The sequence below is a fragment of the Nonomuraea sp. NPDC051941 genome (assembly GCF_044593615.1).
Genome location: NZ_JBIUCF010000008.1, coordinates 1 through 56,889, shown reverse-complemented (window position 1 = coordinate 56,889; position 56,889 = coordinate 1). Strand labels below are relative to the sequence as shown.

The 56,889-nt window shown below is 71.2% G+C and carries 50 protein-coding genes, 1 rRNA gene and 1 pseudogene (1 of these 52 only partly in view); 27 read left to right on the top strand and 25 right to left on the bottom strand.

Translation table 11 applies throughout. The features are described 5' to 3' along the window. Positions 1–551, bottom strand: the 5' portion of a protein-coding gene (locus ACIHFD_RS16015; RefSeq protein WP_350724444.1) for a helix-turn-helix transcriptional regulator. 250 nt of this gene lie to the left of the window's left edge; only the first 551 of its 801 coding nucleotides appear in the window; it begins with the start codon at positions 549–551; its stop codon lies beyond the left edge, outside the window. A gap of 97 nt (positions 552–648) precedes the next feature. On the opposite strand from ACIHFD_RS16015, the gene ACIHFD_RS16010 reads away from it, so the two are divergent. Next, positions 649–1,371: a dienelactone hydrolase family protein gene (locus ACIHFD_RS16010; RefSeq protein WP_397367514.1), complete on the top strand. Its 723-nt coding sequence runs from the start codon at positions 649–651 to the stop codon at positions 1,369–1,371. On the opposite strand, the gene ACIHFD_RS16005 is transcribed toward ACIHFD_RS16010, so the two are convergent. The 3 genes from ACIHFD_RS16005 to ACIHFD_RS15995 are packed head-to-tail and all read right to left on the bottom strand — an operon-like array spanning position 1,363 to position 5,842. Continuing rightward, positions 1,363–2,103 carry an ABC transporter ATP-binding protein gene (locus ACIHFD_RS16005; RefSeq protein ID WP_364240448.1) on the bottom strand — a complete coding sequence of 247 codons (741 nt, stop codon included), beginning with the start codon at positions 2,101–2,103 and terminating at the stop codon, positions 1,363–1,365. The genes ACIHFD_RS16010 and ACIHFD_RS16005 overlap by 9 nt on opposite strands. Positions 2,104–2,105: 2 nt before the next feature. Further along, the gene (locus ACIHFD_RS16000) at positions 2,106–4,706 is read right to left on the bottom strand and encodes an ATP-binding cassette domain-containing protein (protein WP_397367513.1); all 2,601 of its coding nucleotides are present in this window, start codon (positions 4,704–4,706) and stop codon (positions 2,106–2,108) included. Continuing rightward, positions 4,703–5,842: an ABC transporter substrate-binding protein gene (locus ACIHFD_RS15995; RefSeq protein WP_397367512.1), complete on the bottom strand. Its 1,140-nt coding sequence runs from the start codon at positions 5,840–5,842 to the stop codon at positions 4,703–4,705. The genes ACIHFD_RS16000 and ACIHFD_RS15995 overlap by 4 nt, the downstream gene beginning before the upstream one ends. Before the next feature lie 233 nt (positions 5,843–6,075). Between ACIHFD_RS15995 and ACIHFD_RS15990 the strand changes: the two genes are divergently transcribed. Both ACIHFD_RS15990 and ACIHFD_RS15985 read left to right on the top strand, forming a co-directional pair. Further along, on the top strand, positions 6,076–7,164 hold the full coding sequence (locus ACIHFD_RS15990; RefSeq protein ID WP_397367511.1) for an alcohol dehydrogenase catalytic domain-containing protein: 1,089 nt from the start codon (positions 6,076–6,078) through the stop codon (positions 7,162–7,164). Between the two features lie 42 nt (positions 7,165–7,206). Beyond that, a complete protein-coding gene (locus ACIHFD_RS15985) occupies positions 7,207–7,539 on the top strand; it encodes a hypothetical protein (protein WP_397367510.1) in 333 nt (110 codons plus the stop codon). Here ACIHFD_RS15985 and ACIHFD_RS15980 read toward each other — a convergent pair. Further along, positions 7,536–9,782, bottom strand: coding sequence for an MMPL family transporter (locus ACIHFD_RS15980; protein ID WP_397367509.1), 2,247 nt, complete (start codon positions 9,780–9,782; stop codon positions 7,536–7,538). The two genes, ACIHFD_RS15985 and ACIHFD_RS15980, sit on opposite strands and share 4 nt — an antisense overlap. Before the next feature lie 94 nt (positions 9,783–9,876). Between ACIHFD_RS15980 and ACIHFD_RS15975 the strand changes: the two genes are divergently transcribed. Beyond that, complete coding sequence (locus ACIHFD_RS15975) at positions 9,877–10,401, top strand: TetR/AcrR family transcriptional regulator (RefSeq protein ID WP_397367508.1); 525 nt, start codon at positions 9,877–9,879, stop codon at positions 10,399–10,401. Here the strand turns inward: ACIHFD_RS15975 and ACIHFD_RS15970 are convergent. Further along, a complete protein-coding gene (locus ACIHFD_RS15970; protein ID WP_397367507.1) occupies positions 10,398–11,495 on the bottom strand; it encodes an ROK family transcriptional regulator in 1,098 nt (365 codons plus the stop codon). The genes ACIHFD_RS15975 and ACIHFD_RS15970 overlap by 4 nt on opposite strands. Before the next feature lie 187 nt (positions 11,496–11,682). On the opposite strand from ACIHFD_RS15970, the pseudogene ACIHFD_RS15965 reads away from it, so the two are divergent. After that, positions 11,683–11,940: pseudogene (locus tag ACIHFD_RS15965) on the top strand (Gfo/Idh/MocA family oxidoreductase); the annotation flags it as partial. Positions 11,941–11,958: 18 nt separating this feature from the next. After that, on the top strand, positions 11,959–12,828 hold the full coding sequence (locus ACIHFD_RS15960; protein ID WP_397367677.1) for a Gfo/Idh/MocA family oxidoreductase: 870 nt from the start codon (positions 11,959–11,961) through the stop codon (positions 12,826–12,828). Between the two features lie 10 nt (positions 12,829–12,838). Here the strand turns inward: ACIHFD_RS15960 and ACIHFD_RS15955 are convergent, their stop codons facing one another. The 3 genes from ACIHFD_RS15955 to ACIHFD_RS15945 form a co-directional block, all read right to left on the bottom strand. Then, positions 12,839–14,836 carry a PASTA domain-containing protein gene (locus tag ACIHFD_RS15955; protein WP_397367506.1) on the bottom strand — a complete coding sequence of 666 codons (1,998 nt, stop codon included), beginning with the start codon at positions 14,834–14,836 and terminating at the stop codon, positions 12,839–12,841. Between the two features lie 106 nt (positions 14,837–14,942). Further along, entirely contained in the window at positions 14,943–16,385 is a 1,443-nt protein-coding gene (locus ACIHFD_RS15950) for a serine/threonine-protein kinase (protein ID WP_397367505.1), read from the bottom strand. 9 nt (positions 16,386–16,394) lie between these two features. Then, entirely contained in the window at positions 16,395–17,216 is an 822-nt protein-coding gene (locus ACIHFD_RS15945; protein ID WP_397367504.1) for a TIGR03619 family F420-dependent LLM class oxidoreductase, read from the bottom strand. Positions 17,217–17,304: 88 nt separating this feature from the next. Here ACIHFD_RS15945 and ACIHFD_RS15940 point away from each other — a divergent pair, with 88 nt between their 5' ends. Beyond that, positions 17,305–18,552, top strand: a complete 1,248-nt coding sequence (locus ACIHFD_RS15940; protein ID WP_397367503.1) for an LLM class flavin-dependent oxidoreductase — start codon at positions 17,305–17,307, stop codon at positions 18,550–18,552. Next, positions 18,549–19,418, top strand: a complete 870-nt coding sequence (locus tag ACIHFD_RS15935) for a TIGR03619 family F420-dependent LLM class oxidoreductase (protein ID WP_350724416.1) — start codon at positions 18,549–18,551, stop codon at positions 19,416–19,418. The genes ACIHFD_RS15940 and ACIHFD_RS15935 overlap by 4 nt, the downstream gene beginning before the upstream one ends. Before the next feature lie 2 nt (positions 19,419–19,420). On the opposite strand, the gene ACIHFD_RS15930 is transcribed toward ACIHFD_RS15935, so the two are convergent. Next, positions 19,421–19,963 carry a TetR/AcrR family transcriptional regulator gene (locus ACIHFD_RS15930; protein WP_397367501.1) on the bottom strand — a complete coding sequence of 181 codons (543 nt, stop codon included), beginning with the start codon at positions 19,961–19,963 and terminating at the stop codon, positions 19,421–19,423. Positions 19,964–20,031: 68 nt separating this feature from the next. Between ACIHFD_RS15930 and ACIHFD_RS15925 the strand changes: the two genes are divergently transcribed. Next, positions 20,032–20,565, top strand: coding sequence for a hypothetical protein (locus ACIHFD_RS15925; RefSeq protein ID WP_397367500.1), 534 nt, complete (start codon positions 20,032–20,034; stop codon positions 20,563–20,565). Here ACIHFD_RS15925 and ACIHFD_RS15920 read toward each other — a convergent pair. Beyond that, positions 20,562–21,026 (bottom strand): MarR family transcriptional regulator, encoded by a 465-nt coding sequence (locus ACIHFD_RS15920; RefSeq protein ID WP_363984841.1) that lies wholly within the window; start codon positions 21,024–21,026, stop codon positions 20,562–20,564. The two genes, ACIHFD_RS15925 and ACIHFD_RS15920, sit on opposite strands and share 4 nt — an antisense overlap. Positions 21,027–21,080: 54 nt before the next feature. On the opposite strand from ACIHFD_RS15920, the gene ACIHFD_RS15915 reads away from it, so the two are divergent. From ACIHFD_RS15915 to ACIHFD_RS15905, 3 genes are read left to right on the top strand one after another with little or no spacing between them, the layout of a single operon-like run. Further along, complete coding sequence (locus ACIHFD_RS15915; protein WP_397367499.1) at positions 21,081–22,250, top strand: FAD-dependent oxidoreductase; 1,170 nt, start codon at positions 21,081–21,083, stop codon at positions 22,248–22,250. A 41-nt stretch (positions 22,251–22,291) separates the two neighbouring features. Next, a complete protein-coding gene (locus ACIHFD_RS15910) occupies positions 22,292–23,122 on the top strand; it encodes a HipA family kinase (protein WP_397367498.1) in 831 nt (276 codons plus the stop codon). Continuing rightward, positions 23,119–23,496, top strand: coding sequence for a DUF3037 domain-containing protein (locus ACIHFD_RS15905; RefSeq protein ID WP_397367497.1), 378 nt, complete (start codon positions 23,119–23,121; stop codon positions 23,494–23,496). The genes ACIHFD_RS15910 and ACIHFD_RS15905 overlap by 4 nt, the downstream gene beginning before the upstream one ends. Before the next feature lie 13 nt (positions 23,497–23,509). Here ACIHFD_RS15905 and ACIHFD_RS15900 read toward each other — a convergent pair whose 3' ends face one another. Continuing rightward, a complete protein-coding gene (locus ACIHFD_RS15900; protein WP_355210862.1) occupies positions 23,510–24,352 on the bottom strand; it encodes a GNAT family N-acetyltransferase in 843 nt (280 codons plus the stop codon). Between the two features lie 77 nt (positions 24,353–24,429). Further along, positions 24,430–25,836: an alpha/beta hydrolase gene (locus tag ACIHFD_RS15895; protein WP_397367496.1), complete on the bottom strand. Its 1,407-nt coding sequence runs from the start codon at positions 25,834–25,836 to the stop codon at positions 24,430–24,432. A gap of 345 nt (positions 25,837–26,181) precedes the next feature. Here ACIHFD_RS15895 and ACIHFD_RS15890 point away from each other — a divergent pair, with 345 nt between their 5' ends. Together ACIHFD_RS15890 and ACIHFD_RS15885 are read left to right on the top strand one after the other, a co-directional pair. Next, the gene (locus ACIHFD_RS15890; RefSeq protein WP_397367495.1) at positions 26,182–27,282 is read left to right on the top strand and encodes a hypothetical protein; all 1,101 of its coding nucleotides are present in this window, start codon (positions 26,182–26,184) and stop codon (positions 27,280–27,282) included. A 1,104-nt stretch (positions 27,283–28,386) separates the two neighbouring features. After that, on the top strand, positions 28,387–28,602 hold the full coding sequence (locus ACIHFD_RS15885) for a hypothetical protein (RefSeq protein ID WP_397367494.1): 216 nt from the start codon (positions 28,387–28,389) through the stop codon (positions 28,600–28,602). A gap of 18 nt (positions 28,603–28,620) precedes the next feature. Here ACIHFD_RS15885 and ACIHFD_RS15880 read toward each other — a convergent pair whose 3' ends face one another. Both ACIHFD_RS15880 and ACIHFD_RS15875 read right to left on the bottom strand, forming a co-directional pair. Further along, complete coding sequence (locus ACIHFD_RS15880) at positions 28,621–29,763, bottom strand: trypsin-like serine peptidase (RefSeq protein ID WP_397367493.1); 1,143 nt, start codon at positions 29,761–29,763, stop codon at positions 28,621–28,623. 55 nt (positions 29,764–29,818) lie between these two features. Continuing rightward, a complete protein-coding gene (locus ACIHFD_RS15875) occupies positions 29,819–30,820 on the bottom strand; it encodes a trypsin-like serine peptidase (protein WP_397367492.1) in 1,002 nt (333 codons plus the stop codon). Positions 30,821–31,018: 198 nt separating this feature from the next. On the opposite strand from ACIHFD_RS15875, the gene dxr reads away from it, so the two are divergent. Next, entirely contained in the window at positions 31,019–32,197 is a 1,179-nt protein-coding gene (gene dxr / locus ACIHFD_RS15870) for a 1-deoxy-D-xylulose-5-phosphate reductoisomerase (RefSeq protein WP_397367491.1), read from the top strand. 39 nt (positions 32,198–32,236) lie between these two features. Continuing rightward, entirely contained in the window at positions 32,237–33,400 is a 1,164-nt protein-coding gene (gene ispG, locus ACIHFD_RS15865; protein WP_363984857.1) for a flavodoxin-dependent (E)-4-hydroxy-3-methylbut-2-enyl-diphosphate synthase, read from the top strand. 243 nt (positions 33,401–33,643) lie between these two features. Here the strand turns inward: ispG and ACIHFD_RS15860 are convergent, their stop codons facing one another. Beyond that, positions 33,644–35,071, bottom strand: coding sequence for an aldehyde dehydrogenase family protein (locus tag ACIHFD_RS15860; protein ID WP_363984859.1), 1,428 nt, complete (start codon positions 35,069–35,071; stop codon positions 33,644–33,646). Positions 35,072–35,367: 296 nt separating this feature from the next. Here ACIHFD_RS15860 and ACIHFD_RS15855 point away from each other — a divergent pair, with 296 nt between their 5' ends. Then, positions 35,368–35,994: a TetR/AcrR family transcriptional regulator gene (locus ACIHFD_RS15855; protein WP_357734809.1), complete on the top strand. Its 627-nt coding sequence runs from the start codon at positions 35,368–35,370 to the stop codon at positions 35,992–35,994. Positions 35,995–35,998: 4 nt separating this feature from the next. Here the strand turns inward: ACIHFD_RS15855 and ACIHFD_RS15850 are convergent, their stop codons facing one another. Further along, on the bottom strand, positions 35,999–37,513 hold the full coding sequence (locus ACIHFD_RS15850) for a PucR family transcriptional regulator (RefSeq protein WP_397367490.1): 1,515 nt from the start codon (positions 37,511–37,513) through the stop codon (positions 35,999–36,001). A 91-nt stretch (positions 37,514–37,604) separates the two neighbouring features. Between ACIHFD_RS15850 and gabT the strand changes: the two genes are divergently transcribed. Together gabT and ACIHFD_RS15840 are read left to right on the top strand one after the other, a co-directional pair. After that, positions 37,605–38,933, top strand: coding sequence for a 4-aminobutyrate--2-oxoglutarate transaminase (gene gabT / locus ACIHFD_RS15845; RefSeq protein ID WP_397367489.1), 1,329 nt, complete (start codon positions 37,605–37,607; stop codon positions 38,931–38,933). A 209-nt stretch (positions 38,934–39,142) separates the two neighbouring features. Further along, positions 39,143–39,343: a hypothetical protein gene (locus ACIHFD_RS15840; RefSeq protein WP_350724384.1), complete on the top strand. Its 201-nt coding sequence runs from the start codon at positions 39,143–39,145 to the stop codon at positions 39,341–39,343. A 123-nt stretch (positions 39,344–39,466) separates the two neighbouring features. Here the strand turns inward: ACIHFD_RS15840 and ACIHFD_RS15835 are convergent, their stop codons facing one another. The 3 genes from ACIHFD_RS15835 to ACIHFD_RS15825 form a co-directional block, all read right to left on the bottom strand. Next, a complete protein-coding gene (locus ACIHFD_RS15835) occupies positions 39,467–40,585 on the bottom strand; it encodes an extracellular solute-binding protein (RefSeq protein WP_397367488.1) in 1,119 nt (372 codons plus the stop codon). 100 nt (positions 40,586–40,685) lie between these two features. Further along, positions 40,686–42,191 (bottom strand): CoA-acylating methylmalonate-semialdehyde dehydrogenase, encoded by a 1,506-nt coding sequence (locus ACIHFD_RS15830; protein ID WP_355210829.1) that lies wholly within the window; start codon positions 42,189–42,191, stop codon positions 40,686–40,688. Then, on the bottom strand, positions 42,188–43,468 hold the full coding sequence (locus ACIHFD_RS15825; RefSeq protein WP_397367487.1) for an aspartate aminotransferase family protein: 1,281 nt from the start codon (positions 43,466–43,468) through the stop codon (positions 42,188–42,190). Before ACIHFD_RS15825 ends, ACIHFD_RS15830 begins: the two co-directional genes overlap by 4 nt. A gap of 258 nt (positions 43,469–43,726) precedes the next feature. Here ACIHFD_RS15825 and ACIHFD_RS15820 point away from each other — a divergent pair, with 258 nt between their 5' ends. Beyond that, positions 43,727–44,425, top strand: a complete 699-nt coding sequence (locus ACIHFD_RS15820) for an alternative oxidase (protein ID WP_350724376.1) — start codon at positions 43,727–43,729, stop codon at positions 44,423–44,425. Here the strand turns inward: ACIHFD_RS15820 and ACIHFD_RS15815 are convergent. Beyond that, entirely contained in the window at positions 44,422–45,819 is a 1,398-nt protein-coding gene (locus tag ACIHFD_RS15815) for an MFS transporter (protein ID WP_397367486.1), read from the bottom strand. The two genes, ACIHFD_RS15820 and ACIHFD_RS15815, sit on opposite strands and share 4 nt — an antisense overlap. Positions 45,820–45,931: 112 nt before the next feature. Between ACIHFD_RS15815 and ACIHFD_RS15810 the strand changes: the two genes are divergently transcribed. From ACIHFD_RS15810 to ACIHFD_RS15795, 4 genes are all read left to right on the top strand, one after another. Then, positions 45,932–46,633: a TetR/AcrR family transcriptional regulator gene (locus ACIHFD_RS15810; protein WP_397367485.1), complete on the top strand. Its 702-nt coding sequence runs from the start codon at positions 45,932–45,934 to the stop codon at positions 46,631–46,633. A gap of 84 nt (positions 46,634–46,717) precedes the next feature. Next, a complete protein-coding gene (locus tag ACIHFD_RS15805) occupies positions 46,718–48,346 on the top strand; it encodes an AMP-binding protein (protein WP_397367484.1) in 1,629 nt (542 codons plus the stop codon). Positions 48,347–48,403: 57 nt separating this feature from the next. After that, positions 48,404–50,023 carry a PucR family transcriptional regulator ligand-binding domain-containing protein gene (locus tag ACIHFD_RS15800; protein ID WP_363984877.1) on the top strand — a complete coding sequence of 540 codons (1,620 nt, stop codon included), beginning with the start codon at positions 48,404–48,406 and terminating at the stop codon, positions 50,021–50,023. A 27-nt stretch (positions 50,024–50,050) separates the two neighbouring features. Continuing rightward, positions 50,051–51,088: a methyltransferase gene (locus ACIHFD_RS15795; protein ID WP_397367482.1), complete on the top strand. Its 1,038-nt coding sequence runs from the start codon at positions 50,051–50,053 to the stop codon at positions 51,086–51,088. 56 nt (positions 51,089–51,144) lie between these two features. On the opposite strand, the gene trpS is transcribed toward ACIHFD_RS15795, so the two are convergent. Beyond that, the gene (trpS, locus tag ACIHFD_RS15790; RefSeq protein WP_397367481.1) at positions 51,145–52,107 is read right to left on the bottom strand and encodes a tryptophan--tRNA ligase; all 963 of its coding nucleotides are present in this window, start codon (positions 52,105–52,107) and stop codon (positions 51,145–51,147) included. Positions 52,108–52,365: 258 nt separating this feature from the next. Between trpS and ACIHFD_RS15785 the strand changes: the two genes are divergently transcribed. Further along, the gene (locus ACIHFD_RS15785) at positions 52,366–53,835 is read left to right on the top strand and encodes a phosphodiester glycosidase family protein (RefSeq protein ID WP_397367480.1); all 1,470 of its coding nucleotides are present in this window, start codon (positions 52,366–52,368) and stop codon (positions 53,833–53,835) included. 200 nt (positions 53,836–54,035) lie between these two features. Here the strand turns inward: ACIHFD_RS15785 and ACIHFD_RS15780 are convergent, their stop codons facing one another. Beyond that, entirely contained in the window at positions 54,036–54,620 is a 585-nt protein-coding gene (locus ACIHFD_RS15780) for a dihydrofolate reductase family protein (protein ID WP_397367479.1), read from the bottom strand. A gap of 96 nt (positions 54,621–54,716) precedes the next feature. Between ACIHFD_RS15780 and ACIHFD_RS15775 the strand changes: the two genes are divergently transcribed. Further along, positions 54,717–55,202, top strand: coding sequence for a winged helix-turn-helix transcriptional regulator (locus ACIHFD_RS15775; RefSeq protein WP_397367478.1), 486 nt, complete (start codon positions 54,717–54,719; stop codon positions 55,200–55,202). A gap of 365 nt (positions 55,203–55,567) precedes the next feature. Here ACIHFD_RS15775 and ACIHFD_RS15770 read toward each other — a convergent pair whose 3' ends face one another. Beyond that, the gene (locus tag ACIHFD_RS15770) at positions 55,568–56,026 is read right to left on the bottom strand and encodes an Lrp/AsnC family transcriptional regulator (protein ID WP_397367477.1); all 459 of its coding nucleotides are present in this window, start codon (positions 56,024–56,026) and stop codon (positions 55,568–55,570) included. A gap of 96 nt (positions 56,027–56,122) precedes the next feature. Here ACIHFD_RS15770 and ACIHFD_RS15765 point away from each other — a divergent pair, with 96 nt between their 5' ends. Continuing rightward, positions 56,123–56,749 (top strand): LysE family translocator, encoded by a 627-nt coding sequence (locus ACIHFD_RS15765; RefSeq protein WP_397367476.1) that lies wholly within the window; start codon positions 56,123–56,125, stop codon positions 56,747–56,749. Positions 56,750–56,801: 52 nt separating this feature from the next. Here ACIHFD_RS15765 and rrf read toward each other — a convergent pair. Further along, positions 56,802–56,889, bottom strand: a 5S ribosomal RNA gene (gene rrf, locus ACIHFD_RS15760); the annotation flags it as partial.

Genomic DNA, 56,889 nt, shown 5'->3' with positions numbered 1-56,889 from the left:
GCCGGGTCGTCGGCGTGGCGGCCGGTGGCCAGGCGGAGCTGCCCGACTGTCGCCCGGAGCACCTCCTCGCGGTCGGCGTACAGGTCGGGCTCGGCGAGGAAGTTGTACCTGGCCAGGTTGGCGCCGGGACGGCAGAGGCCGGGGAAGAGCGCGTCGGCCAGCCGGTTCCAGGCGAGCAGGTCGAGGCGGTGGTCGAAGATCATGGCCGGGATGTCCGTCATCCGGTCGATGAGCTCCACCAGCTCCCGCCGCACCCCGCCGGACGGCCGCGGCCTGCGGGGACGCGGCGCGGCCAGGTCGAACAGGTGCGTCCGCTCGGCCTCGCTCAGGTCCAGCGCCCTGGCCAGCGAGTCCATCACGGACGCGGACGGCTGGGCGGTACGCCCCTGTTCGAGGCGTACGAGATATTCGACGCTGATGCCCGCCAGCTCGGCCAGCTCCTCGCGGCGCAGCCCGCGCACCCGCCTGCGCGGCCCGCTCGCCAGGCCCACGTCCTCGGGCGTGACCTCGTTCCTGCGGGCCTGGAGAAATGCCCCGAGTTCCCGGTTCATGGGTACAAGTCTGCCCGTGGATGGCCCTGCCGGGACACGCCGAACCTGCCACTCCGAGTACCTGGATAGCCGGAATCACGGCGGGCATGCTGACCTCATGTGCCATTCCACCGACAGCAGGCCACCCGCACCGCCGATCCAGGGCGAGGTGGCCTCTCACGAGCAGATAGAGCTGACGGCCGCCGACGGCAACCGGCTGCTCGCCTACCGGGCCGAGCCCGCCGAGCCGAACGGCCGCAGCGTGGTGATCCTGCCCGACGTGCGCGGGCTGCACCCGTACTACCGCGACCTCGCGGTGCGCTTCGCCGAGGCGGGCTTCCGCACGATCGCGATCGACTACTTCGGCCGCACGGCGGGTCTCGGCGAGCGGGACGACGACTTCGACTTCATGAAGCACGTCGGGCAGCTCAAGGCCGAGCACGTCAGGGCCGACGCCAGGGCTGCCACCGAGCAGCTCGACGGCCCGGTGTTCACGGTCGGCTTCTGCATGGGCGGCGCCCACTCGTGGCGGCAGGCGTACGAGGGGAACGGCCTGGCGGGCGGCATCGGCTTCTACGGCGCGCTGCGCGCCATCGAGGAGCCGGCGACCGGGCCCGGCGCGCCCCTCCTGATGCTGCTCGCGGGCGCGGACACGGCGACCACGCCCGAGCAGTTCGAGACGTTCGAGGCGGCACTCGACCGGGTGGGCACGGAGCACGAGAAGGTCGTCTACGAGGGCGCGCCGCACTCGTACTTCGACCGCACGTACGCCGAGTGGGGGGACGAGTGCCAGGACTCCTGGCGCCGCATCCTGTCGTTCACCGAGCGCCACTCAGCCTAGGTAGGCGGCCCTGACGACCGGATCCTCCCGGATCTCGCCCGGCGCGCCGGCGGCGATCACCTTGCCGAGGTCCAGCACGACGATCCGGTCGCAGGTGTCCATGACGAAGCCCATGTCGTGCTCGACCAGCAGCACGGTCGTGTCCAGGGCCTTGACGACCTCTCCCAGGCGTGCGGTCTGGGAGGCGTCCAGGCCCGAGGTTGGCTCGTCCAGCAGCAGGAGGCGGGGCCGGTCGGCCAGGGCCCTGGCCAGCTCGACGAGCCGGCGCTGCCCGACGGGGAGCGCGGCGGCGTACGCGTCGCGCAGCGGGGTGAGCCCGCACAGCTCCAGCACCTCGGCCACGCGCTCGCCGCGTTCCCGCTCCAGCCGCCGGCGGGCGGGCCAACCCACCAGGTCGGCGGCGAGCCCGCCACCGCCGCCGTGCCAGTCGAGCGCGGCCAGCACGTTGCCGGCCACGGTGAGCCGGCCGAAGACCTGGGTCCGCTGGAACGTGCGCCGCACCCCGGCCCTGGCCCGCCTGACCGGGGACACCCCGGTCAGGTCCCGGCCCGCCACGCTGACGCGGCCCTCGCTCGGCCGGCGCAGCCCCGACACCACGTCGAACAGCGTCGTCTTCCCGGCCCCGTTCGGCCCGATCACGCCGCACACCTGACCCGCCGCGACCTCGAACGACACCTGGTCCAGCGCCCTCACCCCGCCGAACGCCACCGACACGCCCTCCACGGCCAGCATGTTCACCGCACCCCCAGGTAGGCGGCGGTCAGCCGCTCGCTGTCCACTTCCGAACGCGGCCCCGCCCACGTGACGCGCCCCAGCCGCATAAACGCCACCCGGTCGGCGAGGGCCAGCGCCTCCGTGGCCTTCTCCTCGACCAGCAGCAGCGCCACGCCGCGAGAACGCAGCTCGGCGAACACGTCGAACACCTGCCGCACCATCATCGGCGCCAGCCCCAGCGACGGCTCGTCGGCGATGAGCACCCGTGGCGGCCGCACCAGCGCGGGCGCGAGCGTGAGCAGTTGCTGCTCGCCGCCGGACAGGGCGCCGGCGAGCACGGTACGGCGCTCGGCGAGCTGCGGCAGGCGCTCGTAGACGGGACCCGGATCGGGCAGCCAGGTCCGCAGGTTCTCCTCCACCGTGAGCCCGGGGAACACGCCCCGGCCCTCGGGCGCGAGCAGGATGCCCGCACGGGCCCTGCGGTGCGCGGGCCAGGCGGTGACGTCCTCGCCGTCCAGCAGGATCCGGCCGCTGGTGACGGCCAGGTCGCCGGCGGCCACCGCGCAGGCCGTGGACTTGCCCGCCCCGTTGGCCCCGAGCAGCGCGACCACCTCGCCGGGCCGGACGGCCAGGTCCACGCCGCGCAGCACCGTGCTGTCCGCGTAACCGGCGACCACGCCCTCCAGCCTGAACAGCGGCCCTTCCACCCGCACGGGCGGCGGCGCCGGGACAGGCTCCGCCGGGGTGCGGCGGCGGTGGCGGAGCTCGGCGAGCTGGGTGAGCACCCCGTCGGGGTGCTTGGCCAGGATCACGCCGCCGGCTCCGAACAGGATGGCCCCGACGTGCGCGGACACGCCCCAGGTGGCGAGCAGTTCGGGCACGGCCACCGCGATCAGGCCGCCGAGCACCGCGCCGCCGACGCGGCGCACGCCCTGGAGCACGACCACGGCCAGCCACACGAACCCGGAGAACGCCGGCAGGTCGGTGGCGGTGATCGAGCCCTTGGAGACGGCGAACAGCACCCCGCCCAGCCCGGCGATCGCCGACGCCAGCGCGAACAACATGATCTTGGTACGGGGCGCCGACAGCCCGGACGTCGTCGCGGCGGCGGGGGCCGACCTGACCGCGAGGATCGCCCGCCCGGACGCCGACCTTTCGAGGTTCCGTACGAGCAGGGCGACCGCCCCGATCAGCACGAGCAGCACCACCACCCGCACCCGGGGATCCGAGGTGTCCGCGAAGCCGAGCCCCAGCGCGGGCACCGGCCACCCGATGGTCCCGTTGCTGAACGCGTCCACCTGGAACAGCACCTGGTCGGCCAGCAGCGCCATGGCCAGCGTGGCCAGCGTCAGCACCCGCCCGCCCAGCCGCAGCGCGGGCAGCGCCACCAGCATCCCCACGGCGGCGGCCGCCAGTACGCCCAGCACGATCGCCACGAAGAACGGCAGCCCGGACGAGAACGCCCATCCGCAGGTCAGCGCCGCCATCGAGGCGAAGGCGGCCTGGGCCAGGTTGACCATGCCGCCGATCCCGGTCACCACCACGAACGAGCAGAAGATCAACGCCAGCACCAGCCCCTGCGCGGCCACGCCCACGTAGTACTCGGACGCGAGGAAGGTGAACCCGAGCAGCGCGGCCAGGGCGATCGCCCACGGCATCCTGCGGCGCCACGGCGGCAGCCCCGCCAGGTGGTCGGGCGGGGGCGCGTCCTCGGCCGCGCTGCCCGCGACCCGCTCGCGCGACCTGTTCAGCAGGACGAGCCCGGCGAACAGCAGGATCACCGGCACGGCCGTGCGCAGCCCGGTGACCTCTTCGAGGAAGTCGGTGTATCCGGCGACCAGGTTCTGGACCACGCCGAGCGCGAGCCCGGCCGCGAACGTCCACGGGATCGAGCGCAGCCGCCCGAACACCGCCGCCGTCGCCGAGGCGAACAGCAGCACCGTGTACGCCGTCGCGTCCAGCCCCAGCACGGACACGGCCAGCACCCCGGCGAGCCCGGCGAGTCCCGAGCCGAGCATCCAGGCCAGCGCCGAGGTGGCGTCCGCGTCGATGCCCCGGAGCGTGGCCAGGCGGCGCCGGTCCACGGCGGCCCGCATGCGCAGCCCGTACGGGGAGTGCCGCATGAACGCCCACAGCCCGGCCGCCGCCACCGCCGAGAAGCCGAACGTGATGAGCTGGTCGCTGTCCAGCCGGGCCCCGAGCACCTCGAAGGAGAGCGCCGGATGCGGGCCGACGCCGCGCGGCAGCGAGGTCGCGTCCGCGCTCGGCAGCCCGGCCAGGTCCACGACCAGCAGGCCCAGCGCGGGCAGCGCGATCGTCAGGCCGATCGTGGCGACGATCTGCGCGGTCTCGCCCGCCTGCGCGAGCCCGCCGAACATGGTCCTGTGCAGCACGTATCCGAGCGCGGGCGCGAACAGCGCCACCGACACCAGGGCCGACAGCCACGCGGGCAGCCCGGCCGCCTGGTTGAGCTCGTAGAACAGCAGGGCGGACAGGAATCCGACGGCGCCGTGGGCGAAGTTGAACACCCCGGTCGCCGCGTACGACAGCGTCAGGCCCGACCCCATGACGGCGAAGATCGCCCCGGTGACCAGGCCGCTGAGCACGTATCCCAGGATCATTTGAGCGGCACGTTGTCGAAGCACTTCATGCTCTTGGCCACCTGGAAGGCGCCTTTCTCCAGTTTGACGAGCGCGCCGCAGCCGTTCGGCTCGCTGTGGTCCTTGGGGTACTGGATCCTGCCGAACCCGGCGTTCTCGTAGAGGTAGTCGCCGTTGCCGACGGCCAGGAACTTCTCGCGGGTGAGGTCCTTGCCGGCCTTGCCGAGCATGTCGAGGAAGATGTCGGCGGCCCAGTAGCCGATCGCCATGTGCTGGGTGGGCACGGCGCCCGGCGCGACCTTCTCGACGTCCTGCTTGAACCGGGCGATCTCGGGGGCGGTGGACTCGAACGGCTCGAACATCGGCGCCGCGATCACGCCCTCCAGGGCCTGCGCGCTGGCCTGGTCCTTGAGGATGGCGGCGTCGTAGCTGGTCGCGTCGGTGAGCACGCCCGTGTAGCCGGCCCGCTTGAGCGCCGAGTACAGGCCGACGTTGAACTTGGTGCCCGCGATCACGGAGACCACGACGTCGGGGGCCTTGCCGCCGTTCGAGGTCATGATCTTGTTGACGTACGGGAGCCAGTCAGGGGGTGGCGCGGCGGCCGGGAGGCCGGAGTTCACGCCGACCAGCTTGAATCCGGCGGCGGTGAACGACTGGGAGATGGTGGTGCCGCCGTACTTGCTGCCGCTGGAGTCGGAGGTCTGGACGTACACGCTCTTGCCCTCGGCGCCGCCGAGCAGGTCGGCCAGTTGCCTGCCCCACCACGTCTGGGAGCCCGCCCCCTGCTTGGGCGCCAGGCAGCCGTTGTAGCCGAAGCCGGTCTTCGTGCCGCACCACTGCGGGCCCGTCGCCCAGCCGAACCAGGGCACGCCCTGCTGCTCCAGGAAGGCGGCGCCGCCGAAGTTCGGGGCGTGCACGGGGACGAGGGCGAAGACCTGGTCCTTCTGCACGAGCTTCTTGGCGGCCGCGTCGCCCTTGGCCGCGTCCTGGCCGTCGTCCTCCGCCCCGATGAACTCGATCTTCCGCCCGTTCACGCCGCCCTCGGCGTTGGCCCGCTCGAACCTGGCCTTCGCCCCGATCTCGGCGTCCTTGGTCGAGTAGCCGCTGGCGCTCGTCTTGGTCAGCACGCCGCCGACCTTGACCGTCGTGTCGGTCACGCCGGGCGCCGCCGAGCCGACCGGGCTCTTCTGCTGGGCCGCGCACCCGGAGACGAGCAGTGTTGTTACCGTGAGTGCCGCCGCGACCCGCCGTACCATCCTGGCCTCCCGCGATTTGGCCTAGCGCTCGCTTGGTTTTGCGCCGAGCGTAAATTCGCCCAGGAAGGGTGTCAACCGGGGGTGACCGAGCAACCGCTTGCTCGCAATCGCGAGACCGGGTTACCGTGTGGCGCATGCTGATGCGCGCGGCCGTCCTGACCGGCTTCCACGCCCCCATGGAGATCCGCGAGGTGGAGATCGCCGATCCGGGCCCGGGCGAGGTCCGCGTGCGGATCAAGGCGTCGGGCGTGTGCGGCTCCGACCTCAAGGCCATCGACGGCAAGAGCCCGGTGGTCGGCAAACTGCCGTTCATCCTCGGGCACGAGAGCGCCGGAGTGGTGGAGAGCGTCGGCGCGGGCGTCACCGGCGTCCGGCCCGGCGACCACGTCATCATCTCGATGAACGGCCCCTGCGGGCGGTGCCGCCACTGCGGGGCGGGCCGGTTCCACCTGTGCTCGGGCCCCGCCAGGCTGCAGACGATCATGGGTGGCGCGCCCAGGATCACCCTGGACGGGCAGGAGACGCGCCGGTTCATCGGCATCGGCTCGTTCGCCGAGTACGCGGTCGTCGCCGAGGCCATGTGCGTGAAAATCGCGAAAAACGCGCCCCTGGATGCCATGTGCCTGCTGGCCTGCGGGGTCGTCACCGGTGTCGGCGCGGTCATGAACGTCGCCGAGGTCCCGCCCGGCGCCGGCGTCCTCGTCGTCGGCTGCGGCGGCGTCGGCCTCAACGTCATCCAGGGCGCGGTGCTCGCGGGCGCCACCACGATCATCGCCGCCGACGTGGCCGAGCAGAAGCTCAAGCTGGCCGAGCGCTTCGGCGCCACCCACACCCTCGTGGCCGACGACCTGCCACGACAGGTGGACGAGCTGGTGAAGGGCGGCGTCGACTACGCCTTCGACGCGACGGGCGCACCCGGCGTCCTGTCCAAGGCCTTCGCCGCGACCCGGTCCGGCGGCACCACGGTCATGGTCGGCAGCCCGCCCCAGGGCCAGGCCGTGGAGGTGGACCCCGGGCTGCTGTTCGCCTCCCGCCGCCTCATGGGCACCCAGGGCGGCGACGCCGCGCCCCACCGCGACCTGCCCATGCTGGCCGAGCAGTACCTGCGGGGCCGCCTCGACCTCGACGGCCTCATCTCCGAACGCCTGCCGCTCGACCGGATCAACGACGCCGTGGCGCACGTACGGGAGGGCTCGGTGGCGCGTACCGTCATCACCTTCTGAAATACGAACACCCGGCGTCACCGCACTCTTACCCTGTGTGTCATGACGGAGAGAAGACTCAGGGTGCGCGTCCGGCGGGCCGCCATGGCCACGGTCCTGACGGCCCTGGCCATGACCGGCCCGGAGCCCGCCGGCGCCAAGGGCGTGTACGACTTCGGCACCGACGGCGTGGTCATCTGGAGCGACCCGCGAAGGGACGCCGTCCTCGTCGGCTTCGGCTACCCGGGCCAGGGCTTCGAGTCGGACCGGTCGGAGGAGCACGGCTTCTTCCAGTGCGACGACTACTTCGACAGCATCCTGTGGCACCACGGCCGCAACACGGCCACCGGCATCGTCGGCTGGGTCCCCGCCTGCAACCTCGCCGACGCCGACTAGACCCCCAGCTTGACCGGCTCGGGCCGCTCGGGCGCGGGCCGCTCCTTCTCCTCGTGACCCTCCACCGAGAGGTTCGGCAGCAGGCGGTCCAGCCAGCGCGGGCACCACCAGTTGAGCCGCCCGAGCAGGACCATCGTCGCCGGCACCAGGAACCCCCTGATGATCGTGGCGTCCACCGCGATGGCCACCGCCAGCCCCACCCCGAACGTCTTCACCATCGGGTCCGGGTACGCGATGAACGCCACGAACACGGCCACCATGATCAGCGCCGCCGACGTGATGACCCGGCCCGTCGAGCCGAGCCCCTCCGCCACCGCCCGCGCGTTCACCACCCGCGCGTTCACCGCCCGCGCGTTGTCCCCGTGCCGCAGGTACGCCTGCCGCACCGCCGTCAGCAGGAACACCTCGTAGTCCATCGACAGCCCGAACAGCACCGCGAACAGCATCAGCGGCACGAAGCTCTCGATCGGCACCGAGAAGAAGACCGTCTCCAGGTACGAGGAGCTGGCCGGGGCGTCCATGCCCACGAGGCGGCTGCCCAGGCCGATCGAGAACACCAGAGCGAGCGCGCCGAAGGCGGCGCCGAGCGAGATCAGGTTCATCACCGCGGCCTTCACCGCGACGACGGGCGCGCGGAAGGCGAACAGCAGGAGCAGGGCGCTCAACAGCACCACCACGCCGATGACCAGCGGGGTGCGCTCGGACATCCGGGTGCCCGCGTCGGTCATGGCCGCCACCTTGCCGCCGACGTGCACGCTCACCCCGGGCGGCGCGATGGCCCTGATGTCCTTGACCACGTCGGACGCCCGCGGGTCGCTGGGCTTGTACTCGGTGACGACCTGGAGCAGGACCGAGCGGCCCGAGGAGTTGACCTTGGGGGTGGCCACGTGCGCGACGCCATCGACGTCGCCGACCTCGCGGGCGAGCTGGTCGACGACCGGGTCCTTCTGGCCGGCCACCTTGGCGGGCAGTTCGGCGACCACGAGCAGCGGACCGTTGATCCCGTCGCCGAAGCCGGCGGCCATCAGCTCGTAGGCCCGCCTGGGCTCCGAGCCCTTGGCGCCGTACCCGTCGTCGAGCGGCCCGAGCTTCAAGGCCAGCGCCGGCGCGGCCAGCAGGCCCAGCGCCAGCACGCTGCCGAACAACGCCTGCCACGGCCGGCGCGCCACCCAGGACCCCAGGCCGGCCCATCCGGACCCGGACGAACCGCCGCCGCGCAGGAACGGCACCTTGAGCGCGTTGATCCGGTGGCCGAGCACCCCGAGCAGGGCGGGGACGAGGGTGACCGAGGTCAGCACGGCGGTGACGACCGAGATGCCGGTGACCCAGCCGAGCGTCGCCAGCAGCGGGAACCCGCCCAGCATGAGCGCGCTCAGCGCGATGATCACCGTGCCACCCGCGAACACCACGGCCCCGCCCGAACTCGCCACGGTCCGCCGTACGGACTCCACCACCGGCACCCCGTCGGCCAGCAGCCGCCGGTGCCTGGACAGCAGGAACAGCGCGTAGTCGATGCCCACGCCCAGCCCGATCATCGTGGCCATGATGCCCGCCTGCTTGGGCATGTCCAGCACGTGCCCGAGCAGCCCGATCACGCCGAGGCCCGTGGCGACGCTGACCAGGGCCGTGAAGATCGGCACCAGCGCGGCCGCCAGCGTCCCGAACGCGAACACCAGCACCAGCAGCGCGCACACCACGCCGATGATCTCGCTGGGCCCGGTCTTGATGTCCTTGTCGGCGGGGGTGGAGCTGTCGGCTGCCACCACCTCGATCCCGGCGGCCCGCGCCGGGTCGGCCGCCTTCGACAGCGCCCGCGTGTTCTCGGCGACCTTGGTGCCGTCGTGGCCCTGCAGGCGGATGGCGATGAGCCCGACCTGCAGGCTGGCGGAGATGCCACCGCGCCTGAACGGGGTGTCCACCCCGACGACGTGCGGCATCGTGCGCAGGCTCGCCAGGACGTCTTCGACGGCCTTCTTGCGCGACTTCTCGACGAGCGGCCCGCCCGCGGAGTAGAGGACGAGTTGCACCGTCCCGCCGGTGTCGTACCCCGGCCCGAAGCCGGTCTTCATCAGGTCGTGCGCCCGCTGCGCGTCGGTGCCGGGAATCGTCGCGTCGTTGCTGACCGGGCTGCCGAGCACGAGGCTCCCGCCCATCAGCGCGGCCGCCACGACCACCCATAACGCCAGCACCAACCGCCCGTGCCGCGCGCACCAGCCGCCCAGCCGCCCAAGAAACCGCGTCATCGCCCAAGTCCCTCTCGACGGCCGTCCTGTACGGTCGTACAGGACTACGATAAAGCAGGAAATATCCGGAGGGGATGCATCGCATGGAAATGAGATGATGACCACACCCGACGACACCCGGACCCGGATCCTGGCCGCGGCCAGAGAGCTGTTCGCCGAGCGCGGTTACGCGGGCACCTCGCTGGCCGACATCGCCGCGGCCGTGGGCCTGACCAAGACCGCCGTCGCCTACCACTTCCACCCGAAGGATCGCCTGGCCTCCGAGTTACTCGCCCCGGCGGGGGACGACATGCTGGCGCTGCTCGGGACCGACTTCCCGGACAGGGAGGCGTTCGTCGACGCGCTGGTGACCTTCGCGGTGCGCTACCGCTCGGTGATCCGCCTGTTCATGGAGGACCTGGCCGCCGAGGACCCCGGCGCGCCGGAGTCGGAGCGCGCGACGGTCAGGACGTTCAGGGACGAGATCTTCGGCAGGCTCGTGGGCGACGACCCCGACCCGGAGACCAGGCTGAAGAGCTGGGCCCTGCTCGGCGCGCTGCAGTGGGGCGCGGTCAGGACCATGGACCTGCCGGAGGAGCGGGTCCGCGAGGTGCTGCTGGAGGCCTGCCGGGCTTTCTAGAGACCCAGCACCTCCCGTTCGACGTGGTCGAGCGCAAGGCGTACGGCGCCCAGCGCCACACCCTCGTCCCCGAACGTGGAGGCCACCACCTCCGGCACGCTCACGCACAGCTCGGCCAGGTGCCGGCGGAGCGGTTCGAGCAGCACGTCGCCGGCCTGCGAGTGACCGCCGCCCAGCACCAGCAGGTCGGGGTCGATGGCCAGCGCGAGCGCCGAGGCGCCGATCGCGAGGTTCTCGGCGTAGCGGTCGACCCGCCGCGCCGCGCCGCGGTCGCCCGCCAGAGCTGCCTCGAACACCTCGGCCGCCGACGCGTCCTTGACCAGCTCGCGGGCCGCGTCCTCCCAGCCGACCTGGCGCAGCGTGCCAATCTCGCCGGCGGCGCCGCTGCGCCCCGGGTGCAGCCGCCCGCCGATGAGGATGCCCGCGCCCGCCCGGTGGCCGATGAGCACGTACACGACGTCGGAGGCGTGCTGCGCGCTGCCGCGCCAGTGCTCGGCGAGCGCGGCGAGGTTGGCGTCGTTGGCGGCCAGCGCCGTGCAGCCGAACCAGCGCCCGGCCAGCTCCGCCAGGTCCACGCCCGTCCAGCCGGGCAGCGTGATCGACAGGGTCACCCGGCCGGTGCGGTCCACGATGCCCGGGGTGCCCGCCGCGACCGCCCACACCCGCGTGCGCGCGACGCCCGCGCCGTCCACGCACGTCAGCGCCGTACGCCGGGCCGCCTCCAGCCGCTCGTGGGCCGCGGCGTCGCCGGAGACGTCGGCCCGCTCCCAGGCGATCACCTCGCCGTTGAGATCGGCCAGCGCGGCCACGATCCCGTCGCCCCCGACCTCCACGCCCACCACGTAGCCGGCGTCCGCGCGGAACCCGAACCGCCGCGCGGGCCGCCCCATCACGCCCTCGTCGGGCGGCACCTCCCTGACGTAACCGCGCTCGCCCAGCTCGTCGAGCACCGCCTCCACCGTCTGCCTGGACAGCCCGGTGATGCGGCCGAGCCGGGTCAGCGTGGCCACGCCCTCGCGGCGCAGGGCCCTGAGCGTGATCTGGGTGTTCACCTTGCGCAGCAGGGACGCGTCACCTGGGCGAAGCTCGGTCAACTTATGAGACCCTTCGTCATAATTCCCCTGTGACTCCCCATTGACGAGCACCAGCCAGGATTCTAGCATCGGCCGACATACGTGAACTGGTTACATATGTGGAGGCGAAATGGTCACACTCGCCATCGTCGGCGCGGGTTAGCGGGGTTCCTCCTATGCCCGCCACGCCGTCGGGAGCGGCCGGGCGCGGGTGGTCGCGGTGGCCGATCCGCTGGAGGCCCGCCGCGCCAGGTTCCCGGAGGCCGAGGCGTACGCGGACTGGCGCGAGCTGGCCGCGCTCCCCCGCCAGGCGGACGCGGTGATCATCGCGACCCAGGACAGGGACCATGTCGAGCCCGCGGTGCGCTTCGCCGAGCTGGGCTACGACATCCTGCTGGAGAAGCCGATGGCGGTCTCCGAGGACGACTGCCGGCGCATCGTCGCGGCCGCCGGACGGTCCGACGCCGTCTTCGCCGTCTGCCATGTGCTGCGGTACACGCCGTACACGCGGGCGCTGAAGGCGCTGCTGGACGAGGGCAGGATCGGCGAGATCGTCAGCATCCAGCACCTGGAGCCGGTCGGGTGGTGGCACCAGGCGCACTCGTACGTGCGGGGCAACTGGCGCCGCTCCGACGAGTCCACGTTCATGCTGCTGGCCAAGTCGAGCCACGACCTCGACTGGCTGGTGCACCTCACCGGCAGGCAGGTCACGCGCGTGTCGTCGTTCGGCGGGCTCAAGCACTTCCGCCCGGAAAACCGCCCGGAGGGCGCCGCCGACCGCTGCCTGGACTGCGCGGTCGAGGCGACGTGCCCGTACTCGGCCAAGCGCATCTACCTGCCGCTGGCCGGGCGCGCGGTGTGGCCGGTCTCGGTGCTCACCGACGACGTCTCCGAGGCCGGCGTGCTGGCGGCGCTGCGGACGGGCCCGTACGGCAGGTGCGTGTACGCCTGCGACAATGACGTGGTCGACCACCAGGTCGTGAACATGGAGTTCGAGGGCGGCACGACCGCGTCGTTCACCATGACCGCCTTCACCCCCTCCCTGCACCGGCAGACCCGGATCTTCGGCACCCGGGGCTGGATCGAGGGCGACGGCGACCGCCTGACCGTCTTCGACTTCGTCACCGGCCGCGAGGAGACCGTCGACACCCGCCCCACCGGGGACGCGACGGCTCGGGGCGGCCACGGGGGCGGTGACGAGGCGCTGGTCGACGCGTTCCTGACAGCGGTCGCCACCCGGGATCGCTCCTCGATCCTCTCCTCGCCGGGCGAGAGCCTGCACAGCCATCTCATCGCCTGGGCCGCCGAGAGGTCGCGGCTGCACGGCCAGACCGTCACCGTTCCTGAGGACTGAGCGTGAGTCGTCACTCGTCCGAGGTCGGGCCGGTGGTGGGGGTCTCCCCGGGCTCACCCGGGTCCGGGCCCGACTGGCCGGCCAGGCCGAAGGCGATCTCGATCGCGCTGCCCGGCCTGGCGCAGGTGCCGGGCTGGAGGCTCTGGTCGAGGACCGTGCCCACCCGCGACTCGTCGTCCACGACCTGGCCCTTCGTCCGCACCGTGAACCCGGCCGCGACCAGCGCCGCCCGCCCGTCCTCCAGCGCCTGGCCGACGACCGACGGGACCGCGGCGCCGTTGCGCGCGACCGTGAGCGCCACCGGGGTGCCGCCCGTGACGCGCCCGCCCGCCTTGGGCTGCGTGGAGAGCACCTGCCCGTCCGGCCGGTCGATGCAGGAGCGGGTGACGGCGCCCACCGCCAGGCCCGCGTCGGTGAGTGCGCTCTCCGCGGCCTTGCGCTGCAGGCCCGTGACCGCGGGCACGGGCACCCCGGCCGACACCTCCAGCGAGACCTTGCTGCCCCTGGTCACCAGCATGCCCGGGGCGGGCTGTGCGCTGAGGACCTGGCCGATCCGCTTCGGCGAGTCGAGCTGGGTGACGGTGCCGAGCACCAGCCCGGCCTGTTTGATCGCCTTCGTGGCCGCGCCCTTGTCCATACCCGCCAGGGCCGGGACAGGGACCGCGGCGGGGCGCACCGCCGACGGCGGCGGCGTCGTGGGCCCGCGCGCATCCAGCGTCCCCGTGGTCTTGAGCGGGACCTTCTGCGCGGTCGTCCTGTCCGCCGGAGGCCGGGACTTCACCGGATCCGACTGCGGGGGGACCGACGGGCCGGCCCCCTGCGGCGACTGGGGCCGCTCGGCCGTGTTCGCCGTGGGTATGTGGGCGGTGAGCAGCACGGCGGCCGTCACCAGCAGGGCCGCGCAGACCGCGATCGCGGCCCTGGGCCAGGCGACCCTGGACGACCCCGCCGGTGATGGATCGTTCCCCGGCCCGGAGCCCGCGGGTAACGACGCGGGCGCGGACACGCTCCCTTCCGTGGGCGTGAACGCGCCGGTCTCTTCCGTGGGCGCGGACGCGCCGGCGCGGGAGTCGGGCAGCAGGTAGCCGCCGGCCACCCCCGTGGCCTCCGGCTCGGCCATCGGCTCCCGCTCCGACGAGCGCTGCTCGGGCACCAGCGGCGGCACCCGCAGGATGTGGGCCGGCGGCGAGCTCAGCACCTCCGACGGCACCTCCGACTCCCCCAGCAGCTCGAACAGCAGGTCCCTGCTGGTGGGCCGGTTGCGCGCGTCCTTGTCCAGGCACGCCTCCACGAGGGCCCGCAGCCGCCCGTCCAGGCGTCCCAGCTCGGGCGGCGCGGTCAGGATGCGGTGCAGCACCGGCGCGACCGAGTCCTGCCCGAACGGCGCCGTGGCGTTGGCCGCGAAGCACATCGTCGCGCCCCACGAGAACACGTCCGCGGCCCCCGTGACGGCCGACGCCGTGATCTGCTCAGGCGCCATGTAGGCGGGCGTGCCCACCCCGCGCCCGCTCACCGTGGCCGCCGCGTCCAGCGCCTTGGCCAGGCCGAAGTCGATGACGCGCGGCCCGTCGGAGCCGAGCAGCACGTTCTGCGGTTTGAAGTCGCGGTGCACGATCCCGGCCCGGTGGATGGCCGTGAGCGCGGTCACCGTGCTGACCGCCAGCCGCTCCAGCGCCCCGCCCCGCCGCGGCCCGGTGAGCGCGACCTCCCTGTGCAGCGACGGCCCGTCGACATATTCGCTGACGATGTACGGACGCCCCTCGTCGAACCCGGCGTCGATCACCTGGGCGGTGCAGAACCTCGCCACGTGCTTGGCCAGCTCGACCTCCCGCAGGAACGCCGCCCGCTCGTCACCCACGGGTCCGTGCAGCAGCTTGACCGCGTAGGTCTCCCCGCTCCTCCAGCCCAGGAAGACCGCGCCTTGACCACCTTCACCCAGTCGCCCGGACAGCTCGTACTGTCCGAGTCGCTGCGGGTCCCCCGTTCTGAGCGGCTGCGCCGTCGGCACGGGCGTCTCCCCTCGCCGCCACCCTCGCCTGCTTTCTACTGAAAGCAACGGGCCGCCCCGAGTCAACTGTGGTCAGGGCATCGCCGCCTGACCGTGACACAGCTGGTCAGGATGCGCGGGTGACCGTGCCCGAATAGGTCACCTCGTCCTTACCTTCGCGCGTCACCTTGATGTCCATCTGGTTCGACGCCGACGTCGGGATCATCCGCAATGTCCCCGGATAGCATTCGTCGCCCGTGACCCGGTCGAGGGTGAAGACCATGCCGCTCCCGTGCCGCAGGAGCCGTCCCGAGCAGTGCAGGTCCGATCCCCACAGCATGGCCCCGCCGTCGTTGTCGGGGCCCAGACGCAGCTCGACGGGGAAGACCCGCTGGGCGGTGAAGTGCTCGGCCGAGCCCGTCCACGTCCCGACCAGCCCCGGCTCCTGGGCGCCGCGCAGCCAGAACACGAACCCGGCCACCGCCATGGCCACGCCCGCCGCGGCCACGCCCACCTGCCAGGCTTTCACCCGCCTGCGGGGCGGGGGCTCGGGAGCGGTGTCGCGGCTGACGGCGGGGAAGCTCGTGGTGGGGTCAGGGTCGTGGATGCGCCCCGGCTCGCCGCTGGGCGGCGCGGTCTCCATCACCAGCCGGAGCCCGGCGGTGCTCAGCTCGCGATCGGCGAACGTCCTGCCGGACCCGGTGACGGGCGAGACACCGGACGGGCCGACGGCGGCCTGCGCGCCCGAGGACAGCACGTCGCCGCCCCCTGCCTCCTGTCCCAGCAGCCGCCGCAGCACCTCCTCCGCGTCCGGCCGCTCCCCCGGCTCCGGCGCCAGGCAGGCCGCCACGATCTCCCGCAGCCGCCCGGTCAGCGGCCCGAGGTCCGCCTTCCCGTACAGGATCCTGGCCAGGACCTCCTGGTAGGTGTCCGCCGTGTACGCGTGCCGCCCCGTCGCCGTGTACGCGACCGTCAGCCCCCACGCCCACAGGTCGGCGGGCGGCCCGGCGGGCTCGCCCTTGATGCGCTCGGGCGACAGGTACGCCGGAGTGCCGACCGGCATCGCGTTGGTGGTGGCCGCCGTGTCCATGAGCCGGGACACCCCGAAGTCGATCACCCTCGGCCCGTCGAGCCCGAGCAGCACGTTGCCCGGCTTGAAGTCCCGGTGGACCACCCCGGCCCGGTGGATGGCCCCGAGCGCGGTGGCGGTGCCGATGGCCAGGCGTTCGAGCGACCCGCCCAGGCGCGGCCCCTTGGCGACCACATGCTCCAGGAGCGAGGGGCCCTCGACGTACTCGCTGACCAGGTAGGGCCGGTCGCCCTCGAGATCGGCGTCGATCAGCTGCGCCGTGCAGAACGCGGCCACCCTGCGGACCGCCTCGACCTCTCCCAGGAACCTGCGCCGCACGTCGGGGTCGCCCGACAGGCTCGCGTGCAGCAGCTTGATCGCGACCTGGGCGCCCTGCTCGGAGTGGCCGAGGTAGACGACGCCCTGCCCGCCCTGGCCGAGCCTGCGCGACAGGCGGTACGATCCCAGCTGTCGCGGATCATCGGCTCGGAGTTCGGACATATTTCCTGATTATGCCGGGCAATCGATCAGTTGCGCATAATCATCGAGGATCGGCAGCACCGTATCCGCAGGCGCGCTGGGCAAGGTGGCCACCGCCTCCTCGATGCCGAGCCCGGCGAAATAGTCGAGCTTCTCCTCCGTCGGCAGCGTCCCGAACGGGATCACCTTGGCCATCGGCCGCCCGGCCTTCTCGCACGCCTCGCGGAGCATCGGCAGCGCCGACCTGATCCCCTTGCCGCCGATCGGCATCCAGCCCTCGGCGTACTCGGCGACGTGGGCGAACAGCTTCGGCCCCGCCGCGCCGCCCACGTACACCGGCGGCTCCTGGACCGGCTTGGGCCAGGACCAGGACGGCTCGAACCCGTCGAACGAGGCCACCTCATCCCGCCACAGCGCCCGCATGGCGAGCATGTTCCGCCTGGCCACCTCGCGGCGGCGCGCGTACGGGACGCCGTGGTTCTCGATCTCCTCGACGTTCCAGCCGAAGCCGACCCCGACCACGACGCGCCCGCCCGAGAGGTGGTCGAGCGTGGCGATGGCCTTCGCGGTCACGATGGGGTCGCGCTGGGCGGCGAGCAGGATGCCGGTGCCGACGCGCAGCCGGCGCGTCGCGGCGGCGGCGAAGGACAGGGCGACGAGCGGGTCGAGCGTGCGCTTGTACTCCTCGGGCAGGACGTCCTGCCCCGCCGCGGGAGGGGTGCGGCGCGAGACCGGGATGTGGGTGTGCTCGGGCACGTAGAGGGAGTCGAAGCCGCGCTCCTCCGCTGCTCGGGCGAGGTCCTGGACCGGCATGGCCAGATCCGTGGTGAACATCGTGACCCCGAGTCTCATGGGACCTCCTCCTAGTTAACCAAGCGATTGCTCGGTTAAGATTTCCAGAGTACCTTGCAGAAGACCATTCCGCGGAAAGAGGTCCCCGGTGAAGTTTTCTATCTTCCTGAATCCGCAGATTCCCGGCTCCGGGTACGCGGCCGAGGAGAACGCCAAGGCCAAACGCCCGATCGGGCGCGACACGGAGTCGTACCAGAAGCTGCTGCACGAGGTGCGGGAGATAGCCGTGCACGCCGATCAGCTCGGGTTCGACGCGCTCATGATGACCGAGCACCATTTCCACTCCGAAGGCATGGAGTTCTCGGTCAACCCGCTGATGTTCCTCACCGACCTCGCCGCAAGGACCGAGCGGATCCTGCTCGCGCCGCTCGGCCTGGTGCTGCCCGCCTGGGACCCGATCAGAGCCGCCGAGGACGTGGCGCTGCTCGACCAGTTCTCCAAGGGACGGCTGCGGCTCGGCGTGGCGCGCGGCTACCAGAACCGGTGGATGAACGTGCTGGGCCAGCGCTGGCACGCCGCCGCCGCGCGCTCCGACGGGTCGGCCTCCGACACGCGGAACTTCGACGTCTTCGGCGAGGTGCTGAAGATCATGAAGATGGCGTGGACGCAGGAGACGCTGCGCTACAAGTCGGACGTGCTGGACTACCAGGTGCCGTATCCGTTCGAGGGCATCGAGGGATGGCCCGCGCTGGAGTGGACCCAGACGTTCGGCGCGCCGGGCGAGCTCTCCGAGGACGGCAAGGTGCAGGCCGTCTCGGTCTGCCCCAGGCCGTACCAGAACCCGCACCCCGAGCTGTGGCAGCCGTTCACGATCTCGGACCGGTCGGTCATCAGGGCCGCCCAGGAGGACATCCTGCCGTGGATGTTCACCCCCAATCCCGACGACCACGCCGCCAAGGCCAAGCTCTACCAGGAGGAGTCGGCCAAGCAGGGCCGCCAGTACAAGCTGGGCGAGCACACCGGCATCCTCAAGATCGTCGGCATCGCGGACACCACCGAGGAGGCCATCAACACCTTCGGCCGCAGCATCCCCAAGGACTTCGCCGCCTTCTTCGGCCCGTTCGGCTACCTGGAGGTGCTGCGCAAGAAGGAGGACGAGAAGCACAAGCCCATCTCCCCCGAGAAGGGCGACGCCAAGCGGATGAACGACGTGGAGATGGCGCTGTTCGGCACGCCGGACGACGTCAAGCGCGGGATCCAGCGGATGCTCGACCGCATGCCCGACCTGGAGTGGTTCGGGCTCTACATGCAGGGACAGCAGGGCGTGCTGCCGCTGGACACGGTCAAGCGGAACCTGGAGCTGTTCGCCACCAAGGTCATCCCGGAGTTCCAATGAAATTCTGGCTGGGGGCCTCGTTCGTCGACACCGACCAGTTCCTGGAGCTGGCGCGGGCGGCCGAGCGGTGCGGGTTCGACACGCTCACACTGTCGGACCACCTGTTCTACGCCGACTTCGCCTCGCCGTACCCGTACTCGCGCTCGGGCCGGCCGCGCTGGGACGCGCGTACGCACTGGCCGGACGTGTGGGTGACGATCGGCGCCATGGCGGCGGTGACCACGACCCTGCGTTTCTCCCCGAACGTCTACATCGCGCCCGCCCGCGACCTGTTCACCGTGGCCAAGCAGGTGTCCACGGCGGCGGTGCTGTCGAGGGACCGCGTGACGTTCGGGGTCGGGGTGGGCTGGTGCAAGGAGGAGTTCGTCGGCACCGGGCAGGACTTCCACACGCGGGGACGGCGGCTGGACGCGATGCTCCCGACGCTGCGCTCGCTCTGGGCCGGCGAGACGGTCGCCCTGGACGGCCTGCCCGAGCTGTCGATCTCGCCCACCCCCGACCGGCCGATCCCCGTCTACGTGGGCGGCGACAGCGACGCGGCCCTGCGCCGGGCCGCCCGGCTGGGTGACGGCTGGATCGGGAACCGGATCTACACGGAGGAGCAGTTCGACGTGGTGCTGGCCACGCTCCGCGGCCACCTCGACGAGAGCGGCCGGAGCGAGCCCCTCGACATCATCGCGCCGCTCGCGGTGATGCCGGACGCCGACACCTACCGCCGCTTCGCCGCCAAGGGCGTCACCGGGACCATGGCGGCGCCGTGGTGGCTGGCCACCCCGGAGGAGAAGGCCAGGTACGGCGAAGGAACGCTGGAACTCAAGATCGCCACCATGGAGCGCTTCGCCGAGGAGGTCATCGCCAAGCTCTGACGTCACCGAGGCCGCAGGCCCAGCTCCTCCAGGGCCTCGGCCAGGCCCTTCGGCGACTCCGTCACCGCGCCGATGCGGGCCAGGGCGGCCAGGCCGAGATAGCCGCCGTACGCGGTCAGCGCCCGCCGGGCCGCCTCGTCCGGCGGCTGGCCGACCTCCTCCAGGACGGCTCGCATGAACGCCAGCCGCCGCTCGCTCACCCGCCGCACCACCGCACCCACGGCCGGGTCGTCGGCCTCGCTGATCAGCCGGAACGAGACGGCGGCGTCACGCCCGTCGCCGAAGGCCCACTCCAGCAGCGTCCGCATGCGCTCGGCCGGATCGGGCACCGGCTCCAGCCGGGCGATGATCTCCTCGGTGCCGGCCTCCCACCGCCGCAGCGCCGCCTCGACCAGCGCCTGGCGGTTGGGGAAGTGCCAGTAGAAGCTGCCCTTCGAGACGCCGAGCCGCACCGCCACCGGCTCCACGGCCACGGCGGCCAGCCCACCCTCCGCCAGGGCCTCCAGCGCGGCCCGCGCCCAGTCGTCCGCGTTCAACCGACCCACTCTCCCATCCTTCCATACGCCACCGTATAGTCAGACCATACGCATCCGTATGGAAAGAGGTGGCCCCCATGCCCACGCTCACGGACCGGTTCATCCCGCGGCCCGACGCCTCCGAGCGGCACTCCATCGTGATCAACGCCTCCCGCGAGCGCGTCTGGGCCGCCGTCGCGGACCCGGGCTCGTTCGACCTGCGGGCCGTCGTGGCCGTCCGCAACCTGGCCGCGCGCCTCAGCGGCGGCCGGCCGCACCGGAGCGCGCCCCGCTTCACGCCGCTCGGCGAGGACCCGGGGCACGAGCTGGTCATGGGGCTCATCGGGCAGTGGTGGCGCCTCGGGCACGCCGAGAAGAGCGGCACGATCTCCGGCGCCGCCGACTTCCACGCGTTCGACCGTCCCGGCTACGCCAAGGGCACGCTGACCTTCCGGCTGGACGAGGCGGGCGAGGGGCGGATCAGGCTCGTCACGGAGACCCGCGTGGTGGCCACGAGCGAGGACGCGCGGCGCGCGTTCCTGCGGTACTGGATGGTGATCCGGCTGGGCAGCGGCCTGATCCGCCGCGTCATGCTCGCCACCTTCCGCGCCCGCGCCACCCGGCCTCTCTAGGCGCCCGGCCCCTCCTCGGCGAGGTTCTCCAGGATCCGCCGCAGCATGTCGGTGACCTGCGCGACCTCCTCCGGCGAGAACCCCGCGAACACCTGGTGGCTGATCCTCCCGAAGATCGGCGGCAGGCTGGGCACCAGCGCCCGCCCCTCGTCCGTCAGCTCGATGACGATCGAGCGCCGGTCCTCGGGATGCCGCTCCCGCCGCAGCAGCCCCTTGGCCTCCAGCCGGTCGAGCAGCCTGGTCATCCCGGCCGTGTCCGTGCCGAGCCGTCGTTTCAGCAGGCTGGGCGTGCCGCCGCCGCGCGAGGCGTGCAGCAGCAGCGCGGCCTGCTGCGCCGTGAGCCCGAGGGGCGCCAGGCGCCGCTCGGTCTCGGTGTTCAGCTCCCTGCCCACCTGCACGAGCAGCGACCCTCCCCCCAGCACCAGCTCGAACGTCGACTGCGGCGCACGGTTCTCGTTCATCTCCCGAGAATACCCCGCATGGACATTTACTGTCGCGACAGTTACAGTCGCGACATGACCGACACACACGTCTTGATCGTGGGAGGTGGTATCGCCGGATCGTGCCTTGCCCAGGGCCTGCGCCGGACGGGCCTCGCCGTCACCCTCTTCGAACGCGACCCCTCGGCCGCCCACCGCCCCCAGGGCTACCGCATCAGCCTCAAGGACACCGGCGCGCGGGCGCTGCGGGCCTGCCTGCCGGACCACCTGTTCGACCTGGCCGTGGCGACCTCCATCCGCCCGGCCACCCGCATGATCTTCATGGACGCCGGCCTGCGGCCCAAGTTCGCCAAGGACATCCCCGAGCAGCGGCCGGGCGTCGACGGGCTGGGCGTCAACCGGCTCACGCTCCGCGAGATCCTCCTGGCCGAGCCGGCGGGCGAGGTCCGGTTCGGCATGGACTACCAGCGGTACGAACGGCTCGACGGCGGCCGCGTGCGCGCCCACTTCGCGGGCGGCCACCAGGTGGACGGCGACCTGCTCGTGGGTGCGGAGGGCGTGGGCTCGCGGGTGCGGGCGCAGCTCCTGCCCGGCACCGTGGTGGACGACCTCGGCTGGACGCTGTACGGCCGCACGTGGATCACGCCCGAACTGGTGGCCGCCACGCCGCCCGAGCTGATCGACTCCTTCAACCGGATCACCGCCCCCGACGGCACGGCCATCGCCGTCGCCACCTGCCGCCCGCTCACCCCCGTGCCCGAGGCCGTGGCCCGCCACGCTCCCGGCACGCACCTGACGGACGTCCCCGGCTACTTCTCATGGACGATGACCGTGTCCGGCCCCCGGCCCGACGGCGTTTCCCCGGCCGGGCTGCACCGGCTGGCCATGGACACGACGCGGGACTGGCACGAGGGCGTGCGGCGCATCGTGCGCGAGGCCGACCCGGAGGCGACATTTGCGCTGCAGCTCCATTCGGCACGGCGGGTGGAGCCCTGGGCCGAGCCCGCGGTCACGCTGGTCGGCGACGCCGTGCACAGCATGGGCCCCGGCCGGGGCGAGGGCGCCAACGTGGGCCTGCGGGACGCCCACCTGCTGAGCGAGCTGCTCGCGGCGGCCGCGGCCGAGGGGCAGCCCCTCGCCGGCGCCAAGGCCGCGTACGAGCGCCGCATGCTCGACTACGCCTTCACCGCCGTCGACGCCTCCCGCGACCACCCCTTCGCCCCCTTCCGCCGCCCGGCCGGCTGACCGGTCCCGTCGCGCGCCGTCCCGGGAGAAGGAGGGCCCGGATGGGCGATAGCCTTCGTCCTGTGCTGGAAAGGATCTCAGCCACCCGTTACGTGACCCCGTTGCGTGAGGGTGGTTCGCTGCCCGGCGTCGTCGAGGCCGACGACCTGGGCACGTACGTGGTGAAGTTTCGCGAGGCGGGCCAGGGGCGGCGGGTGCTCGTCGCCGAGATCGTCGCGGCCGAGCTGGGCCGCAGGCTGGGGCTCAGGACCCCCGATCTCAAGCTCATCGACCTCGACCCGCAGATCGGCATCCGGGAGCCGGACGAAGAGGTGCAGGACCTGCTCAAGGCCAGCACCGGCCTCAACCTGGCGGTCGACTTCCTGCCGGGCGCGCTGGGGTTCGAGCCGCTGGCGTGGGCGGCGGACCCGGTGTTCGCGGCCAGGGTGGCGTGGTTCGACGGACTCATCCACAACATCGACCGCAGCTGGCGCAACCCCAACATGCTGGTCTGGCACCGCGAGACCTGGCTGATCGACCACGGCGCGGCGCTCTGGTTCCACCACAACTGGCGCACGGCCGACCCTCAGCGGAAGTTCGACGCGGGCGACCACGTGCTCGCGCCCTTCGCCGGTGACGTCGAGGCCGCGGGCGACCGGCTGGCCGCGCGGATCACGCGGGAGCTGCTGGTGAGCGTGACCGCGATGGTGCCCGACGAGTGGCTGGACGGCGAGCCGGGGTTCGACGGCCCGGAGGCGGTGCGCGAGGCGTACGTCGATCATCTGATGGAGCGGGCGCACGGGCCGCGCGAGTGGCTCGTGCGCGGCGAGGCGAAGGCGCCGCACGGCGGCCCGGGGTCGGTGGGCGAGTTCTGGCGGGGAGGAAGCCGGTGACCAGGGACGTCTACGAGTACGCGGTGATCCGCGTCATGCCCAAGGTCGAGCGCGGCGAGCTGATCAACGCGGGCGTGCTCCTCTACTGCCAGCCGCGCGGCTACCTGTGCGCGCGGGTCGAGCTCGACGCCGCCCGGCTGCGCGCCCTCGACCCGAACGCCGACCTCGACGAGGTACGCCGTGCGCTCAGCGCGTACGAGCTGGCCTGCGGCGAGCGGCCGGGACCGCTGGCCGAGGAGTCGCTCGGCGGCAGGTTCCGCTGGCTGACCGCGCCGCGCAGCACGATCATCCAGACCGGGCCCGTGCACGCGGGCCTCACCGCCGACCCCGACACCGAGCTGGCCAGGCTGTTCGACAAACTCGTCCGTATCTAGAACTCATCCGTATCTAGAAAAGGACGGACATGAAGGTGTCGACCTCCTGGAAGCCAACCTTGCGGTAGACGGCCCTGGCCGAGAGGTTGAAGTCGTTCACGTACAGCGTGACCACGGGGGCGAACAGGCTCCTCGCGGCCTCCACGACGGCGGCCATGCCGGCCACGGCATGGCCCTTCCCCCGCAGCTCGGGGGCGACCCAGACGCCCTGGATCTGGCAGGCCTGCGGCGTGACGGCCCCGACCTCAGCCTTGAACACCACCCGGCCGTCGTCGATGCGCGCGTAGGAGCGGCCGATCCTGATCAGCTCGGCGACCCTGGTCCGGTAGAGCGCGCCGCCGTCGCCGAGGTTGGGCGAGACGCCGACTTCCTCGGTGAACATGGCCACGCAGGCGGGCAGCAGTATGTCGAACTCCTCCGGCCGCACCCGGCGTACGAGCGGATCGGCGGGCACCGGCGGCGTGCGTGAGGTGGCCATGACCGGCTGAGCCCAGCGGATGGCGCGCGCCCGGCCCCAGTGCGGCTCGAGACGCTCCCACAGCAGAGAGACGGCGTCGACCGGGCCCACGATGGAGGAGCAGCGGCGCCCCTGCTTGCGGGCACGGTCGGCGAAGGCGTGCACGGCCTCGGGGCCGGCGTTGACGGGCACCATGTTGGCCCCGGCGTAACAGAGTGACACAAGGCCGCCTCGCGCGCCGAACCCCCACATCTGCCCACCCAGCCTCGCCGGATTGAGTCCGACGGCCCGCACTCTGGAGGAGACGAAGACGTTCGCGACCGGGTCGGTGTCCAGCAGGGCTAGGACCTCGTCCCGGTCGCTGTCGTCGAGCACGCGCGACGCCGATGTACGCAGCATCACAAAGGTCACACTACGCGAAGGGGCACCGATTGGCTCAGTGGGTGACGGCCACGGTAATCCTTTCTTGACGTCAGTCAGAGCCCAAGGGTGCCGAGGATCCCGAGCAGCCCGGCCGGAGGGCTCACGGCGTCCGCCGTCATGTGGGTCGACGGGCGCGGCTCGGGCTGCGCGGCGCACTCCACGTCTCGCGGCGGCACCGTGCCGTCCCGCAGGTACGCGGCCAGGTGCTCGTCCACGCACTCGCTGCCCGTCAGCGACACGCCGTGGTTGCCGCCGGCGTCGATCACCATGCCCGTGCGGACGAAGTGCCTGCGCATCTCCAGGGCCCCCTTGAACGGCGTCGCGGCGTCGTCACGGGACTGGATGAGGAGCACCGGCGGCAGGTTCTGCGAGCCCTGCACCTCGATCGGCGTCCCGCCCCGCACCGGCCAGAAGGCGCACGGGGCGTTGAACCAGGCGTTCGGCCAGGTCAGGAACGGCGCCCGGCGGTGCAGCCGGGTCATGTCCTCGCGCCACTTCTCCCACTTGCGCGGCCACTTGGCGTCCCTGCACTGGACGCCAAGGTAGGAGGCGTAGCCGTTCTCGTCCGCCTTGTCGTCCTCGCCGTGCTTCTTGTAGATGTCCACCATGCCCTTCACGTCGCCCTGCCGCACGTACGCGGACCAGGCCGCGGCGAACGCGGGCCAGACCCGGTCGCTGTACCCGGCGACCGTGAAGGTGTCGTCCAGCTCGCTCGGCCCCACGATGCCGCCGGCCGGGCGGGCCCGCAGCCGGTCGCGCATCGCGTAGTAGGCGAACGACGTCTGCTTGAGCGAGGTGCCCAGCCGGTAGACGTCGTTGTGCTTGGCCGTCCAGGCCAGGAACTGCCGGTGGCGGTGCTCGAAGGCGCTGTCCTGCCGGATGTTCGCGTCGTACCAGACGCCCGTGGGGTCGACCGTGCTGTCCATGACCAGCCGCCTGACCCTGGCCGGGAAGAGCGTGGCGTAGACGGCGCCCAGGTAGGTGCCGTACGAGTAGCCGAGGTAGCTGATCTTCTGCTCGCCGAGCGCGGCACGGATCGAGTCCATGTCCCTGGCGGAGTTCTCGGTGGTGAGGTGCGGCAGCAGCCAGGACCAGCGCGCGCCGCACCGGTCCGCGAACTCGCGCGCCCTGTCGAGCAGTTCCCGCTCCTCGGCCGGTCCCTTCGGCACCGCATCCGGCCGCGGGGCCTTGAAGAACACCGCCGGGTCCACGCAGTGCAGCGTCGGCTCGCTGCCCCCGACGCCGCGCGGGTCGAACCCGACGATGTCGTAGCGCTCGCTCACGTCCGACGGCAGGGACGAGGCCACGAACTCGGCCAGACTCCGCCCCGGCGCGCCCGGCCCGCCCGGGTTCACCAGGAGCGCGCCCAGGTAGTTGGCGCTCCTGGAGACCCTGGCCCGGACGCGGTTGACGGCCAGCTCGATCGTCTGGCCCCACGGCTCCCGGTAGTCGAGCGGCACGCGTAGGGTGCCGCACTCCAGGTTGGCCGGCGCCGGCCTCCCGCTACTCCCTATCGGACACGGTCCCCAGGCGATGGCCGCCGGCGCCTGTCTCGCACCGCTGGCCACCGCCGTCCCATCCCCGCTGGCTATCCCTCCGACGAGCACCGCGACACCGGCGACAACCCCAACGACCCGCTTCACCCGGCCCCCTCCTTGTTCATAGGCCTTGCGATGCTCCCGTGAGCGACCGGTTGATCACGTTGAGTATGGGGAAAAGCTTGCCAACTTGTAATCGCGCGATTGCACGACGTAACCGTCCTATATCGGGACGCGGATAGCCCAGCGGCGGCCTACCATCCCGGCATGGCGAGGGGACATCGGTACGTCGACGCGGTCCGGCTCCTGGGCGGGCAGGACCCGGCGGTCAAGGCCCTGGACACCCTGCTGGGGGTCGGCACCCTGGGGGTCTGGGACCTGATCGAGGCCAAGAACGAGCTCATCAAGGTCGGGAACGACCTGCTGGGGCGGTGGCGGGACTGGCGTTCCGACAAGGTGTGGCGCAGCCGTACCGAGAGGCTGGAGGCCGCGCACGCGATCCTCGTCGTCACCGCCTACCTGGAGGCGCTGGAGGGCTTCGAGCTGCCTTTCGACCTCAAGGACCTGCGGTTCGGCAAGGACGAGCAGCGCGCGGTCCTCAAGATGCCGGAGATTCCGTGTCCCGCCCCTCACCGGCCCTTCGAGCGGAACATCGACCAGATCGAGGCCACGTACGGGCGGATCGGCGCCGGCATCGCGGCGTTGTCCGACCTGCGCGGGCGGCTCCGCGAGCACGAGTGGGAGCAGGCCCGCGCGGTGTTCGGGGACGGCGCCCTGACCGAAGCGGCCCTGCGCCGTTACACCGACACCTACCGGCGGCTGGCCCTGGACGTCCCGGAGTTCGCGTTCTGGGCCGGGCAGGTCGATCACCAGGCGACCCGCGAGGGGTTGGCCGAGCTGCGGCGACTGCTTGGCATGCTCGCCTCTGGCGCCGCGCTGCCCGCCCAACTGGAGACCGTGTCCCGGCTGCACCGGGTCGCGCTGACCCGCCCGGTCGCCGAGACGGGGCACGTCCCGGCGGGCATGGAGCTGCCCACGCTGGACCAGGCCTACCTCGCCCCTCGTTACCAGGTCGCCGAGACGACCGCGTCCGACGACCCGAGCGCCGAGTCCTGGTGGGAGGAGGCCGAGGTCAGAGAGGATCTCGCCGGGTTCCTGGCCGGTTTCCTGACGGGCAGGGGCGCCACGGAGCGGCCGCTGGTCGTGCTCGGGCAGCCCGGGGCGGGCACGACGGGGTGCTGCCCGTCGTGTTCCTCGACGGGTTCGACGAGCTGCTGCAGGCCACCGGGGTGCGGCAGACCGACTATCTGGAGCAGGTCGCCAGGTTCCAGCAGCGGGAGTCGGACGCGGGGCGCGCCGTGGCCGTGATCGTCACCAGCCGCACGGCCGTCGCCAACCGGGCGAGCTTCCCCGAGGGCACCTGTGTGGTCAGCCTGGCACCGTTCGACCAACAACAGATCGCACACTGGCTGCGGATCTGGAACAGCGCCAACGCCGACTACTTCCAGCAGCATGGACTGCGCCGGCTCACCCCCGACGTGGTGAGCCGGCAGGCTTCCCTCGCCGGGCAGCCACTGCTCCTGCTGATGCTCGCGCTGTACGACGCCGACAGCAACGCCCTGCACTCCGCCGCCGAGCTGGGCGAGGCGGAGCTCTACGAGCGCCTGGTGAGGAGGTTCGTCGAGCGCGAGCTGGAGAAGGCCCATCCGCGTGCCGAGGTGGCCGGGCTGGTCGAGCGGGAGCTGGTGCATCTCGCCTGCGTGGCCTTCTCGATGTTCAACCGGGGGCGGCAGTGGGCGACCAGCACCGAGTTCGACCAGGATCTGAAGGCGCTGAAGCTGGACCGGCCCGAGCCCGGTGCCGGGTTCGCCGCCCCGCTCAGCTCGGGCGACCTGGCGCCGGGCAAGTTCTTCTTCGTGCACGAGGCCCGGGCCACCCGCGACAAGGAGGTGCTCCACACCTACGAATTCCTGCACGCGACCTTCGGCGAGTTCCTCATCGCGCGCTTGGTGGCCGCTCTCCTCAACGAGATCGTCGGAGACGCCAACTCGGTGTTGCGCGAGGTCGACGACGGGCTGCTCAGGACACTGCTGTCTTGGGCGACGCTCTCCAGCCGCCGTCCCGTCATCGACTTCCTGCAGGAGCTCTCGAAGCCGGAGTGGCAGCCGCTGACCGTCCGGCTGTTCCGGCGGCTGGAGTCTCGCGACGAGCCTCGTCATCATGATCGACGCTGTCCCAGAGCTCTCGGACATGGCCTTGCACCTGGTCCCGGAAGGCATCACGTTCGAGATCGCACCTCTGCCCGATCCGTTACGGGAAGCGCGCGGCCTCCTGCGGCTCGCGGCCGAAGCCCGCTTCTGCTACGACGCGGACCAGATGGCGGTCTTCCAGGCCATCTGGCCGTTCCTATCCACGATCGACCAAGGCGAGCCCGCCTGGGGGCGCGGAGCGCCGTTGCGAGGGCTGCTGGAGGTGCTGGAGCTGAATCCGGGCAGCGGCCAGGAGCGACGTGAAACCTACCTTCGCGCGATCAAGGAATGGAACTCGGACGACGTCAGGCCGCTGATCAAGGCCATACTTGGCGATCTGGCCCTGATCAGCGGCCCCGACCGGGACGAGCTCCTGGCCGACCTGCCGAAGAGCGACGTCATGCAACACGTCGCCATAGCGAGAGAATCCCTGCGCTGATCGCCATCGGCGACTGGACTACGCATGCTCCGCCGTGTCGAAGAGGGCCTTGGTGGCGTCGCCGAAGTACGGGCCGTACATGGTGCGCTGGTCGTCGCTGTACTTGAAGCTGCTCACCGACGTGATCGTCCCCTTGCCCGTGGCCAGGTCGAACGTGGTCATCCACGGCCCGCCGCTCGATCCCGCCGTCATCTCGCAGCCCACCCCCTGATCGCGGCTCTGCCCGTACGGGTCGGCCCGCAGCCGCCCCGCGCAGTAGACCAGGTGATGCCCGTCGTACGGCGGGTCCGCCGGGTAGCCGAAGCCGAACACCTGACCCCCGCGAGCGGCGTTGAAGGCGATCTCCTGCGTGCCCACCACGTCGGCCACGTGCCTGCCGCCGGACGTGGCCAGCGCCACCATGCCCACGTCGAAGTTGTCGTCACCACGGCTCGACCAGGGCCCGGCGACGAACATGCGGCGGGCCGCGTACTGCCCGAACCGCTGCGCCCCGCCCATCCCGTACGCCGGGACGAACGTCCAGTTGGCGGCCCACCCGCCCGCGCCGTCCTTGACGCAGTGCCCGGCGGTGACCACGACGTCCCTGTTGGCGCTGCGCACGGTGCTGGCCGAGCAGACGAAGTCCGCCCCGCGCACGGTCAGGAAGACGCGGCCGGTGGTCCTGGCCACGGCGCCGCCGGTGATCCAGCGCGAGCCGACCGTGTTGGTCTCCGGCCGCTTGGCCGCGCCCCCCTGGTCCCGCCGGGCGGCCGCCGCCTGGTGCCGGGGCGTGCGGCCCCACAGCCAGGCGGCCAGGCCGTCACCCGACACGCCCGTGGTCACGCCGTCGCCTCGCGGAGTCAGGCGCCGGCTCGACACGTCAGGAGCGGTGCGTATCTCCGTGTGCTCCGTCACGCCGCTCAGCAGGCCCGCGCCGTCCGACACGCTGTCCAGCAGGTCGATCGGCAGCGCCTTGGCCATGCGCTCCGGTGTCCAGTAGTCGAGCACGCGCCGCTGCTCGGCGCTGGTGCGGGCGGCCACGTGCTCGACTATCTGGTGACGCATCGCCCTGTGGTCGGGTGGGTCGGCCTGCTGCTGGCCGGGGGCCGCACCGAGGAGGGCGGGCCCGATCAGCCCCGCCAGAAGCGGGGCGGCCGCTAGCAGGGGGGTGCTCAAGGTCATGCCCCCCGAGTCTGCACTACGAGATGTGTTCTTGTGACTACTTTCGGTAAATACCTCAGAGTGCGTTGGTGCTCTGTGCCGCTTGGTAGACGCTCTGCGCCTCGTTCCCGAAATATGGGCCGAACATCCAGTTGGGGGCGAAGTTGTATTTGAAGCTGTTGACCGAATTCTGGGTGCCGAGGCCGGTCGACTCGTTGAAATTCAGCATCCAGGGGCCGCCGCTGGAACCGCCGGTCATGTTGCAGGTCAGGCCGTGGTCCTCGCTCGCGAGGAAGTCGTCGAAGGTCCGACCGCTGCAGTAGATGAGCTTCGAGCCGTCGTACGGCGCCGCCGCCGGGTAGCCGAACCCGTACATCTGCTGCCTTCTCCCCTGGTTGAACGCGACGCCCTGGCCGCCCACGACGTCCACCAGCGCCTTGCCCTCCAGCGGCGCGACGACGGCGGCGGCGACGTCGAAGTTGATGTCCTCGCTCGCGTTCCACTGCTGCGTGGTCAGCAGTTTCGTGGCCGCCCAGGTGCCCAACGGGCGGTTGCCGTTGTTGTAGCCGGGCACGAAGACCCAGTTCGTATGGAACGTTCCGTTCAGCTTGACGCAGTGGCCGGCGGTCAGGACCACGCTCTTGTTCGCGCTGGTCACCGCCGAACCCGAGCAGGACGCGTTGCGTCCCTGCGTGGTGAAGAATATCCGGCCGGTGGTCTTCACGACCGCGCCGGAGCCGGTCCATGGCTCGCCGGACGACCGGGCCGACTGCAACTCCGCCCCGGCACGCGTCGCCCCGGTGGGCGGCGCCGTCCACGGGGTGCCCTCGGCAGGCTCTCCCAGCGCCATCTTCGCCCCCTTCTTCGGGCCGGGCGCGTCCAGCGGCTGGGCCGCCTCCATCCGCTGTTCGGTCCAGTACGTCAGGACCTGCCGCTGCTCGGACGCGGTGTCCGCCGCCGCGTACTGGGCGGGTTTGGGCCTCATCTGTACGCCGGCCTGCGCCCCACCGGCGGGCAGCAGGACGGCGCCGCCGGCGGTGAGGGTGAGGGTGGAAAGCAGAACGACTGCGCGGTGCATTACGTACCTCCCGAAAACCGGACCTGGGGTACGGAAGGTAGCCGTAGCAATATCCGGATTTCTCAAGATTTGCGCATACCGATATAGCCGCATTCCGGCATTAATTCACTGCGTTATCTCGGGTCACATAAGTGCTGGGATTTTGACGCGGTCGGTGCCGCGTGCCCGAGCGCGCCCTGCAGCGGGGACAATGGACAGGTGCAAGAAGAGACCCTCCGATCCGTCGTGGTGCTCGGCTCCACCGGCTCCGTCGGCACCCAGGCCCTCGATGTCATCGCCGCCAACCCCGGCGGCTTCAAGGTCGCCGGGCTGGCGGCGGGCGGCGGGCGGGTCGACCTGCTGGCCAGGCAGGCGGCGACGTTCGGCGTCGAGGTGGTCGCGGTGGCCGACGCGGCGGCCGTGCCCGAGCTGAAGGACGCGCTGTCCGCGCACGGCGCGAAGCCCGCGGTGCTCGGCGGGCCCGAAGGGGTCGCGGAGGTGGCGGCCTGGCAGTGCGACACGGTGCTCAACGGCATCACCGGCGCGCTCGGGCTGACCTCCACGCTGGTCGCGCTGGAGGCGGGCAGGACCCTCGCGCTGGCCAACAAGGAGTCCCTGATCATCGGCGGCCCGCTGGTCAAGCGGCTCGCCAAGCCCGGCCAGATCCTCCCGGTCGACTCCGAGCACTCGGCGGTGCAGCAGTGCCTGTGGGCCTCGGGCCCCGACGGCTACGACCCCGACAGCGTCAAGCAGCTCGTGATCACCGCGAGCGGCGGGCCGTTCCGGGGGATGAAGCGCGAGGAGATGTCCGGCGTCACGCCCGAGATGGCGCTGGCCCACCCCACCTGGTCGATGGGCCCGGTCATCACGATCAACTCCGCCACCCTGGTCAACAAGGGGCTGGAGGTCATCGAGGCGCACCTGCTGTTCGACTTGGGTTTCGACCGCATTGAGGTCGTGGTCCACCCGCAGTCGATCATCCACTCCATGGTGGAATACGTCGACGGCTCGACCGTGGCCCAAGCCAGCCCGCCCGACATGCGGCTGCCGATCGCGCTCGCGCTCAGCCACCCCCACCGCATCCCGGGTGCGGCACGGGCCATCGACTGGACCAAGGCGCACACGTGGACGTTCGAACCCCTCGACGACGTCGCGTTCCCCTCCGTCGCGCTGGCCAGGCACGTCGGCGGCGAGGGCGGCACCGCGCCCGCCGTCTACAACGCGGCCAACGAGGCGTGCCTCGACGCGTTCATGCGGGGCGAGCTGCCGTTCCTGGCGATCGTCGACACCGTGGCCAAGGTGGTCGAGGAGCACCAGGTCACCCCGGCCGACTCGGTCGAGGAGGTGCTCGCGGCCGACGCCTGGGCCCGGGCCCGCGCGATCGAGCTGTCCCGCTGACTACCTAGACTGGAAACCGTCGTCACAGTAAGGGTTGAAATGTCTTCTGTAGCTCTCGGCATCCCGACGGTCCGTCCCAAGCCGCTCGCCGAACGCCGACACTCCCGCCAGATCATGGTCGGCAGCGTCCCCGTGGGCGGCGACGCACCCGTCTCGGTGCAGTCGATGACGACCACGGTGACCGCCGACATCAACGCCACGTTGCAGCAGATCGCGGAGCTCACGGCGTCCGGCTGCCAGATCGTACGCGTGGCCGTGCCGTCCCAGGACGACGCCGACGCGCTGCCGATCATCGCCAAGAAGTCGCAGATCCCGGTCATCGCCGACATCCACTTCCAGCCGAAGTACGTCTTCGCCGCCATCGAGGCGGGCTGCGCGGCGGTTCGGGTCAACCCCGGCAACATCAAGAAATTCGACGACAAGGTGGGCGAGATCGCCCGGGCGGCGGCCGACCACGGGGTGCCGATCCGCATCGGCGTCAACGCCGGGTCGCTCGACCCGCGCCTGCTCCAGAAGTACGGCAAGGCCACGCCCGAGGCCCTGGTGGAGTCGGCGCTCTGGGAGTGCTCGCTGTTCGAGGAGCACGGGTTCCGCGACATCAAGATCTCGGTCAAGCACAACGACCCGGTCGTGATGATCAACGCGTACCGGCTGCTCGCCGCCAAGTGCGACTACCCCCTCCACCTGGGCGTCACCGAGGCCGGCCCGGCCTTCCAGGGGACCATCAAGTCCTCCGTCGCCTTCGGCGCGCTGCTGGCGGAGGGCATCGGCGACACGATCCGCGTCTCCCTCTCCGCGCCTCCGGTGGAGGAGGTCAAGGTCGGCACCCAGATCCTGGAGTCGCTCGGGCTGCGCGAGCGCGGCCTGGAGATCGTCTCCTGCCCGTCCTGCGGCCGGGCCCAGGTGGACGTCTACACCCTCGCCGACCAGGTGCACGCCGGGCTGGAGGGCCTGAAGGTGCCGCTGCGGGTGGCCGTGATGGGCTGCGTCGTCAACGGCCCCGGGGAGGCCCGGGAGGCGGACCTGGGGGTGGCCTCGGGCAACGGCAAGGGGCAGATCTTCGTCAAGGGCGAGGTCATCAAGACGGTGCCGGAGTCGCAGATCGTGGAGACCCTGATCGAGGAGGCGCTCCGGCTGGCCGAGGAGATGGGCGTCGACGTCGACCTCGACGACGACTCCGGCCCCCAGGTCATCGTCAGCTGACCCACCGCCCCTCGCCCCCGCCCGGGTGGCCCGCCACACTCATGGCGCGCCACCACACGGCTTCACACCCCGGAGCCCCGACACCCCGGGCACACGGCCCCCTGAGTCGCACGCCGACACCTCAGGGGCGCCGAGCCCCGCCGTTCCGTGGCCGCCGCGGAGGCGTCCGGTGGTCGATGCAAGCGTGAGCCCCGCAGGCCCCCGGAGGGGTGCGGGGCTCGCGGGATGCGGAGGGGCAGGGCGCTAGAGCGTCAGGCCCGTGAGCACCATGACCTTCTCGTACGTGAGGTCCTCCATCGCCGAGTGGAGCCCCTCGCGTCCGATCCCCGAGTCCTTCACCCCGCCGTACGGCATCTGGTCGGCCCGGTACGAGGGGACGTCGCCGATGATCACGCCGCCCACCTCCAGCTCCCGGTTCGCCCGGAAGGCGGCGTCCAGGGAGCGGGTGAACACTCCGGCCTGCAGGCCGTACTTCGAGTCGTTGACCATCGCGTACGCCTCGTCGATCGAGGCGGCGCGCTGGAGGATCATGACGGGGCCGAAGACCTCCTCGCACGCCACCTTGGCGTCGTGCGGGACGTCGGCGAGGACGGTCGGGGCGATCGTGGCGCCCTCGCGGGTGCCGCCGGCCAGGACGCGGGCGCCCGCGGCGACGGCCTCCTCGACCCACTGCTCCACGCGCTTCGCGGCGGCCTCCGAGACCAGCGGGCCCACCTGGGTCTTCTCGTCCGCCGGGTCGCCGGTGACGAGGCCGGAGACGGCCGGGAGGAGGCGCTCGACGAAGGCGTCGTACACGGGCTGCTCGACGATGACCCGCTGCACGGCGATGCAGCTCTGGCCGGCCTGGTAGTTGGAGAAGAGGGCGATGCGCTGCGCGGCCCAGTCGAGGTCGGCGTCGGACAGCACGACGGCCGCGGCGTTGCCGCCCAGTTCGAGCGTCACGTGCTTGCGCGGGACCTGGTCGGCGATGGCGTACCCGACGGGCGCGGAGCCCGTGAACGACACCACCGGGAGCCGGGGGTCCTGGACGAGCGCGGAGGCGCGCTCGTTCTCGATCGGCAGCACCGAGAACATCCCCGCGGGCAGGTCCGTCTCCGCCAGGATCTCGCCGAGCACGAGCGAGGAGAGCGGCGTGGCAGGGGCGGGCTTGACGATGACGGGGGCGCCGACGGCGATGGCGGGGGCGACCTTGTGGGCGACCAGGTTCAGCGGGAAGTTGAACGGGGTGATCGCCAGGACGGGCCCGTACGGGACGCGCGAGACGTACGCCAGCCGCCCGGCCGCGGCGGGCTCGGTGTCGAGCCGCTGCACGTCGCCGGACCAGCGGCGGGCCTCCTCGGCGGCGAAGCGGAACGTGGCGACGGCGCGGTTGACCTCGCCGCGCGCCCAGAAGATCGGCTTGCCGTTCTCGGCCGTGATCAGGTGGGCGATCTCGTCGGCCCGCTCGGCGAGCCGGCGCGACACGTGGGCCAGCGCCTCGGCCCGCACGTGCACGGGCAGCGCGGCGGCCTCCCGCGCCACCGCGTGCGCGGTCGCGATGGCCTCTTCGACCTGGGCATCTGTCGGTACGGAGTGCCGCCCGACCACGCGGCCGTCATCGGGGTTGGTCACAGTGAGCTCGGAGTCCCCGGTCGCGGCGCGGCCGGCCAGCCAGAAGGTACGCACGTCCATACACATGACGTTATGCCAAGCTGGAGATGGGGGATTTACACCATGGTGCACAAGACTCCCACCAGGGCTCACCGTTAAGTACAAGCCCCCTGGTATACCCATGATGTAACAGAAGTAGACCCAATTCGGGATGTTTACCATGCGGAGTGGTTTGAGCGATCTCCGCCATGGCTAAGTCATCGTTTGCGGGTCTCCAGCGCGGCGGGCCCCCGATCTGAGAAAGGCGTGGGCCCCGTGACCGAACAGCGTGAGGTCACAAGGACGCATAGCTGCTCCTTGGCTGCAAAGGAGGCCTCATGAGTTCGGCCCCGCTGGGGCTGCAAGGCGCCTACCTGCTGGGTGAGCGCGCCACCCACGACGAACTTCGCTCCCGTCTCCTCGACGTGGCGGTGAACCTCCTCGAGAGCGACGGGCCGGAGAGCCTGACCATGCGCCGGATCGCGGCCGAGGCGGGATGCACGACGACCGTCATCTACACGATGTTCGGCAACAGGGAAGGGTTGGCGGAGGCGCTCTACCTGGAGGGGTTCGAGCGGTTTCGACGCTTTCTGGAGGCGGTGCCGACGCGGCGCAACCCGTTCGAGCACCTGAGCGCGCTCGGCCCCGCGTACCGCCAGGCGTGCCTGTCGGAGCCCGGTTACTACAGCCTGATGTTCGAGCGGGCGATCCCCGGTTTCGAACCCAGCGAGCGCGCCAGGACCCTGGCCCGCGCCGCCCTGAACATCCTCGACCGGGTGATCGCCGACTGCATCTCCGCCGGCTATCTGGTCCCGACCCAGCCCCGCAAGATCGCGGACGCGCTGTGGGCGGCGGCCCAGGGGGCCATCAGCTTGGAACGCGCCGGTCACCTGCGCGACGGGCGCACGTACGAAGCGGTGACGACGGCGACCATCTGCTGCTACCGGGTGGAGAAGCAGGATTAGCGCGTCATCGGCGGACGGCTTCGAGCGCGAGCCACAGCTCGGCGCGCACGCCCGGATCGTCGAGGTCACGGCCCAGCAGCTCGGTGACACGTTTCATGCGGTAGCGCAGGGTGTGGCGGTGCACGCCGAGCCGCTGCGCCGCCGCGTCCCAGTGGCCGTTGCTGTCGAGGTACGCGCGTAGCGACTCGACCAGGTCGGCCCGGGACCCGTACGCGGTGAGCGGGGCCAGCAGCGCGGCGGCGAACGCCTGGGCGGCGGCCCGGTCGAGCAGCCCGAGCAGCCCCTGCCCGGCCAGCTCCCCGAACTTCACCACCCGGCCGCGCCCCTTCCCCGGTGCCGCCGCCAGGGCGCGCCTCGCCTGGTCCAGCGCGCCGTTCAGGCCCTCGGAGGCGTAACCGCACGGCAGGCTCACGCCCACCGGCGCGTCCGCCTCCAGCGCCACCTTCTCCGCCACGGTGTCGGGCACGAGGGCGACGGCCAGCGGACGCTCCCCCGAGGAGGCGAGCAGCGCCGCGAACGCGAGCGGCTCCAGCGCCTCCAGCGCGTCGGCGCCCGCCGCCAGCACCGCCAGCGGCTCCTCAGGGAGCCGCCCGCCGAGCGGCCCCAGCACCGCCCGCGCCTGCTCCCCCGCGCCCGACAGCAGCAGCTCCAGTACGGCGGAGCGGGCCCGCCGCGCGGCCTCCAGCTGGGTCCTGCCCTGCTCCAGTGCCAGGGTGAGCAGGGATCCCGCGGCGTTGATCACCGTGTGGGTGACGGGCGAGAAGGGCCGGCCGGCCCCGACTGCGAAGAAGCCGCGCGGCCGCGCACCGCCGCCCAGCGGCTGCACCACGATGTGCTCCCCCGGCCCCGACAACGCCAGGCTCGCGGGCAGCAGCCCACCACCGCCGGGCTCCAGGAGGCGGGGCTCAGGGGGGCGGGTGGCGGTGCGGAGGCGGGAGAGCTCGGAGACGACGGCGTCCGTATCGGCCCCACGCGTGGCATGACGGACCTCGCCCGCCTCGTCCAGCAGCGCGGCCCACCCCCCGACCTCCTTGGCGAGCCGGTCGATCACCGCGTGCATGCCCTCCGGCCGGAGCGCCGCCCGCGTCAGGCGGCCCTGGGCGGCGAAGGCGCGGCTGATCTCGTCGTACTGCTCGGCCGCCAGCAGCTCGCTGACCCCCTTGCCGATCGCGATGAACGGGGTCTCGCGCGGCACCTCGAACAGCGGCAGCCCCGCCTCCTCGGCGGCGGTCACCAGGGCCGGGGGCACCTCCTCGTGCGAGACGCCGACCCCGAAGCCCAGCCCGGCGACGCCGCGGGCCACGAGGCGGGCGACATACTGGGACTGGTCGCCTTCCATCCGCATGCCCGTGGTGAGGAGGAGTTCCCCGCCCTCCAGGTACGGTGTCGGGTCCGCGAGCTCGCTGACCGCCACCCAGCGCACCGCGGCGTCCAGCACGCCGCGGGCCCCATGGCCGGGAATTCCGGCCACCGGCCGGAGCCTCATGCGGCGTACGACGGTCCGGAGCGTAGGTGGCATGCGAAATTTGTCCATTCCGGCAAAGACGACCACCTTCAGTGTGACATATCGACGTATCGGCGCAGGTGGGAGCCCGCCGTAGCGTCGAATCATGAGCATTCCCCAGGAGCGGCGCGTCGTGACCGCGATCCCAGGCCCCAAGTCGCAGGAATTGCTGGCCCGCAAGCAGGCCGCCGTCCCGCCCGGCATCGGCACCACGCTGCCGGTCTTCGTCACCCGCGCCGGCGGCGGCGTGGTGCAGGACGCCGACGGGAACTCGCTGATCGACTTCGGTTCCGGCATCGCCGTGACCAACGTGGGCAACGCCGCGCCCAAGGTCGTCGAACGCGTCCAGAAGCAGGTCGCCGACTTCACCCACACCTGTTTCATGGTCACCCCGTACGAGTCGTACGTCCGGGTGTGCGAGAAGCTCAACGAGCTGACCCCGGGTGAGCACGAGAAGCGCACGTTCCTGGTGAACTCGGGCGCCGAGGCTGTGGAGAACGCGGTCAAGATCGCCAGGCACGCGACGGGCAGGCAGGCCGTCGTCGTGTTCGACCACGGCTACCACGGCCGCACGCTGCTCACGATGACGCTGACGGCCAAGAACATGCCGTACAAGCACGGATTCGGCCCGTTCGCGCCCGAGGTGTACCGGGTGCCGCTGGCGTACCCGTACCGCTGGCCCACCGGCCCCGAGAACTGCGCCGAGGAGGCCGCGGCGCAGGCCATCGACATGATCACCAAGCAGATCGGCCCGGGCAACGTGGCCGCCGTGGTGATCGAGCCGATCGCGGGCGAGGGCGGGTTCATCGAGCCGGCCAGGGGCTTCCTGCCGCGCATCGCGGAGTTCTGCAAGGCCAACGGCATCGTGTTCGTGGCCGACGAGGTGCAGACCGGCTTCGCCAGGACGGGCGACCTGTTCGCCTGCGAGGACGAGGGCGTCGTACCGGACATCATCACCACGGCCAAGGGCATCGCGGGCGGCCTGCCGCTGGCCGCCGTGACCGGGCGCGCGGAGATCATGGACAAGGTGCACGCCGGCGGCCTCGGCGGCACGTACGGCGGCAACCCCCTGGCCTGCGAGGCCGCGCTCGGCGTGCTGGAGACCATCGAGGAGGAGGACCTCGTCGCGAAGGCCCGCCGGATCGGCGAGATCATGCTCCCCCGCCTCAAGGCCCTCCAGGAGCGCTTCGACGTGATCGGCGACGTCCGCGGCCGGGGCGCGATGATCGCGATCGAGCTGGTCGAGCCGGGCACCAAGGAGCCGAACCCCACCGCCGTCCAGGAGGTCGTCAAGCGCTGCCACGCCGAGGGCCTGCTGGTCCTGACCGCGGGCACGTACGGAAACGTCCTGCGCTTCCTGCCCCCGCTCGTCATCCCCGAGCACCTTCTTGAGGAGGGCCTCGGAATCCTGGAGAAGGCGATCGCGGAACTCTAGAACAAACCCCATCAATCGGGCATCCGGCTTGCGGCTGGATGTCCGATTTTGTGGTGTAAGTGGCGTCGCTCGGGTAGAGAATTCACCCTGACTTGACGCTCAGCAGGACACTCACGGCCACGGTCAGGGTTATAACGGTTCCGGTATACGGATGGGCGATGACTGCAGGAAGCATGATGAGCTGGAGTCCGACCAGAACGGCGCGGAGTATGTTGACGTTCGACCCTGAAGGCCTGACCTGGGCCCAGCGCGAGGGCGACGCCTGCGTCGTCTGTCACAAGAGATGGCCGCGACCCCGCGTGCGCGTGGGCCGCCTGCCCGACGACTCGTCGGTCCTGGCCTGTGGCGACTGCGCCGAGGCCCTTCTGCCCACACCCAAGTCGACCGTGGTGGCCTTCCCGTCCCGCTGAGCGAGCGCGCTCTGACGAGACGCCCCGGGACGGGGGGGAAGGCCCGGGGCGTCCCTTGCAGGCCGCGCCCAGGGGGGAACGGGCGCGCCCGCAGCACTGTCACAGGGGGATCGGCCGCCCGCCTCATTTGGCGAGCTTCTGCCACCTATCCAGCCAAGTGAGATAATCCGTACATTCCCCATCTTCCGCCCGGCAATCCCCGGGCGGCCGTACGGCGAAAGCGACCCGGTCGAGCTTCTTGCCTCTCCCGTACAGGTCGCACATCGGCTTGGCCCGCCCCTTGCACGCCTTGGCGTTGGCCGGGGCCAGCCCCACCCAGGCGGCGGCGTCGCGCTGCGCGTTCGCCGCGGTCACCCAGTTGAGCCACCGGTAGGCGCAGGTGGTGTCGGGGACGTTCGCGCCGAGCATCCAGGAGTCCACCCACCCGGTCGTCTCGGGCGTCTGGAGCGCCTTGACCGGCTTCCCGGCCTTCTGCAGGAGCAGGCGGTAGTACGGGGTGGCCTGGGCGTAGTCGAGCGACCCGGTCGCGAACCCCTGCACCAGGTCGATCGGGCTGCCCCAGTACGTGCGCGCCTTGCCCTGCTCGAGCAGCCCCACCGCGCGGTCGAGCTGGTCCTTGGTCAGCTCGTACGGGTCCTTCGCCGAGCCGTCGGCCAGCGCGGCGTCGGCGATCGTCAGCGGGCTGTCCTTGAGCGCCACCCGGTCGGAGGCGAACGCCTGCTGGAGATCGCCCTTGACCTTGGTCGAGTCGTAGATGAACTCGTGATAGCCCCACAGGTACGGCACCCCGTACACCTTGCCGGACACGGTGGACATGTCACGGAAGCGCTTGTCGATGTCGTCGTAGCCGCTCACCTTGGCCGGGTCGATGGGCTGCGCCAGCTTGTCCTCGATCAGCTTGGCGGCCAGCACGGGCCCGGCGGAGATGATGTCGTACGCCCGCTGGCGGGAGAAGTCCTCCATCTCCTTCGCGCTCTGCACGGTGTCGAGCTTGGCGATCCGGCAGCCGGTCTCCTTCTCGAAGTCGCCGACCCAGTTGACCTTGGGGCTGGTGCCGCCGTACTCGGCGTAACCGCGGTAGGTGAGGATCTGGAGCGTGCCGTCGCTCTGCGTCGCGCTCGGCGTGGGGGTGGGGCTGGAGCTGGGAGTACGCGTGGGGGTGGGGGTCGGACGGGCCGCGCCCATGCCTGCGATCAGCGCCGACGCGGCGAGCGCCAGGGCATAACCACGACGACGATTCACGATGTCCCCCCTGTCCCCATGTGCTGGGTCCGTGTGCTGGAGCTTACCGGGGAGTGGGGCGGGAGGGACGCTCGTCCCGCCCGCCCCGGGCGTGGCACGCCTACTTGTTCGTGGGGAAGCCGAGGTTCACGCCGCCGTGCGAGGGGTCGAGCCAGCGCGAGGTGACGACCTTGCCGCGGGTGTAGAAGTGCACGCCCTCGGTGCCGTGCACGTGGGTGTCGCCGAAGAGCGAGGACTTCCAGCCGCCGAAGCTGTAGAAGGCCATCGGCACCGGGATGGGCACGTTGATGCCGACCATGCCGACCTCGACCTCGTTCTGGAAGCGCCTGGCCGCGCCGCCGTCGTTGGTGAAGATCGCGGTGCCGTTGCCGTACAGGCCGCCGTTGATGATCTCCAGGCCCTCCTCGTACGAGGACACCCGCACGATCGACAGGACCGGCCCGAAGATCTCGTCCGTGTGCGTCCGCGTGCCCGGCCGGACGTGGTCGAGCAGGGTCGGGCCGAGCCAGAAGCCGGGCGTGTCCGCGGCCTTGCCGCCGCCGAGCACGGCCGTCTCGCGGCCGTCCACGACCAGCTTCGCGCCCTCTTCGACGCCGAGGTCGAGGTAGGAGGCGACCTTGTCGCGGTGCACCTCGGTGACGAGCGGCCCCATCTGGGACTTCGGGTCGTCGCCGGGGCCGATCACCAGCTGGTCCACCCGCTCGACGATCTTCTGGACGAGCTCGTCGCCGATCGGGTCCACGGCCAGCACGACGGAGATCGCCATGCACCGCTCCCCCGCCGAGCCGAACCCCGCCGACACCGCCGAGTCCGCCACCAGGTCGAGGTCGGCGTCCGGGAGCACGAGCATGTGGTTCTTGGCGCCGCCGAGGGCCTGCACGCGCTTGCCGTGCGCGGTGCCGGTCTCGTAGACGTACTTGGCGATCGGGGTGGAGCCGACGAACGACACCGCGCGCACGTCGGGGTGCTCCAGCAGCCGGTCCACGGCGACCTTGTCGCCCTGCACGACGTTGAAGACGCCGTCGGGCAGCCCGGCCTCCTTCCAGAGCCGCGCCATGAGCAGCGAGGCCGACGGGTCCTTCTCCGACGGCTTGAGCACGAAGGCGTTCCCGCACGCGATCGCGACCGGGTACATCCACATCGGCACCATGGCCGGGAAGTTGAACGGCGTGATGCCGGCCACGACGCCCAGCGGCTGGCGGATCGAGTAGGAGTCGACCCTGGTCGAGACGCCCTCGGAGAAGCCGCCCTTGAGCAGGTGGGGGATCCCGCAGGCGAACTCCACGACCTCCAGGCCGCGGGCCACCTCGCCGAGCGCGTCGGAGTGGACCTTGCCGTGCTCGGCGGAGATCAGCGCGGCCAGCTCGTCGCGGTGCGCGTACATGAGCTCGCGGAAGCGGAAAAGCACCTGCGCCCGCTTGACCAGCGACGCGTCCCGCCAGGCGGGGAAGGCCGCCACGGCGGCGGCCACGGCCGCGTCCACGTCGGCCGCGGAGGCCAGCGCCACGTGGCCGCTGACCTCCCCGGTCGCGGGGTTGAAGAGCTCGGCGGCGCGGGAGTCCCCGTCCGCGAGCGCTCCGTTGATCCAGTGCTTGACGGACTTCACTGAGCTGCTGCCTCTGCGTTGATGGTTTCCAGAGCGGTCACGATGATGCCGAGCCCCTCGACGGCCTCGTCCACCGTAAGGGTCAGCGGCGGGGCCATGCGGATGGCGGTCCCGTACAGGCCGCCCTTGCCCGCCAGCAGGCCCGCCTTCTTGGTCTCCTCCATGAAGCGGGCGGCCTGGGCAGGGCTCTCCAGCTCGACGGCGAACATCAGGCCCTTGCCGCGCACGCTCTTGACCACGGGCAGGCGCTTGGCGGCCTCCTTGAGGCCGCCGATGATGATCTCGCCCGTACGTGCGGCGTTGGCCTGCAGGTCGCGGTCGAGCACGTAGTCGAGGGTGGCGTTGGCGGCGGCCATGGAGATCGGGTTGCCGCCGAACGTGGCCAGGCCCACCGCGTGCGGGGCGTCCATCAGGTCGCCGCGCGCCACGATGCCGCCGACGGCGAAGCCGTTGCCCAGCCCCTTGGCGAAGGTCATCATGTCGGGGGTCACGCCGTGGTTGCCGATGCCGAAGAACGAGCTGCCCGTACGGCCCCAGCCGGTCTGCACTTCGTCCGAGATGAACAGGATGCCCTGCTCGTCCAGGACCTCCTTGTACGCGGCGAACAGCCCGTCGGGGGCCATCGTGAACCCGCCCACGCCCTGGATCGGCTCGGCGATCAGCGCCGCCACGTCGTTGGAGACCGCGGTGGCCAGCACGTGGCGCAGGTCGTCCACGCACGCCTGGATGTAGTCGGCGTCCGACATGCCCTTGAACTGCGCGAGATGCCGGTCGGCGCCGTGCAGGAAGGTCACGTTGAGCGGGGAGAGCGAGTTGTTCTTCCAGGAGCGGTTGGAGGTGACGCCGATCGTGCCGAAGCTGCGCCCGTGGTAGCTCTGCCGCATGGCGAGCACCTGGTCGGTCTTGCGCGCGTACGTGGCCAGGAGCAGGGCGGTCTCGTTGGCCTCGGTGCCGGAGTTGGTGAAGAAGACCTTGGCGTCGGGGATGCCGGAGACCCGCGCGATCTTCTCGGCCAGCTCGATCTGGCCGCGCAGCAGGTAGACGGTGCTGGTGTGCACCACCCCGGTGGCGATCTGGCGCTCGACGGCCTCGCGCACCTCGGGCACGTCGTACCCGATCATGTTGGTCAGGATTCCGGCGAAGAAGTCCAGGTAGCTCTTGCCGTCTGCGTCGATGACACGGTTGCCCTTGCCGCTGACGATCTCGATGGGGTCGTTGTAGTTGAGGGCCAGCCAGTTGGGCATGACTGCCCGATGGCGCGCGAGTAGCTCCGACATGCTATCGAGTATCCCTTTTCTTCTCCTCAGCCCCGCGCTACAACGTGTCGGGGGAGGGAAAAATCCACTTACACCCTGCAAACTACCTGGGCTTCCCCAAGAGCCGCCCCTTAGGGGATGTCCCGTCCGCCTGGCGATGTACGCGGCACGCGGCCACTACGCCGCCGGAGGCACCGCGAATGACCACTGGCGGGCGACGACCGGGGCCACAGGAGTCGGCCACCATCGGATCATCCCGAGAACGAAGGAGACATCGAGATGACCGTCACCGTCGACCACCGCCCCGAGGCGCCCGCCGGCCCGCCCAAGCTCGACCGCGAGCAGCTCCGCCGGGCCCAGCAGGACACGCTGGACACCCCGCGCATGAAGTACAGCCTGCTGGCCAAGATGATGTTCAAGCCCGTGGACATCATGTACGGCAAGCAGGGCTCGTACACGAAGTTCGCCATGCTGGAGATCATCGCCCGCGTGCCGTACCAGGCATGGGAGCGGATGGGCTACTGGGCCGTGCACCACCATCGGGGCCGCTCGGCCCTGGCCAGACGGATCTTCGAGCGGATCGTGGAGGCCCGCGCCGACCAGGACAACGAGCAGTGGCACCTGCTGATCCTGCAGGACCTGGTGCAGCGCACCGGCCAGCGGCAGACCTGGCTGCTGCACCGGGCCGCGCCCTGGCTGATCGCGTTCTTCTACTACCACGTGTCCTGGGTGCTGTTCCTGGTCAGGCCGGACTGGAGCTACCGGCTGAACGCGGAGTTCGAGGACCACGCCGAGCACGAGTACATGACGTTCGTGGCCGAGAACCCTGAGCTGGACTTCGTGCCCGACCCCGGCACGTACGCCGCCGAGTACGGCCGCTACCGCTCGGTGGCCGACCTGCTCCGGCAGATCGGCCACGACGAGCGCACCCACAAGCTCGACAGCCTGGAGAGCATGCGGGAACCCCGTGTCCGCTAGACCCTGCTGTCTTCCGGCACCGGTTCAGGGGCCGCCGCAGCCGGGCGCAGCACGGACACGGCGAGCAGCGCGGCGGCCACGCAGAACGCGGCCCCGACCCACGAGCCCAGGTGCATGGCCGACGTGAACGCCTGGTTGCCGGCCTCGGCGAAGCCCGACAGATGCGCGCCGCCGATCGACTCCCTGGCGGCGGCGGGCAGGCCGGCCGGCATCTGCGAGGTGTACTGCCCGGCCAGCACGCTGCCCAGGACCGCGATGCTCATCGCCATGCCGACCTGTTGGACGGTGTCGTTGAGCGCCGACCCGACGCCGGCGTGCTCCATGGGGATGGCGCTCATGAGCGAGGAGTACGCGGACGGCCCGGCCAGCCCGCCGCCGATGCCCATGATCACCAGCCCGGTCAGGAGCGGGAGGTATCCGGTGGTCGTGGCCATGACGACGAACCCGCCGGCCATCACCAGCAGGCCGGTCCCGATCAGCACCCGGTTGCTGGCCTTCTTGCCCAGGCCGGCGCCCACGCCGTTGAAGATCGCGGCGGCCACGCCGTAGGGGAGCATGGCCAGACCGGCCTGCATCTCCTTGTAGCCCAGCACGAACTGCAGATACTGGGTCAGCATGAGCATCACGGCGCCCGCGCCGAAGGCCATCAGCAGGATCGAGAACGACGCGCCGCTGAAGTTGCGGTTGGCGAACAGGTGCAGGGGCAGCATCGGCTGCGCCTGCTTGCGCTCCCAGACCACGAAGCCGCCGAGGGCGAGGACCGCGATCGCGATGCCGATCACGTTCCACTCGCGCTCGATGATGACGTACACGGCCGCCGTCAGGCCGACCGTCGACAGCACCACGCCCACCGGGTCGATCTTCCGCCCGCTGCTGCGGCTCTCGGGCATGAGCACGACGGCGGCCACGATGGCGATCGCCGCGATGGGGATGTTCACCAGGAAGACCGAGCCCCACCAGTAGTGCTGCAGCATGAGGCCGCCCAGGGTGGGGCCCGACACCATGCCGACCAGGGCCACCGCGCTCCAGGAGGCCATCGCCTTGCGCCGCTCCGTCTCGTCGAAGACGGTCATCAGGATCGACAGCGTCGAGGGCATGACCAGCGATCCGCCGATGCCCATCAGCGCGCGGGCGGCGATGAGCTGCCAGGGCTCGGTGACGAGCACGGCCAGCAGCGACGCGCCGCCGAAGAAGGCCAGGCCGACGATCAGGAACAGGCGGCGGCCGTACTTGTCGGACAGGCTGCCCGAGGTGAGCAGCAGACCGGCGTAGGCCAGCACGTACGCGTCGATGATCCATTGGATGTCCGACGGCGTCGCGCCCATTTCCTCGTTCAGCGAGGGGATGGCGAGGTTGAGAACGGTGTTGTCGACGACAAGCACCAGAAGCGCCAAGCAGAGTACGACGAGAATCCACCAGCGGCGGGGGTCTCGTACAGTGTTCGAGTCCACTCGCACAGCGTACGATAACCCTCGTACAGTGTGCGAGTGGATTTATCCTTGGAGGATGACCGGCAAGCAGTTCGCCTCCGTATGGCTTCGCGAGCCGCGCAAGACCGCGAGCCCGGGGCGCAGCCGTGACGAGATCGTCCGCGCCGCGATCGAGATCCTCGACGCGGAGGGCCTCGACGGGCTCAGCATGCGCAAGCTGGGCGCCAAGCTGAGCGCGGGCGCCACCAGCATCTATTGGTACGTCGCCCACAAGGACGAGCTCCTGGAGCTGGTCTACGACCAGGTGTGGGGCGAGATGAGCATGCCCGAGCCGGAGGACGTCGGCTGGCGCGACGCGGCCTCGGTCCTGGCCTACAGCATGCGCTCCGTGATCCTGCGCCACCCGTGGTCGGCCGACCTCCTCGGCCGCATGCCCGCGCTCGGCCCCAACGCCATCCAGGTCGCCGACCGGATGCGCCGGATGTTCAAGCTGGCCGGGTTCGCGGGGATGGACGTCGACTACGCCGGCAGCACGCTCACCGCCTACATCTACGGCATGACCATCCCCGAGGTCGCCTGGAACTCCGCCATGGGCGAGCACGAGTACGACCCCGCCGAGATGAAGGAGATGGTCACCAGGGCGGTCAAGGACTATCCGGACATGCTGGAGCGTATGGACATGACCGCCTACGACGATCCGCAGACCCTCCGCCAGGTGGCCTTCGACTTCGGGCTCATGTCGGTGCTCGACGGCCTTGAGCGGCGGCTGCCGACGTAGCAGGATCCCGGCATGAGCGAGCGAAGCGAGCGACCAGTCGAACACAGCCGATCCACCGGTCATGCGGCCGACGAAGGCGGTCGCATGACCGGTTTCCGTGCCGCCCGCGATTTCCTCCTCCACGCCGACGCCGCCACCGCCCGCCGCGACTTCCGCTGGCCGGAGCTCGAGGAGTTCAACTGGGCGCTCGACTGGTTCGACGGGGTGCTGGCCGCCGAGACCCCCGACGCCGTCGCTCTCAAGATCGTGGGAGCGAGCACCGCCCGCTACACGTTCGCCGAGCTGTCCGCCCGCTCCGGCCAGGTCGCCAACTGGCTGCACCGCCAGGGCGTGCGCCGGGGCGACCGGGTCCTGCTCATGCTGGGCAACCAGGCCGAGCTGTGGGAGTCGCTGCTGGCCGCGATGAAGCTGGGCGCGGTCATCATCCCGGCCACGACGCTGCTGACCGCCAAGGACATCTCGGAGCGCATCGTCAGGGGCGGCGTCGCCCATGTGATCGCCAACGCCGCCGACGCGGGCAAGTTCGGGGCCGGCGAATACACGAAGATCGCCGTCGGCGACGCCTACAACTGGCTGCCGTACCACGAGGCGTACGAGGAGGACCCGCTCTTCGTCCCCGACGCGCCGACGCGGGCCGCCGACACGCTGCTGCTCTACTTCACCTCCGGCACGACCTCGCAGCCGAAGCTGGTCGAGCACACGCACGCGTCCTATCCGGCCGGGCACCTGTCGACGATGTTCTGGATCGGGCTGAAGCCGGGCGACGTGCACCTCAACGTCTCCTCGCCCGGATGGGCCAAGCACGCCTGGAGCAACGTCTTCGCCCCCTGGAACGCGGGCGCCACCGTGCTGATCCACGACTACCACCGCTTCTCCGCGCCCGCGCTGCTGGAGGTGCTGCGGGACGAGCGGGTCACCACGTTCTGCGCGCCGCCGACGGTGTGGCGGATGCTCATCCAGGAGGATCTCGCCGTGTGGCGGGTGCCGCTGCGCACGGCCGTGGCCGCCGGCGAACCGCTCAACCCGGAGATCATCGACCAGGTCGCCAAGGCGTGGGGCATCACGATCCGGGACGGCTACGGCCAGACCGAGACCACCGCGCAGATCGGGAACGCGCCGGACGAGCCGGTCAAGCCCGGATCGATGGGGCGTCCGCTGCCCGGCTACGACGTCGTGCTGATCGACCCCGTCAGCGGCAGGCCCGGGGACGACGGTGAAATCTGCCTGCCGCTGGACGCCCGCCGCCCCATAGGCCTCATGTCCGGATATGTCGGTGGACTGAGTGATGCGATGCGCGGTGGTTTCTACCACACCGGCGACGTCGCCACCCGCGACGAGGACGGCTACATCACCTACGTCGGCCGGACCGACGACGTCTTCAAGGCCTCCGACTACCGCATCTCGCCGTTCGAGCTGGAGAGCGTGCTACTGGAGCACGCCGCCGTGGCCGAGGCCGCCGTGGTGCCCGCCCCCGATCCGGTACGCCTGGCCGTACCGAAGGCCTATGTCACGCTCGCGCCCGGGTTCGAGCCGGACGAGGCGACCGCACGCTCGATCTTCGAGCACTGCCGCAGAGAACTGGCCCCCTACAAGCGGGTGCGGCGGCTGGAATTCGCCGAGCTGCCCAAGACGATCTCCGGCAAGATCCGCCGGGTCGAGCTGCGGGTGCGGGAACCTCGCCAGGAGTACCGGGAGGAGGACCTCAGCTCGTGACAAAGCGTAAATGGGAGCATGGCCGTTCTTACAGAACGATCGGCTAGGCTCTGCCCCGTGTTGCCCACCATCGCCGATGTCCTCGCACTGGAGACCGTACGCCGGGGCAGCCCGCGCGTGGTCGCGGGTGCCGACCGGCTCGACACCAGGGTCCGGTGGGTGCACGTCGGCGAGATCGCCGACCTCGCCCACCTGCTGCGCGGCGGGGAGCTGGTGCTCACCACGGGCGTGGCGCTGCCCGAAGACCCGGAGAAGCTCGCCGACTACATCGGCGACCTCGCCTCCGTGGGCGCCTCGGGGCTGATCGTCGAGCTGGGCCGCAGGTTCGTCAAGGAGCTGCCGCCCGCCGTGGTCAAGAAGGCCGAGGAGCACGGGCTGCCGCTCATCGTGCTGGCCCGCGAGACGCCGTTCGTGCAGATCACCGAGTCCGTGCACGCGCGGATCATCGACATCCAACTGGAGGAGCTGCGCGCCTCCGAGCAGCTCCACGAGGTCTTCACCGAGCTGTCGGTCGAGGGCGCCTCGCCCGCCGAGGTGCTGGCGCAGGTGGCCAGGCTGTCCAACCGGCCCGTGCTGCTGGAGAACCTCGCCCACCAGGTGCTGGCCTGCGAGTCCGCCGGGCGCGACGCGGGCGCGCTGCTGGCCGGCTGGGAGGCCAGGTCCAGGGGCGTGGCCCCGGCCGAGCGGACCGCGTACGACGCCGCCTCCGGATGGGTGGTCACCACGGTGGGGGCGCGCGGGCAGGACTGGGGCCGGCTGATCCTGATCTGCGACTCGGCGCCGACGCCGCGCGACATGGTGCTGGCCGAGCGCGCCGCCACCACGCTCGCCCTGGGCCGCCTGCTCGAACGCCACCAGGAGTCCCTCGAACGCCAGGCGCACGGCACGATCATCACCGGCATCCTGACCCACGCCTACGCCGACCCCGACGAGGCCGCCGCCCGCGCCAGGGCCGTCGGCGTGCCGCTCACGGGACGCAAGCTGATCAGCGTGGTCATCAGGCCCACCGAGCCGGCCGACCAGGCGCTCGACGGCCAGGCCCAGCTCGGCGAGCTGGCCGAGGCCACCGCCGCCGCCTGCCGCGACGCCCGCCTGCCCGCCCTCGTCGGCGCCCTCGACCAGGAACGCGTCGGGGTCCTGCTGCCCCTCCCGCCCCGCACGCAGGCCGAGCCCGCGCTGACCGCGCTCGCCGAGCGGCTGCGCGTGCTGTGGCGGCCGGGCGGGCTCGCGTTCGTGCTGGCGGCGGGCTCGGTCGTGGAGTCCATCAGGGACGTACGGCGCAGCTTCCTGGAGGCCGAGCAGGTGGCCGACGTGGCCGTCCGCCAGCCGGACGGGCGCGCCTTCTACCGGCTGCCCGACCTGCGCCTGCGGGGGCTGCTGCACCTGCTGCGCGACGACGCCCGGCTGCAGACGTTCGCGGAGCGGGAGCTGGGGCCGCTGCTGGCGCACGACGCCCAGCGGGGCGGCGACCTGACCCGGATCCTGCGCATCTACCTCGACGCGGGGCGCAACAAAGCGGTCGCCGCGCAGAAGGCCCACCTGTCCAGGCCCGCCTTCTACGACCGCCTGCGCCGCCTCGAACGCGTCCTCGACACCGATCTGGACGACGTCGAGTCCTGCATGTCACTCCACGTCGCGCTCCTGGCCCTGGAGTCCTTCCGCCGCGAACCCCGCTGACCGCCCCGGGCGCCTAGCGTCGCATTCGTGCCCCTCTTCTTCAACGCCGTGGAGGCCGCGGCGCACCGGCTGTCGATCGTGCCTCCGATGCTCGACTACTTCGGCGTCCTGGGCCTGCACGCGCTCGTCGCGGCGGCCAGGACGGGCGTCTTCGACGCCCTGCGCGAGCGGCCGTCCACCGGCGCCGAGCTCGCCGCCACGCTCGGCCTGGACGCCCGCTCCTCGGACATGCTGTTACGCTCCCTGGCCGGGCTCGGCTACCTGCGGGTCCGCGGCGGCCGCTACCGCCTGACCCGCGCCTCACGGCTGTGGTTCACGACGGACTCGCCGCAGTCCCTGGTGGCGGGGCTGGAGTTCTGGGAACGTACGGCGTGCGTGATCTGGCCCCGGCTGGAGAAGGCGGTGCGCGACGGGGCGCCCGCCACGCCCTTCTACGAGCTGCTGGAAGGCGATCCCGAGCTGTCCCGATCGTTCCAGGCGTGGACGGCGGCGCTGGCCGGACGGCAGGCTCCGGCGATGGCCAGGGCCGTCCCGGTGCGGCGCGGAGCCCGGCGGGTGCTGGACGTGGGCGGCGGCCACGGCCGGTTCAGCCTGGAGCTGCTGCGGCGGCACCCCCGGCTCCACGCCACTGTGCTGGACCTGCCGCAGGCGCTCCAGGCCACCGCCGCCCATCCCCGGCTGAGCGTGCGTGCCGGGTCGTTCCTGGACGACGACCTGGGTGACGGGTACGACATCGCGCTGCTGTTCAACGTCGTGCACGGGCTGGAGGACGCGCAGGCCGCCACCCTGCTGGAGCGAGTGGCCGCGGCCCTCAACCCGGGCGGGACGGTCGTGGTGGGCGACCAGTTCGGGGACAGCGTCATGCCCGGCCGGGCCAGCCGCGCCCTGCTGCACCTGCTGGACCTGAACTACCTGGTCACGGCCGGCGGCAGGGTGCGCGGCTTCCGGGAGGTGTCGGAGCTGCTGCGGGCGGCGGGCTTCCGCGCACCCCGGCACCGCCGCCCCCTCCGCTCCGTCCCCACCGAACTGGCCCTGGCCTCGCTCCCCGCCCACCGGCCACGATAAGCACCGCCGCCGCGAAGCCCATCGGCTGCCCGCCGCCGTGAACCCCGGTAAAATCGCTAGAAGCCCATCGCCGCCCGCACCTCGTCCAGTGTCATGATCGCCCGCTCTCTCGCCGCCGCGTTCCCCGCGGTCAGGATCTGCCGCACCTCCTCCTCGGTGTGCTCGGCGCGGCGCTTCCTGATCGGCCGCAGGAACTCGTTGACCGCCTCGGTGGCCAGCCTCTTGAGCGCGGAGGCGCCCCCGTCCCCGATCTCCTCGGCGACGTCCTGCGGCGAGCGGCCGAGGCAGAGGCCGGCCAGGGTGAGGAGGTTCGCCACCTCGGGCCGGTGCGTCTCGTCGAAGGTGATCAGCCGCTCGGAGTCGGTGCGGGCCTTGCGGATGAGGGCGGCCGTCTCGTCCTCGGTGGCCGACAGGGCGATCGCGTTGCCGCGGCTCTTGCTCATCTTGCCGCCGTCGAGCCCCTGCAGCAGCGGCCGTTCGCCCATCATGGCCTCGGGCTCCGGGAACACCTCGCCGTAGCGCTCGTTGAAGCGGCGCGCCACCAGCCGCGTCACCTCCACGTGCGGGAGCTGGTCCTTGCCCACGGGCACCAGCGTGCCCTTGCAGAACAGGATGTCGGCCGCCTGGTGCACCGGATAGGTGAACATCAGGCCGCTGACCGCCCGCTGCGAGCTGTGCGCGATCTCGTCCTTGACCGTGGGGTTGCGGTGCAACTCGGAGACCGACACCAGGCTCAGGAAGGGCAGCAGCAGCTGGTTCAGCTCGGGGACGGCGCTGTGCTGGAAGATCGTCACCTTGGCCGGGTCGATTCCCACCGCCAGATAGTCGAGCAGCAGCTCGGTGATGTTGCGTTGGATCGCGCCGGGCAGATCGCGATCGGTGATCACCTGGTAGTCGGCGATCAGCACGTACATCGGGAACTTGTCCTGCAACGCGACGCGGTTGGCCAGCGAGCCGAAGTAATGGCCCAGGTGCAGCGAACCGGTCGGACGGTCACCGGTGAGTACGACGTCGTTCATTTCGGTCTCTCTCTTTCAGGTCACGCCGTCTCGGAGAGGACCGCACGCTTGGAGGGCCGTCTCGAAGACGGCCCGTGCATGAGGAAATCAGCGGCCGTCGGTCGGCCGCCACCACATGCTGATGCGTGTCATACGCGAAGTGTATCCGTTTGCGGTGTCAATCTCGTAACCTCTTTTACCGTTTCGCGTGTTCGCCTGCCCCGGCGACCATGATCTCGCCAGTATGGTGCGGTCCCTTTTCCGCCCTCTGGAGAATTCATGTCTCGACGCACCCTCGCCGGTGGCCTGGCCATAGCCGCCGCGCTCTCCCTCACCACCCTGCCCGCCGCGGCGGAGCAGGCGTCGGTGCGGTTCCCGTCGGCCAAGTTCCCGCTGGGCAGCAGGCCCGTGCCGACCAAGACGATGACCGCCGTCGCGCAGGGCATCGACATGTACGACGTGAAGGCCGGCTCGGCGACCGACGGCTACACGGTGACCGTGTTGATGCCGAGCGGCCGCGACTACGGAATGCAGACGACCGCCGACGCCAAGGCCGCCGAGGTGGAGGCCGCCGGCGAGACCCCCAGCGTGCAGAAGGTGGTACGGCCGAGCGTCGCCGACGCCGCCTCCCAGACCGTGTACATGGTCCGGGTCGGCCTCTGGTCCCTCGACGACAAGAAGAAGGCCGAGGAGACCGCCAAGAAGCTCAAGGAAGCGGGGCTGAAGGTCAAGGTCGACTACCTCGGCGACGACGGGCTCAAGACCACCGGTCCCTGGGACGTCAAGGTCGTGATGATCGACGCCGGGGCGTTCGGCGGCTCGTTCGCGGCCTCGCTCGGCACCAGCGTGGCCAAGCGGGAGACCGTCTCGTCGATGGCCACGGCCCAGAACGCGCTGGTCGGCGTCAACGGCGGCTTCTTCAACATCCACACCGACAAGGCCCTGCGCGGCGAGCCCGTCGGCGCGTCCGTGGTCAAGGGCAAGCTGCTCAGCGAGGCCGTCCCCGGCCGCTCGGCCGTCGTGCTCAAGGGCCGTACTGCCAAGATCACCGAGCTGAAGACCACCGTCACCGCCACCTCCCAGGACGGCCAGAAGACCGAGGTCAACGGCGTCAACCGGGCCGTCACGACGGACGAGCTGGTGCTGTACACCGAGGAGTGGGGCGCCAAGACGCCCACCGGCGGGACCGACGCCGTCCTCGACGCCAACGGCAAGGTCGTCGGCCTGCGCGAGTCGGGCGCCGCGGTGGCCGCCGGGACGCGGGTGCTGCACGGCAACGGCCTGGCCGCCGACTGGCTCAACGAGCACGCCTTCCAGGACTGGACGGTCAAGGTCGACACCAAGGTCGTGGACCTGCGTACCGACAAGGCGCTCGCGCTGACCCCGGACCTCAACGTGATCGCGGGCAGCGTCGGCCTCGTGCGGAACGGCAAAGTGAAGATCACCGCCAAGCAGGACGGCCACGACTCCGTCAACATGATCCTGCGCCGCCACCCGCGCTCCCTCCTCGGCACCACGAGGAACGGCAGCCTCATCATCGCCACCATCGACGGCCGCAACCCGGGCGTGACCGTGGGGGCGAACTTCCTCGAGGCCGCCCAGTTCATGCGGTGGCTGGGTGCCACGCAGGCCATCAACCTGGACGGGGGCGGCTCGACGGCCATGGTGGTCGGCAACAAGCTGATCAACCGGCCCTCGGACGGCGTGGAGCGCGGCGTCGGCGACGCCCTCCTGGTCCTGCCCAAGTAACACACCAGACCCGAACGAACCGCAGCCGTGCCACCAGCCCTGGTGCACGGCTGCACCCCACCTACCCGGGCACCTTCGCCGCTGCGGCCGGCCGATAACGCACGTTCACGACCCGACGCGACGTCACCTCCACCGACGAGGCACGGCCGCGCCCACCTACTCGAGGGCCTTCGCCGTTGCGGCCGGCCGGCAGCGCACGTTCACGGCCGAGGCGAGCTCGTCTTCGCCGATGCGGCGGGCCGGTAGCGGACGTTCACGACCGATGCGGGGTCGGCTTCACCGAGCCGGTGGAGGCGGATCGGCTCGGCACCGGGGTTGTCGTAAAGCCGGATGCCCTCACCCAGCAGGACCGGCGCGATGTGCAGGTCGATCTCGTCGATCAGCCCCAGTTCGAGCAGCTGACGGCCGATGGTCGGCGAGAACACCTCGAGGTTCTTGCCCCCGGCCGCCTCCAGACCGATCCGCACCGCCTCGGCCGGCTCGCAGCTCAGGAACGTGACTCCGTCGGTGGGCGTCGCGTCCTCCGGGTGATGGGTGAGCACGAAGAGCGGCCCCTTCCAGGCGCCACCGTAGATGCCGCTGGGATCCGGGGAATGGTCCCAGCCGTCTCGACCGCCCAGCACGGCGCCCGTGGTCTCGACGTACTCATTGACCAGGTCCGGCCGGAACGAACTCCCGGCCATCCAGTCCATCTCATGGTTCGGCCCCGCCACGAACCCGTCCAGCGACATCGTGAAGTGCCAGAGCACCTTTCCGCCCGCGGTCTGCGGCTCGGTGTCGCTCATTCGTTGCCTCCTGCATCTGCTTGCGATTTGCAACCGGTAATCTCACGCTAGGCCACCCGGTGGTAGATTGCAACCAGTTCGGAGGTGAGGTGCGAGTTGGCGGAGTCGGCGCGTTCTGGTTGTCCGATCAATGCCGCGGTCGAGGCGTTCGGTGACAGCTGGAGCCTGCTCGTGCTGCGGGACGTGATGTTCGGGAGCCGACGCTACTTCAGGGAGCTGCTCGCCGGCTCCGAGGAGAGGATCGCCTCCAACATCCTGGCCGACCGGCTGAAGCGCCTGGTGAACGCGGGCCTGCTGACCCGCGAGGACGCGGGCCCCGGACGGCGGGCCGCCTACAGCCTGACCGAGGCGTCCATCCAGCTGGTCCCGATCTTCGCGCAGCTCGGCGAGTGGGGGCTGCGCCACCGCCCGACCACGAAGCGGCTGAGGGTGCGAGCGGAACTGCTCGCGGCCGGCGGACCGGAGCTGTGGAGCGAGTTCATGGACGAGCTCCGGACCATCCACCTCGGCGCCCCACCGCCGGAACGGAACGGCCCAAGCGTCATGGAACGCCTCGCCAAGGCCTACACCGACGCGCTCTGACGCCTTGAGCGGGAATCAGACCCAACGCCGCCGTGCTCTGACGCCCTACATGGAGTCGGACGCGACGCCATGCCCGTCGCTTGAGAGGTACACCAGCCGCGCAACGACCATGACGACATGCGCGGCATCGACGTGCGCTATGCGAGCGTCGACGTGCGCTGTGTAAGCGTCGACATTCGCCGTGCGGGCACTGACATCCGCTGTGCGGACGTAGAGGCGTGACGTGCAGGCGCTGACATCCGCCGCGCAGACGCCAACATGCGCCGTGCGGGCATGGACGCGCGAGTGCGGGCACTGGACATCCGCCGCGCAGGCGCCAACATCCGTCGTGCGCACGTGGACGCGTGACGTGCGGGCGTCGGATCTTAAGCATCCACCGGCAGACCCATGTCCGGTTTCACGGCCTTCATTGCAAGGTGCGACGTCACCTGCGCCACCCCTGGCAGCCCGGAGAGGGTCTCGGAGTAGAAGCGCTCGTACGCCGCCAGATCCGCCACCGCCACCCGCAGCAGGAAGTCCGGATCGCCGAACAGCCGGTGCGCCTCCACCACCTCCGGCATCCCCGCCACCAGCCGCTCGAACTCCGCCACCGTGTCGTGATCCTCATACCTCATCACCACGGTGACGAACGCCTGGAACCCCCGGCCCACCGCGTCCCCTTCGACCAGCGCCCGGTAGCCGCGGATGACGCCGGACTCCTCCAACTGCCGCACCCGGCGCAGGCACGGCGACGGTGTGAGCCCGACCCGGTCAGCCAGCTCGGTGTTGCTCAGCCGCCCGTCCCGCTGCAGCTCCTGGAGGATCCTGCGGTCAATCCTGTCCACAGCGCAATATCCTGCCACTCCGCCGCCCGAAGCAGCACGAACAGACCATCGCGTGCCAGCCCTCCTTGACTACCGTCCCACAAGGAGGTGGTTCTCATGGAAACCCGGCTGCTGGTGCTCTTCCTCGGTATGGACCTGCTGCTGATCTGCACGCCGGGCCCCGACATGCTCTACGTCATGGCCCGCTCGCTCGGCCAGGGCCGCCGCACCGGCCTCACGGCGGTGGCGGGGATCTGCTCGGGCTACACCGTGCACACGGTCCTGGCCGCCGCCGGCCTCGCCGCCGCACTTCGCGCGGTCCCCGCCGCATTGCCCGCGATGCGGTACGCCGGCGCCGCATATCTGGTCTTCCTGGCGATCAAGACCCTGGCGTCGCTCAGGAACCCCGCCACCCCGGTCCCGGGCGCGACCCCGCAGCCCACGGGCAGGGTGTTGCGACAGAGCATGCTCACAGCCCTGCTCAACCCGAAGGGAGTGCTGCTCTACCTGTCGCTGATGCCCCAGTTCATCTCCACGGAGACAGGCGTCCCTCTGGGCTTTCAACTCGCCGTACTCGGCCTGCTCCATGTCGCGAACTGCGCCGTCCTGTACGGCCTGCTCGCCCTGGCCACGGCGCGGGCCAGCCACGCCCTGACCCGGACCCCGAAGGCCGCCCGCCGGATCTCGGCCGTCTCCGGCACGATGCTCCTGGTAGTCGCGGCCGCCACGCTCGGCACCCATTGAACACAAAAAAAAGGGGGTCCGACGCCCAAGGCGTCGAACCCCCTCAAAGATTGTCCGGCGGCGACCTACTCTCCCACACCCTCCCGAGTGCAGTACCATCGGCGCAGAGAAGCTTAACTTCCGGGTTCGGAATGTAACCG

Coding starts and splice junctions, on each gene's coding strand:
- ACIHFD_RS16010 (WP_397367514.1), top strand. CDS start 649: ATGTGCCATTCCACCGACAGCAGGCCACCCGCACCGCCGATCCAGGGC.
- ACIHFD_RS16005 (WP_364240448.1), bottom strand. CDS start 2,103: ATGCTGGCCGTGGAGGGCGTGTCGGTGGCGTTCGGCGGGGTGAGGGCG.
- ACIHFD_RS16000 (WP_397367513.1), bottom strand. CDS start 4,706: ATGATCCTGGGATACGTGCTCAGCGGCCTGGTCACCGGGGCGATCTTC.
- ACIHFD_RS15990 (WP_397367511.1), top strand. CDS start 6,076: ATGCTGATGCGCGCGGCCGTCCTGACCGGCTTCCACGCCCCCATGGAG.
- ACIHFD_RS15985 (WP_397367510.1), top strand. CDS start 7,207: ATGACGGAGAGAAGACTCAGGGTGCGCGTCCGGCGGGCCGCCATGGCC.
- ACIHFD_RS15980 (WP_397367509.1), bottom strand. CDS start 9,782: ATGACGCGGTTTCTTGGGCGGCTGGGCGGCTGGTGCGCGCGGCACGGG.
- ACIHFD_RS15975 (WP_397367508.1), top strand. CDS start 9,877: ATGATGACCACACCCGACGACACCCGGACCCGGATCCTGGCCGCGGCC.
- ACIHFD_RS15950 (WP_397367505.1), bottom strand. CDS start 16,385: ATGTCCGAACTCCGAGCCGATGATCCGCGACAGCTGGGATCGTACCGC.
- ACIHFD_RS15945 (WP_397367504.1), bottom strand. CDS start 17,216: ATGAGACTCGGGGTCACGATGTTCACCACGGATCTGGCCATGCCGGTC.
- ACIHFD_RS15935 (WP_350724416.1), top strand. CDS start 18,549: ATGAAATTCTGGCTGGGGGCCTCGTTCGTCGACACCGACCAGTTCCTG.
- ACIHFD_RS15925 (WP_397367500.1), top strand. CDS start 20,032: ATGCCCACGCTCACGGACCGGTTCATCCCGCGGCCCGACGCCTCCGAG.
- ACIHFD_RS15920 (WP_363984841.1), bottom strand. CDS start 21,026: ATGAACGAGAACCGTGCGCCGCAGTCGACGTTCGAGCTGGTGCTGGGG.
- ACIHFD_RS15915 (WP_397367499.1), top strand. CDS start 21,081: ATGACCGACACACACGTCTTGATCGTGGGAGGTGGTATCGCCGGATCG.
- ACIHFD_RS15910 (WP_397367498.1), top strand. CDS start 22,292: ATGGGCGATAGCCTTCGTCCTGTGCTGGAAAGGATCTCAGCCACCCGT.
- ACIHFD_RS15900 (WP_355210862.1), bottom strand. CDS start 24,352: ATGCTGCGTACATCGGCGTCGCGCGTGCTCGACGACAGCGACCGGGAC.
- ACIHFD_RS15890 (WP_397367495.1), top strand. CDS start 26,182: ATGGCGAGGGGACATCGGTACGTCGACGCGGTCCGGCTCCTGGGCGGG.
- ACIHFD_RS15880 (WP_397367493.1), bottom strand. CDS start 29,763: ATGACCTTGAGCACCCCCCTGCTAGCGGCCGCCCCGCTTCTGGCGGGG.
- ACIHFD_RS15875 (WP_397367492.1), bottom strand. CDS start 30,820: ATGCACCGCGCAGTCGTTCTGCTTTCCACCCTCACCCTCACCGCCGGC.
- ispG (WP_363984857.1), top strand. CDS start 32,237: ATGTCTTCTGTAGCTCTCGGCATCCCGACGGTCCGTCCCAAGCCGCTC.
- ACIHFD_RS15860 (WP_363984859.1), bottom strand. CDS start 35,071: ATGGACGTGCGTACCTTCTGGCTGGCCGGCCGCGCCGCGACCGGGGAC.
- ACIHFD_RS15855 (WP_357734809.1), top strand. CDS start 35,368: ATGAGTTCGGCCCCGCTGGGGCTGCAAGGCGCCTACCTGCTGGGTGAG.
- ACIHFD_RS15850 (WP_397367490.1), bottom strand. CDS start 37,513: ATGCCACCTACGCTCCGGACCGTCGTACGCCGCATGAGGCTCCGGCCG.
- gabT (WP_397367489.1), top strand. CDS start 37,605: ATGAGCATTCCCCAGGAGCGGCGCGTCGTGACCGCGATCCCAGGCCCC.
- ACIHFD_RS15840 (WP_350724384.1), top strand. CDS start 39,143: ATGTTGACGTTCGACCCTGAAGGCCTGACCTGGGCCCAGCGCGAGGGC.
- ACIHFD_RS15825 (WP_397367487.1), bottom strand. CDS start 43,468: ATGTCGGAGCTACTCGCGCGCCATCGGGCAGTCATGCCCAACTGGCTG.
- ACIHFD_RS15820 (WP_350724376.1), top strand. CDS start 43,727: ATGACCGTCACCGTCGACCACCGCCCCGAGGCGCCCGCCGGCCCGCCC.
- ACIHFD_RS15810 (WP_397367485.1), top strand. CDS start 45,932: ATGACCGGCAAGCAGTTCGCCTCCGTATGGCTTCGCGAGCCGCGCAAG.
- ACIHFD_RS15805 (WP_397367484.1), top strand. CDS start 46,718: ATGACCGGTTTCCGTGCCGCCCGCGATTTCCTCCTCCACGCCGACGCC.
- trpS (WP_397367481.1), bottom strand. CDS start 52,107: ATGAACGACGTCGTACTCACCGGTGACCGTCCGACCGGTTCGCTGCAC.
- ACIHFD_RS15785 (WP_397367480.1), top strand. CDS start 52,366: ATGTCTCGACGCACCCTCGCCGGTGGCCTGGCCATAGCCGCCGCGCTC.
- ACIHFD_RS15780 (WP_397367479.1), bottom strand. CDS start 54,620: ATGAGCGACACCGAGCCGCAGACCGCGGGCGGAAAGGTGCTCTGGCAC.
- ACIHFD_RS15765 (WP_397367476.1), top strand. CDS start 56,123: ATGGAAACCCGGCTGCTGGTGCTCTTCCTCGGTATGGACCTGCTGCTG.